Genomic DNA, 57,671 nt, shown 5'->3' with positions numbered 1-57,671 from the left:
ATGGCCGTCAATGGATAGTTTAAGGCCCTTATTATTAAGATTATAAAGAGATGTACTTTTTAGGAACGTTATTATTCCAAAGTTGTTTTGACACTCCATTTTCAATATCTGACAGATCATCATACATTATATCATGAATCAGTCCTAATTTACCATAATGTTCATCACTATATACGCTCATGAATTCAACAAAGCTTCCGTTTATTGCTGAATTGAACCCTAAAGCCTGCAAAACACTTCTATATTCTTCCTGATATTTAGACAAAACTTCATCTACCTTATCTTGCAAATATGTTTTTAACTTCTCTGTCAACTTCATATCTTTTTTACTATATAGACAAATATAATAACATATACCAGGCAATCCAGTTTCGAAAATTCTGGAACTTTAACTGGCTTACAATACTATTTACAGGGCCCCTTATGAATAAGTTAACTTCAATTTTTCCGTAGTTCAGTGAGGTGTGTCCCTTAAAATAAGTGTGGCAACAATAAATTGTATTCAGGTTTTGCTTCGGCTAAACACTAATTAAATGTGTGACGAAATTCTAAAGGGGACATCGCTGTTTTCTTTTTAAATAGCTTATTGAATGATTGCGGGTATTCAAAACCTAACTGAAAAGCAATCTCAGAGACAGATAAGTTACTTGAAATCAAATATTGCTTTGCTTTTTCAATCAACTTTTCGTGAATATGATGTTGTGCATTTTGTCCTGTAAGTGAGCGAAGCATATCACTCAAATAATGAGGTGAAAGATTGAGTTTGCTGGCAACCGAATCTACTGTTAAAAGTCCGTTCCGCAAACCTTCCTGACTGTCAAAGTAATCATTTAATATCTGTTCCATTTGCGATAACAAATCGTTGTTCACAGCCTTTCTTGTAATGAATTGTCTGTCGTAAAACCGCTTACAATAATTCAGAAGCAAATCAATTTGTGAAAGAATAATATCCTGTGTATGCTGGTCGATATGTTGGTATTCTGTGGCAATCTTTTGAAAAATCTCAATGATATTCTTTTCTTCCCGCTCAGAAAGATGGAGAGCCTCATTTACTGCATAAGAGAAGAAATCATAGTTTTTTATGATATTAGCCAATGGATGTTTTTGCAAAAAATCAGAGTAGAACAGCAGAGAATATCCTGTACCACAATTTTCATTGATCATTTTAACCTCATCAAATTCAAGCGACTGGACCTGGTTCGGTGCGAGAAAGGTCATCGTACCTTTGTTAAAATCATAATATCGCTGTCCGTATTTCAGCTTTGTAGCGATATCTTTTTTTAACGAAATACAGTAAAAGTTTAAGGAAAATTTTTTCCATACATCACTTTCAACAAGTCTTGTTTTGGAGACATCAGCGACGCTTACAAGTGGATGCAATGGTTCTGGCAAAGACAATAGCTTGAGATATTCTGATATAGAATTGATATGATACATAACAAAAAATATAACACTAATATACAAAAATAGATTATCCCAAAATCTGTTTGCTAAGCTCTTTTCTGAATTCTTCTGAACCAATTTCATCACGTCTTGCAACTGTTGCAGTTACATCTGCACCTGCCACATAATGTACCTTATCCTTGCCATCAGTAGCTGCCTGATAAACTACTGCAGCAATCTGTTCGGCAGTTGAAGCAGCACTTGCCATTCCGCTAAATACATCAGTTATCTTTTTCTCCAAGTTCTGATATGCCGGGTGGATGACATTGTCTATATTATCGTTGAATTTTGTGGCAATTGCACCTGGAGCTACTGTTTTTACACCAATATTGAACATAGACAATTCATAAGACAGTCCTTCACTCCAACCTTCCAAGGCAAATTTAGTCCCATTATAGACAGACACCAGAGGAAAACCGAGCACTCCGGCTAGAGATGTGGTGGTAATAAACAAGCCACTTCTCTTTTCTCTGAAATGGGGAATGAACGCTTTCGTAACACGTACTGTCCCCAAGACGTTAGTATCAAAGATCTTTACGATCTGCTCATCTGAAACGCCTTCCAATGCAGCACTTTGTCCATATCCTGCATTGTTGAACACCACGTCGATATTGTACAGTTCGATAGCTTTAGCTACAGTTTCGTTGATTTGATCAGGATTAGTAACATCAAGCGGTAAAATAGTTACGTTTTCTAATTGACTAAGTTCTGTTTCCTTTTCAGGGGTCCGCATTGTTGCTATTACGTTCCACCCTTTGCCTTGAAATAATTTGGCAGTAGCTTTCCCTAAACCTGTTGAAGCTCCCGTAATAAAAATTGTTTTTGACATTGTTTCCTTGTTGATAATTTAATAGTACAAATGTCGTTGGAAATAAAAACTTCAACGTGTCCAAATTGGGGACAGTTGTATCCAAAATGGAAAATATGATACCTATAAGTAGTTTGCTGACACTTTAATTTTCATGTTTACAGTAATCAAGCTTGGTTTTGATTTACCGACCATTGGAATAACTCTTAAAAAATCTTATCCCAAATAAATCAAAACAACCAACCAAATAATCCTATCAAGGCACTATATTTTAGCCCTTAATCTAACCGGAACCTCTACTTTTAGAAAAAAAGAGCCCAACAGAACACGTTTGTTCATGTCGGGCTAAACCAAATATACTATCCTGAACTACGCAAATGTTCGGCGGATAATCAAAAAAAGAATTAGTCATGGACCACCTCAAAATTTAAAAACCCAATCGGTAAGCTTTTGCATTGGACCCACATCATGCAGAATGTGCAACTCTAAATGTAACTAGGTTACCTATGGCATCAAATTTATCAGTTCGTGTAGCCTCCGCTGGAAAAAATGGTCTGATCGGTACTTACCACTCCTTAGCAACTAGGAACTTGATTTAAGCGGACAATATTCATAATACAGTAGGCACGAATCAAATTAAGCACTGTTTATCCATAAATAACAACATAGAGATACTTATGTGATATATTTGAGATATATGCGTATCGACGGTATATTTCTGTGCCTCTTTATTTCTTATATCTTTAGATATATTTCAGTGGATGAGTGATGTTATGCATTGTCTGGATTTAGCCCTTTGTTTTGTTAACGATCAATACTATCGCTGCGATCAGTACAATAATAGCATACCAATGATGTTTTGCATTGATTTTTGGTATTTGTTGGTTGTTCAAACTCAATATCAAGATACAAATAAGAAGTGTCGTTACAGGAGCATGCGAAATCTATTGAAAAGCAGTCGCCTTCACGGGCATAAATAGTTAAATATTCACTTGCCCAATAAATTAAAACATTTTTTTATTACTATGCAAAACAGTACAGATTTTAAACTAATCAATCAGATCCTGCTCTTTCAGTTTATCCAATATCAAGTTTACTACGGCAGAAGCTTTATGCTTTTCAGTATAATTTATCCATTCAAATGAGTGGATTTCGTTTGCAGCTTCCGGCACACCTGAGTAATCAGCAAAATAACATTTCATCCTAACCATGATCCCAGCATCCTTTCCGTCGGCAGGAGCTTCAAATGTACCAAAATAACGGACCGAGTCTTCTTTAATCTCTACATTCAATTCTTCCTTTATTTCTCTCTTCAAACATTCAATATCGGATTCATCGGACTCTCTTTTACCACCTGGCAAATAAAGTTTTAATTTAAATTTGGAAAGTGCCAGCAATACTTTTTTATCTAAAATATTGATTAAAGCAACTTTATCTATTATCTTATTATCCATTCTTATTTTTTTGTAAAATTACCCTTTACGTAACGTTTTAAGTCAATTTCAGAATTAGAGATTATGCACTCCTAAACTTCCTAATAGTTTGCTAAGTTATTAACCATGGATATCATTCTTCTATTCTATCCAAATGTGTCCCATTGAATAAGTTCTGGCTTTGCCAGCCACAATTACTCTTTCGTTTTTGTCCTCACAGTAGAGCTGGCCTCCTCTTTCTGAAAGCTGGCGGGAGAAAAGCTTATTTTTTCCTAATCTTGATGACCAAAGCGGAATAAGTGAGCAATATGCTGATCCTGTTACCGGATCTTCAAGAATTGTTGATTGTGGAGTAAAATATCTTGAAACAAAATCACTATCGGTACCTATTGCTGTGACAACCACTCCTCCCGGATCCAGGTTGATAAGGTCAAAAACGGATCTTTCAATTTTTATATTTTTTATATCTTCCTCAGATTTATATAATAGAACATAATCTCTTGACTTAAAGATTTCCATAGGCTGTATATTAAGCGACTTGGTTATAATATCCGGAAGAGTTGAGGGGTCCGGCATTCTTGATGGGAAATCCATATAATAAATGCCATCTTTTATATCAACGGTTAATTCTCCGACTTGCGTTTCAAATATAATTCGGCTTTTATTATAATTTAAATGTGAAATTAGGCAGTGTGCTGCGGCGAGGGTAGCATGTCCACATAGATCCATTTCAATCTCAGGTGTAAACCATCTCAAATGGATGGTACTAACGTTGTCAATAAAGAATGCAGTTTCAGCCACAGCATTTTCTTTGGCTATTTTTAAAAGTAACTCATCAGGCAACCACCTTTTTAATGGAACAACACAGGCTGGGTTTCCGTGGAAAATTTCTTCTGTAAAAGAATCTATCTGAAATAATTCTAATTTCATTGATTATCTATCTATTTAGTTTTTTAATATATAATGTAAGCTTAAGCCTGCTCAGAAGTAGGAATTTCATTAATATGATAGTAGATTTTAAGCCCCCTTTCCTTCGCCAGCCTAACATCTTGGTCTGCACCTTTTGATTCACCTTCGATCCGCAAAACGGCATCACATTTTTCTAGGATCCGATGGGCAACAGGATACTGAATTCTATCCCATTGTTCATCTCCAATCTTTTGCGATCCTGCTAACTTAATTAACGGAAGTGCAAGCCATTCGCCGACTATAGGAACATGTCCTTTATTAAAAATGTCCAAAGCGAACTCCTCCAATTTATCTAGATTATTCTTTATTAATGTTGGGTCATCATTGGTCCCACCTCGATATGGACCTGAAATCATTATAAGCATCGTTTTATTTATTAGTCTACAGACACAAATTAACGACCATTTCGTTGAAAAAAAATAAACTACTTTAAGCCTTTTCCCTTTTTATGCTTAATCATACTCAAAAATTCGGGGGTAATTCCCAAATAGGAAGCTATTTGCTTTTGCTTTACGTTTTTTGCGACCTCCGGATATTTGCCAACAAATATTTCATAGCGCGCCTCCGCTGATAACGAAAGGTTTTGAATTACACGCAGCTGTTCTCTTATGTATGCGTTTTGCATCAGAATCCTAAAAAATTTCTCAAATTGCGGTATGGCTATATACAAATAATCTAAATCACTCTTTTTTAATTGGTAAATTACACTATCTTCTATAGCCTCAATAGTTAACATGGCCAATTTTTGATTAATAAAACAGTACATGTCAGTTACCCACCAGTCATTAATAGCAAACATAATAGTGGCTTCTTTACCGGATTCATCCAGAAAGAAAGCACGTAATGCTCCTGACTCAACAAAATAGATATTTTCACACAATTGTCCTTGACTCAATATTATACTTTTTCGGGGTATTTGTATTTTTTTTAACCGAGATAAAAACACCAAGAATTCCGCCTCATTTAAAGTTATATGTTTACTGATGTTTTCTTGGATTATTTGATGATTCATACTCTTTTATCTGATTGTTTTACGATTTCGTATTTAAAATTACTGTAATAAACTTTAAAATAGGAAATAGAAAACTATTTTAGCCTAAACTATTCTATAGAAAAAACAATACCGAAAAAAGACAGTAGATTTCGTAATCTATTAAACAACAACGCCAAAGCGACTATAAAATGGAAGCTAATTTTGAAACTTTTGTAGCAGATTTCTTATCAAATTTTTCTAATTGCCATTATGAATGTCACATTAATTTGGATGCCTATCCATTCGGAGTAAACCGCTCCTATCTAAGCTATTCTATTTTCAGTCTCATTGATAAACGCTAGGACTCAAATTCCTCCTACTGGAACGATTGCTACACATCTCGATTCGACGCTTCGTTACTTTAACGCCATCGGTCGAAGAGATAAAGATCACTGAGTTTGCACAGCCAGTGATCGCATCTGCACGGATGGTCAGACCAACGCTCCATATCGTAGGGCGATAATATCGCTGGATCCGAAATACTGCATATTTTGTTATTGCTGAATGGTCGGTGGTGTCTGTCTGTCTTTTGCGACAAAATGGCCTCCTTCCTCGAGCTCATGAAATCAATCTCCAGACTCTTGTATATTATTTGCTATGACTTTCTTATACTCGTTCGGCGTCATTCCAAATTCTTCCTTGAAATATTTTCTAAAATATTTGGTTTCATTAAATCCGACTAGAAATGCAACTTCATTCACGTACATCTGACTTTTTTCGAGCAATTCCGCCGCTCTTTTTAGCCTAATAAAACGAATAAATTCCGACGGTGTTTTATCCGTCAAAGCGAGGATCTTTTTATAGAAATTCACTCTGGCTGGTATAAACCATGGCCCGAAACAGATAAAGAAGTCGAATGGATATCCAAATTCAATAAACCGCTAATCTTTTCGGAATTTGGTGGTGAAGCAGTTTTCGGAAACAATATCGACCCAAATCGGGCAAGCAGCTGGAGCGAAGATTACCTGGCGGATATTTATATGCGCCAATTTAAAATGTTCAAGAACATACCGTTCCTACGTGGAGCAACACCATGGCTCCTAGTAGATTTTCGTTCTCCGGGGAGAGCCCATCCCATTTATCAAAAGGGATGGAACAGAAAAGGATTATTATCTGATCGGGGAGAAAAAAAGAAGGCTTGGCACATTGTAGCAGATCAATTCATCAACAATTTCAATTAGTTAAAGCGGAGCATAAACAACAGATCTTCCCGATGAATCGGGAAGATCTGTTGTTACTTCCGCCGACGTTCAATACAGTGGCATTTATTCCTATGGATACAATTTTGCTCATAGCGGGGAGAAAGCTGTTTCGACTGTTTTCCCTAGTTCCACAGCGAATAACCGGCATAACCACGTTCTATGGTACCGTCAAGATTATTTAGGAAGATAAACCATGTATAGGTTTGATATGTCCATCTTCATCATATTCAATTTCAACAACTTTCATACTTCTTAGCCAAGTTTTTCCGCCCGACGGAACGGAATCATGATAAAAAAGGTACCATTTGCCCTTGAACTCCAAAATACTGTGGTGCGTCGTCCAGCCTACAACTGGTGATAGAATAACACCCTGATAGGTGAATGGTCCATAAGGATTATCTCCTATTGCATAACAAATTAAATGGCTATCACCCGTGGAATAAGAAAAATAATACTTGTCCTTATATTTATGCATCCAGGACGCCTCAAAAAATCGTTTTTCGGTATCCCCTTGTCTTAAGGCCATACCATTTTTATCCAAGATGACAAGATCTCGCGGTTGCTCGGAAAATTCAAGCATATCTGTAGATATCTTAACGACCTTTGGCGTTAATGCCGGTTCATCTGCCTTAGGCAATTCATTTGGTACAACAATTTTATTATTTCGATAAAATTGAAGCTGCCCACCCCAGATGCCACCGAAATAGAGATAATAGGATCCATCCTCATCTTTAAACGCACAGGGATCGATGCTGTAACTTCCCTTGATCGGATCGTCCTGCGGTATAAATGGACCGTAGGGTTTGTCCGCTAATGCGACACCAAGTCTAAAAATATCGTTTTTGTCTTTCATGGAAAAATACATATAATACTTGCCATCTTTCTCAGTAACATCCGAATCCCAAAGTTGCCGGCCGGACCAAGGAATATCTTTTACATCCAATACTTTCCCGTGGTCAAAGACTTCGTCCTGCACATCTTCCAGTGAAAACACATGGTAATCTTGCATGTCGAAATGATCGCCATTGTCATTTTCAGGAATGCCACTCTCCCGGTCATGAGATGGATAAATATAGATTTTATTTTCAAAAACATGGGCCGATGGATCAGCCATGTAGTCCCTTGGATATAAATATTTACTTTTGTTCATTTTCTTTATTACTTTTTTTTTTGAGTCAATGCTATAATATCTTTTACAAATGGTTTGGGCTGATAATGACGATCAAACAAAAGCGGGTAATCTGTACGTCCCGGAATAGGCCAGCCGTTCTTCCACGAATCGCCATCACCAACGCCCCACAACGTCACACGGGATATTTTATCTTGATGCTTGAGATATAGGTTAAAAAAGGCAACATATCTTTTGCCAAGTTCCGCCATCTTGCCCGGAGGCAAACCTTTTTCATAGGGGTTCGTTTCTTTACTGTAGGCATAGCGTTCTCCAATTTCCGCTCCCATGTTGGGTCGAACATGTGGAAGCACCGAAATATCCATCTCGGTTACCATAACTTTCACACCAAGGTCTGCAAACCCCAAAATGGTCTTTTCAACTTCTTCCAGCGACGGATTGTCCAACGCATTATGCTCCTGCATACCAACCCCACTTATATGTCCGCCGGCTGCCTTCACCTGTTGTACCATAGCCATAATTCCTTTTCGCTTTTCGGGAATGGCCGTTGAATAGTCATTATAATACAATTCAGCGTTGGGGTCCGCCTCATGGGCAAATTGAAAAGCCAATTGTATAAATTCTGGCCCAATAATCTGATAAAATTTGCTTTTACGCCATTCGCCATTATCCAATATAGCTTCATTCACAACATCCCAGCCAAAAACGCGACCTTTATAGCGAGAAACGACAGTTTGGATATGCTTACGCATGCGTTCAATCAATACCTCCCGAGGTACATCTTTTCCTTTTTTATCAACAAAAAACCAAGCTGGTGTCTGCGAATGCCAGATTAATGTATGACCAATAACCTGCATTTTGTTCTGTTCTCCAAATGCGACAAAACGATCCGCGTCTTTAAAGTAAAACTGCCCTTCCTGAGGCTGCAAAAACATACTTTTCATGCAGTTCTCGGCAACAATGGAATTGAATTGTTTTTTGACGACAGCTACAGCTTTAATGTCTCGCTCCCATATCTGATCAAGGTAGAGGGCTGTGCCTATAAAAAATTTATCTTTAAAAGCCTCTTTCAACGTCAGTGAATCAGTCTCTCGATTCATCCCTCGCATAGCTGCCGAGACAGGGTTAAAGCCCAATAGGACTACTACGGCCAAAACGATAGTTTTTAGCAAATTCATGATTTATTTTTGATTAGTAATTAACTCTGGATTCTATTTCCCGGTTGATCTTATCTATAGCGGCATCATCCAACTCATACTTGGAAATCACATACATCGCCAACAATAAAAGTATTGCAGGAATAACAGCTACGAGCCATAGAATTCCCTTTTCCGCCATGTCCGATTGTGTCGCTACATTATCTTTATCAAATGCCACATAAGCTAGTACCAATCCCGGAACGATCCCACCCAGTGCCATACCGGCTTTGTAAAAAATCCCTGTCAATGCATTGACAATCCCGGATATGCGTTTGCCGGTTTTATATTCACCATAGGATATTACCTCAGGAACAAGCGCCCACATGTATCCCGTCGCAACAATAACACCCGTAGACTTGATAAATTGCGCACTCAACACCAGCCAGGTATTTCCTTTAAGAGCTTCGTTCGTTGAAATAACGTATAACATGATCATGCCCAGGATAGCAATTCCCAAAAAAACATAAAACATTTGCTTCTTTCCGATCGCACGTTTAATAGCTGGTATAAGCGGCATAAAAATAAATGCCGGTATTGATCCCAAAGCCATGAAATAAGGAAGCATATCAGGTGCATTTACGTTATAGATCATATAGTAGGACCCTGCCGAGTTTCCGATCGCCATCATCGAAAAAGCAGTAATGAAGAAAAATGCCAGTATCCGCAATGGTCGGTTATGCTTAAATTCCTGCCAAAGATCAGACACCTTGACATTTTCGGTATCTTTTTCATCCATAATAACGCGTTCTTTTGTTTGCGAAAAACAAAAGAATAAAAGCACTAAGCCGACCAAAGCATAGATCAGCATTGTCACAAACCATGCCTCAGCCGAATCCTTCGAATTGATCTTTCCATCGGGTGAGAAATATTTCACCACCAGCGGTACACCATATCCCACAGCCAGCCCACCTATATTGGCCATAAACATACGGGTAGATGTCAACTTTGTTACCTCATCCGTATCTCGGGTTAAGGAAGCATTCAAAGCTCCATAAGGAACATTAACCAATGTATATAACATGGATAATCCTATATAGGTGATATAGGCATATGTCAGTGATCCCGAAAACCCATTCCAAAAACAAAGGATTGCAAAACCTGTAAGCGGAATTCCGCCCAAAAGCAAGTATGACCGATACTTTCCCATACGAGGGCTGTTCTTATCGACAAATGCACCGACAACGGGATCCCATATGACGTCGACTATACGAACGATGAGAAACATAATTCCCGCCGAAGCGGCTGAAATTCCATACACATTGGTATAGAAAATCAATAGATACATGGAAACAGTCTGATAGATAAGGTTCTGAGCAAGGTCACCAGCACCAAATCCCATCCTTTGTTTCATTGAAAGCTTGTAAAAGCCTTTTATGGGCTTTACCTCTGTGATGCATTGATCCATATAATTGGTTATTCGATTAGTTTAATTGTCAGGGTAAAACTACAAGTACTATACTGTCAGCACCCGATACAAATGTTTTATATACCAATAAAAATGTTTAAAAAACATATTATACAAGAAATTACCAAAGACAAGAGTTACCCAAGCGTTTTATGGGCACAAAAAAAGAGGGAATCTAGATCCCCTCTCCTTACACTGAACTTCAAGTTCGGCAAATTACCATTGATCTATTTATTCTGTAACATATTTTATCAGATAGCTTTTCATCTGTCCTTTGTAAACACAGTCAACTTGGGCGTGATCTGCCAATGAATTCGCCTGTCTGACCGTAATTTTCACTTCAGGATTAACTGATGATGCTTTTACAATAGGGATATTTTTACCTTTAACTTCAATAGGAGAAGCGATCTCGTAAGTATTGTAACCAATGATGCCATTCTCATCCGTAGACCGAATTGGTATAGAAGGCAATTCAAGTTTTTTGCCATTTACAATAATATCGACCGTTGGCGATATTGGACGTACAATTTTCTTATCTTTCGAACTAAACCCCAGTCCGATAAAATCAAAGAGTGGTTTGCCTTCCTCTCCTTCGGCCACCAGATATAGCGCATGCTTGCCCTCCAAGTGATCAACGTATTTCGAAACATCAACTGTTACTTGTGTTACCTCAGGTTTGGAATTAGCCGAAATTGCTATTTGGGCAATCTTTTTCCCCTTCCAGACATCATTCTCCCAAGGACCATCCAACCACACATTGACTTTAAACGCACTTCGTGTTTTTGGAGCGATAAACAGATCGAAAGCGGTGCGATTTCCTACTTTCGCACCACTAAAAGCTTTCAATCCAAACTTATCCTGATCAAGACCACCGAAGCCAAAATATTTAAAACCGACAATATTTCCATTTTTCATATTAGTCACCGGCATATGATTGTCCCAGACATCCCATGAATCCTGCTGTAGGCTGATATCTGAAAGATAACACGCATATCCGGCAGAATAGTACCTGTAAGGATCTAACCCATAAAAATGGAACCCTTCGGATGTAACCTCCGCGCCTTTATATTCCTTTCCCTGCTTATCCTTAATGGTCAGGTTTGCATGGTAAGGGTCAAAGGCACGAATGGAAACCATTCCACCTTCTTTTACAGACTTTTCATCCCATTGCACTTTAATAGGCTCTACCACAGCCTGTCTGGCAAAACCAAATCCCCGCGGCGGTCTATGATAAAAGACATACCATTGTCCATTGATTAATTCAATACTGCCATGCGTATTGTGACCTGCATTACTGGTTTCAATCCCCGAGCCATCTCGATTCAATACTGGAGCTCGGGAGTCGACCAATACGCCACCGCTCTTCCATGGCCCTAGTGGTGAATCCGCGACGGCATAGCGTAAAGTCGAGTTGGAACTACCGACACCATATTCTGGCCCAGAATAGCCACTGTATACTGTGACAAATTTATTTCCGACCTTACGAATCGATGAGGCTTCAAAGAAATTAAAAGTACCCAAATCTTCTCCGGAAAAAATATTGGGATAAGATGTTCCTTTGGGATCACGTAACTCACCATATCGCGCACTTGCCGGCAATAGATAATTAATAATCTCAGTTCCCGGTCGCAGCGAATACATTGTTTTCTGATCCAGCTGCGCTGCCATGGATCGTTGAAATCCCCAAAAACCATAAGCTCGGAAGCCAATTTCGAAATCGGGATCGTTCGGATCGGTAACATACTCAATGTATACTGCGGGATCAAATCCCAAGATACTTCCCGGCAAAGTACGCCTACCGTCCGCAGTCAGATTCACCGGTTTAAATGGACCATTGGGTCTTTCTCCTTTAACGACCATGGCTTCACGATGTTCGCCCCGACTATGTGGAAACAAATAATATTCTTTCTTTCCATCTTTTCGTTTGACCTCAACAAGATCCGGCGCATACATGACGTCCCATTTGCCATCCATCGGATAGGTAAAAATCGCCCCCTCATCACGCCAGCTCGTTAGATCCTCAATAGGTGCCGACCACATCCGAATGTCGGGTCCGCAATAACTTGTAAAACGCAGATCGTGTGAACCAATGATATAAGCACGATATTTTCCGGGCCGATCCGGATCTTCAAAAACTCGGGGTTCGCCATCAGGAAGATGCTCCCAAAGTGGCAAGTAGGGATTACCGATAGATTGATGTACAAAACCTTTACTTAAATCCTTCACGACATTTTGTTGTTGCCCTACCACCATTGTCGTCGACAAAATTCCTGCGATGGATAATACAAATACCATTGCCCTTTTTTTTAAGACAATATTTAGTCCCTTCATAAAATTGAATAAATTAGTTATTTAAATTACTGAATTATAAATTGTTCGTTACTCTTTCGAATTGACTTATCTGATTAAATTAGATTTATCCTACCAATTATCGGTACGGAAAGGTGTTGCCAATAGTCCCTCTTTATTGATCAGATTTGCGTCTACAGGATAATTGCCCTAAGCATAACGCACTGCTTGGGGATGTTTAATATTTGGATACAACTTGGCATGCCGTCTGTCCTTGACAACTGGTAGCATAATATCCCTTATGACCAGTTCGTTGATCTCCATATCGTAGGGGCCACGTATTTTACCAAAACTTGGCAGCAATAACAGTAACAAAACAATGAACAGCGCCACACTATACTTTTTCCTTTATTTTCCAAACTTCCAACAATCGAAAAAAAGAATATTGGATGGAGCCTTACCTTTAAAGACAAAGTACAAGTCATGGACACCTGAAACCTTGTCGGAAAGCGAAGTGTCTATCGTAGTCCATCTGTCGTCTCCACCCGTCATTGGAACTTGTATCGTCGTTAGGATAGGACCATCCACCGCGTTTGACCTCACCTCCATACTGACACCGCCATTGTGTGTTGTGCCTACCCGTGCGAAGAAAGTCGTTGCCCCCTTGTCGCCAAAATCAACGTTTTTTATACAAGTATAAGCACCGTTTTTAAGCGCTTTAATAAAAACGCCCACTTTATTATTTTGGAACGATTTAACATGTTCAGACCAGGAAATTGTTTCGGCCTGTATTAGGCTATAAGGGTCCACATGGGTAAGAGCTTTGGCAATCCCCGCAGTCATTTTCATGGGCAGGATGCTACCATCAGGATTAAACTTCAATTCCTGAACAGCGACTGAGCGCGTGAAACCTCCCCCTCCCGGTAAGGCGCCATTGTGATAGAAGAAGTAACTCTTTCCTTTAAAATCGATCACACCTGGGTGATTGGTAAAAGCCCTCCCTTCCGCAGGCATCACCACTCCACCATATTTCCATGGACCCTCCGCTTTTTTACTGGTCGAATAGCCAATAAATTCAGGTAAAGGTCCTCCCGGCCAAAAAAGGTAATATAGACTATTTCTTTTGTACAACCAGGGTCCTTCCTCGTAATTGGAGGGGCGTTTGGGATCCCCCTCTCTTCTGCCGAATGATGCTGCCGTCATGGGAACTTCCACAATATCACCCTGATAGGAGATCATATCTGCATTGAGTTTTACATATTTCAATTGTGGATTACCCCAATACATATGTACCTGTCCGTCGTCATCAACAAATACAGTCGGATCAATATCCCCCCATTCACTTTGCACAAGCGGTTTTCCCAAAGGATCATGAAATGGTCCCAATGGACTGTCCGCAACTGCCACCCCAATTGCTCCTCGATTATTCAATTTGGAGATCACGGGAACATATAAATAAAACTTACCATTTTTCTCTACACATTGCGCTGCCCAAGCGTCACCTTTGGCCCACTCAAAATCGGTATAGGACAAGATCGCACCATGATCGGTCCAGTTGACCATATCATTGGTAGAATATACACGCCAATTGTTCATATTAAACCAGGTGGATTCATCTTCATCATGTGTTGTATAGAGATATAGACGATTATTATACACCATAGGTGCTGGATCTGCCGTATATGCGGTTTGTACAATCGGATTCTGAGCCATTAATACATTAATTGTTACGAAAAGCATGATCGAAAACCCGAAAATTACCCGCATAAAAAAAAGTCTTTTCATATCGTTTTAATTTGGCGTAATTTGAAAATAATCAATATCAACATAGCCACCAGCTGCCTTACTGGCATAGTTAAAAATTCCAAACCTATACCCCATAAAATGAGGTATCGTATAGTTCATTTTCAATGGACTGCCTATGGCCGTCCAATGCTGTCCATCCGTACTGTAAAAGAACTCGGCAATGTCTCTTTTATTGGTAAAATCACAGCTCGCTTTCAGAAATATACGTTGCTCCTGCAAGCTAATCTTGGCTACTTCTTCCGGAATTCCTGTCGTAGCATTGACCATTATCAGTGATTTGTTGTTTCCTTCCATAAGGACCCCCAGAAGACCATAGTTCTTCTGCAACAGGGACAAGCCAGCGAAATCACCATCTTTCATCTGTGATATATCCATAGCAATGGAACCACTGCATAAAGGTCCAATAGTTCGTTGCGTCAACGTGTTTTTGGCTCGTAAAAAATCATCAGTAAGTTCCCCGGTCTTCAATCGCAAGAAGCCCTTGCGCTCAATTACCGACCATAGTTTAGGATCCGGATTATGATTCCATTGCCATACCAAAGGCAAGTCTGACTGGCCTTTTTTTCTGTTAAAATCATCTGAATTGACAATACCCGGTATAAGAGACTGATTAGCTGAAAGGTTTAATTCAACTGGTACTTTCCCCTGAACACCTAGTACAGGCCATCCGTTTTCCCAGTCGACAGGCACTAAAAATGGAATTCGACCAACTGCGCCATGATCTTGGAAAAGATAAGCATACCACTGCCCGTTCGGCATATCAATCAAGCCACCTTGTGCTACCCCCTGATCCTGTAGGACTACCCTGCCTTCGTAAGGTCCTTCAAGTCGGGCAGCACGATGCACGATAACCGTACGCATTCCCCCTGCTGGCCAAGAAATATTAAAAAGATAATACATACCATTTATCTTGAACATTTGTGAACCTTCGGCAGGCAAGCCCATTTTTCCGTTTTTCGGCAAGCTTGGCAAAGAAGCATCTTGGATAAGTATCCGCTCCGTCCCGGGTTTTATACCTGAAAAATCTGGTGCCAATTCGGCCATATGCAAACGCCCCCCGCCCCACAATATATAGGTCTTTCCATGCTCAAAGAATAAGCTGTGATCGTGCAGCATTGGCATAAATTCTTTTGCTTCCCATGGACCATTTTCTATATCTCTTGTTGTGTAGATATGCGTTTTTCCCGTATTTGCGGAAAATGTACTGACATAGTATTTACCATCATGGAAACGCAAGCTGCTTGCCCACGAGCCATGTCCATATGCATTTTTATGCTGCGACAGATTTAGTTCCTCGGTATCTCCCAAAATGTTATACGCATAATTTACCAATGTCCAATTAACTAGATCTTTGGATTTCATAATCGGAAGTCCGGGATTCATATGCATGGTTGTACTACTCATGTAATAGGTATCGCCAACACGTATCATCGACATATCAGGTACATCGGCAAAAATGATCGGGTTTTTCGCCTGTTGCGCTGAAGCGATTGTAAACAGGGCAAAAAAAGATAGAGCAAGCAAGATAATTTTCATTGTTAAGTTGTTGATCAGGTTAAATAATAGGGTTAATTCCATAGACCAATAAAAGTATACTTTCCTCCAGGCGCAGTGGGCACGTCATATTCATAATAGCTCTGCAACTTGTTTCCTTTCAAATTTGCGTCCGGCGAAATCATGGCTGCGGGCGTTGTTGCTGGAACTAACAAAGGGTTAGGCTGTACTTTATTAACCTTTTGCAAACCCTTTCCTCGCAGTGCTGATGCTGTTCTTAATCGCAAGTTTCCACCAAGTGATGAAGACACAATTACCTTTTTTATATGTCCATTTTCCCAATAGAGTTCAATTTCAAAACCACCTCGTGCCTTAATCCCCTTTACCGTGCCTTGTTTCCAGCGATCTGGAATAGCCGGTAACAGATGTATAGCACCGTCATGACTTTGAACCAACATTTCCGCTACACCTGCTGTCAATCCAAAATTGCCGTCGATCTGGAAGGGAGGATGAGCAGTAAACATATTCGGATAGGTTCTTCCATCAGGATGATTTTGATCAGATATTGTCAACATCTTTTTTATGATTTCGTAGGCGTGATTTCCATCCAATAGCCGTGCCCATAAATTGATTTTCCAACCAATAGACCACCCCGTTGCAAAATCACCGCGGTACATTAATGAGTTGCGCGCTGCTTCAAACAATTCGGGGGTACGAACAGGCGAAATCTGATTACTGGGAAATAAGCCATATAAATGCGACACGTGCCTATGCTGATTCTGGGGATCATCCAGGTCCTCTAGCCACTCCTGCAATTGGCTATATTTGCCGATTTGCATGGGTGGAATACGTTTTAACGTTACCAACAGACTATCTCTGAAATGGCTGTCTACACCCAGGATTTCTGCCGCCTTAGCCGTACGGGTCAACATGTCAAAACAGAGCTGATTGTCCATTGTCACACCTGCAGACAAAGGCCCCTGTTCCGGAGATATAGAAGGGCAAAGTACCCACCAGTCTTTGTCGGGATACCCCGGATGTCGTATAAGTGCCGAAAGTAGAAACTCACTGGCCCCTTTCATAATGGGATAAACTTGCTTTAAAAATACTTTGTCTCCGCTAAACAGGTAATGTTCCCAAAGATGCTGAGATAGCCATAATCCACCACTGGGCCACATTCCAGCCGCTGCGAAATCAATTGGGCTCGTTACGCGCCATATATCCGTATTGTGATGAGCAACCCAACCTCGGGCATTGTACATCGTTTGAGCAGTCTCTTTTCCGCTTTCACTAAGCTCCTTGATCATCTCAAATAGAGGTTGCAGCGTATGCGAGAGGTTGGTCACATCCGCAGGCCAATAGTTCATCTCGGTATTTATATTGATGGTATATTTACTGTCCCACGCCGGTGATCTAGACCTATTCCATATTCCTTGTAGGTTGGCGGGCTGTCCCCCGGGTTGTGACGAACAAATCAGCAAATAACGTCCGGATTGAACCAGCAGAGCCACAAGTTTAGGGTCTTGTGTTTGTGTAAAGTTAGCTATACGGGTCGGTACCGGCTGGCTCTCTGCATACCTCTCTTCACCCAGTTGTAGCTTGAAGCGCTGAAACTGCCTTGCATAGATCTCTTTATGATGTTTCAATGCAAGTTCATAACTATGGGACATTGCACTTTGCAACCGATCAGCAGCTCTGGCAAAAGGATCAGCCCCCAAAAGATTATAATGTTTAAAATTGGTCGCAATTGATACATATATCCGAATTCTACTAGCTCCCTTCACCTCAATTTTAGTATCTGAAATATCGACTACCCCATCTGTATTTTGAACGGCTGTGTGCGTTTGATAGACAATTTGTCCCGAGATCCCCTCATGGTCACTTCCCTTTCCCTCCAGGGCTAATGAGCGTGCACTTTTGAAAACGCGATGTCGCGACTCATTTTCATAGCTCAATTCACAGTTTATCCCCCCTTTTTTACTCGATGTGATTTGCATTACAATCACATCATCGGCAAAGGAGGCAAAAATTTCGCGCGTGAAAGTAATTCCATTTACGGTATATTGCGTTAAGGAGATAGCACGCTCAAGATCAAGAGCACGATAATAGTCCTGATATTGTTCATGGCCCGGAAATCTCAGTAAGATGTTTCCCGCAGTTTGATAAGGCATGCCATGTGTTTTTGTGAAAAAAGTTTCGTTTGCAAGTTCATCAGCCGCAGCTAATCTACCAGCGAAAATATCGTTCTGAATTGTTTTTAAAGCAGCTCCACTCTTCTTATTATCATTGCGATAAGGCCCTCCAGCCCATATCGTCTCTTCGTTGAGCTGTATTTTCTCGTGGGCTGGAATTCCATAAATCATGGCTCCCATTCTTCCATTTCCGAGTGGCAAAGCCTGTTCCCAGATCATGGAATCTGCAGGCTGGTCATACCACATGATCAGCTCGGATCTCTTTTGAGCAAACAATACTGTCGTATTCATCAATAAAATGGTCAACAATACACTTACACACTTCACAATGGCATTTTCCATTATCTATTTTGATATTGTTTAAAGATTATTTACTTCCCTACTTCTTCTCCTTAAATAGCAATTGGGAAATATTATAAAGATCATTTCTCCACACATTGAAATCATGCCATCCTGGTTCCAAATAGTAGATATGGGGCACTTCGTGATCTAAAAGATATTCATGTGTTCTTTTGCTAATATTGAGCAGGCCGTCTTGATCACCACAGGAAATCCACAACAATTTTAGCTTGTTTTTAGCTTCCTTTGGAAAGGGTAATAATTCCTGCGGCATCTTGGTATTGGGGGCAGAAGAAAATCCACCCACCCAAGCAAATGTATCCATATGCCCAAGTCCAAAATTCAATGCTTGACCGCCACCCATGGATAGTCCAAAAATTGCGCGATGCTCGCGGTCTCCGACAACTGGAAATTGTTTTTCAATAAAGGGAATCAGGTCGTCCAGCAGATCTTTTTCGAAAGTCGAGAAAGCAGCTACCCGATCCGGCGCCATAACATCCCCTCCGGCGCGGTCATCTTTCATGGCACGACCATTGGGCATAACCACCAGCATGGGTTTCATTTTTCCTTCGGCATATAGGTTGTCAAAAATATTCTGTGGATTTCCATGCCTCACCCATTCGCGTTCATCACCTCCGATTCCATGTAATAGGTACAGAACAGGATATTTCTTGTTAGGATTATACCCTGGCGGTGTATATATCAGCGCTTTTCTGGATACCCCTACCGTTTTTGACGGATAAATAATAGAATCTATCTTTCCAGTCGATACCAGTTTCCTTTCAACGTCAAATCCCTTTGGTGCAGCCTCTTGTGCGCGCAACAAGAGGTTGAACGACATAACACATAATGCTGTGCAAATAATCTTTCTCATTTTACAATTGGTTGATTAGTAGTCAAAATATGGATCGCCCCCTTTGTTTTACAATTTGATTTGTTTTCTTTTTAGTACTCGAAGTACAGCGGCCACAATAGCATCGGCATTTAACCCATATTTGTGCATGAGTTCACTCGGTGTTCCCGATTCACCAAAACTATCGTTCACGGCAACGTATTCTTGAGGTACAGGCATTTGTTTGGTCAATAGCTGCGCGACACTGTCGCCAAGCCCACCAATACGGTTATGTTCTTCGGCTGTCACTACGCAACCCGTTTTTGCGATCGATCCCAGTATAGCTTCCTCATCAAGAGGCTTGATGGTATGTATATTGATGATTTCAGCATCAACTCCCAGCCCCTCCAATTCCTCACCTGCTTGGATTGCCTCCCAAACTAAATGTCCTGTCGCAAGGATGGTAACCGCAGTCCCAGGATTGAGCATAACTGCCTTTCCAATAACAAAATCTTGATCAACAGGTGTAAAAACAGGAACAACGGGACGTCCAAAACGCAGATAAACAGGCCCTTTATGTCTGGCTACCGCAATTGTTGCCGCTTTGGTCTGATTATAGTCACAGGGGTTGATAACTGTCATCCCCGGAAGCATTTTCATCAAGCCGATATCTTCTAAGATCTGATGAGTCGCACCATCTTCACCCAAAGTAAGGCCAGCGTGGGAAGCCGCGATCTTTACATTTTTATCCGAATAAGCGATAGATTGGCGAATCTGATCGTAGACCCTTCCCGTCGAAAAATTAGCAAATGTTCCTGTAAAAGGTATCTTACCGCCAATGGTCAGCCCAGCGGCAATCCCCATCATATTTGCTTCGGCAATACCAATCTGAAAAAAACGATCCGGAAAAGCTTTGATAAATTCATTCATCTTGAGTGAACCGATCAGATCTGCACAGAGAGCAACCACATTTTCATCTTGTTTTGCCGCTTCTACTAACCCAGCACCAAAACCAGAACGTGTATCTTTCGATTCTGTATATGTATATTTTTTCATGTTAATCAATTTGGAAATTTTATGATTTCTTAGGCAATATAGTCTCCCAAAGTTTCTGCATTCTGATTTAACGCGGATGTCAATTGCTCGTCATTTGGGGCTACACCATGCCATTTGTGCGACCCCATCATAAAGTCGACACCATTCCCCATTTCGGTGTGCAACAATACCATCACGGGAACTCGTTTTGCGGTAGAATCCTGAGCCTTTCTCAGACCAGCGATAACGGAACCGATATCGTTTCCGCGTCTAACCTCTATGACCTTCCAACCAAATGCCATCCATTTCCCCGGTAAATCGCCTAATGAAAGTACATCGTTGGTGGCGCCATCGATCTGAGCTCCATTATAATCCACAATAGCAATCAGATTGTCCATTTTATTATGAGCCGCGTACATGGCCGCTTCCCAGATTTGCCCCTCTTGCAGCTCGCCATCTCCCATAAGCACATATACCAACCGATTGTCTTTATTTAACTTTTTTGCTTGAGCAGCACCGATCGCTACCGAAAGACCTTGCCCTAGTGAGCCCGATGCAACACGTATGCCCGGCAATCCTTCATGGGTTGTTGGATGCCCCTGCAAGCGTGAATTGAGCTTTCTAAATGTTGCGAGCTCACCTATGGGAAAATACCCAGCGCGCGCCAGCACACTGTAAAACACGGGCGATATATGTCCGTTGGAAAGAAAAAATAGATCCTCTCCAACGCCATTGGGGTCAAATTGTTCCTTTCGCTGCATCAATTCGAAATATAAGCAGACCAGCAATTCTGTACAGCCCAATGACCCACCGGGATGTCCAGATTGACATGCATGAACCATACGGACGATATCTCTTCGAACCTGTTGAACAATAGCCTCTAAATTGTGTATACTTTTTTTAATCATTACCATCTCAATTATTACTTTGTGCAGCAACGCGTTTATGATCAGCTAAAAATTGAGCAAGCCCACTTTCGGTCAGCGGATGTTTCAATAAAGAAAATATGGACTGTAGTGGCGCAGTTATTACATCTGCTCCGATTTTGGCACAACCTAAGATGTGGGCACTATGACGTACTGAAGCGGCCAAAATCTGCGTTGGAAAAGCATAATTATCATAGATCGTGCGTATTTCACGAATCAGCGCCAATCCATCAACAGATATGTCATCAAGCCTTCCGACAAAAGGCGATACATAAGTCGCGCCAGCCTTCGCGGCCAAAAGTGCCTGTCCAGCAGAAAAGACCAAGGTACAATTCGTTTTAATCTGATGTGTACTAAAATATTTGATTGCTTTAATACCATCCTCAGTCATCGGTACCTTAACAACAATTTTGCTATCTAAGCCCGTCAATAGTAAACCCTCCTCAATCATGGAGCTATAATCGGTTGAAATTACTTCCGCACTCACATCTCCATCGACAATCGCACAGATTGCTTTGTAATGCGCATTAATATTTTCCGTTCCTGTGACTCCCTCTTTGGCCATCAATGAAGGATTGGTGGTTACACCATCCAATACGCCTAAATTTTGAGCCAAACGAATCTCACTGAGATTTGCTGTATCGATAAAAAACTTCATATTTTTTTTTGATTAGTTTAGTACTCGCCGGATCCCCAGCGATTGGTTATAAGGCAAAACTATAATTTTCAATAGGACAGCATTGCAACAAATAAAAAAAAGAAGGGTAAAAATGTATAAAACAGATCACCCTTCCGAAAAATAGTAGCTAAAACTACCTTTTTAAACAACACTTATTATAGCCCGCACTACACTGAAATACTTTTTTGGGCCTGAATATATTCACTAGGTGTCATCTGATATTTTGCTTTGAATACCTTTGTAAAATAATTTGGATTTGCGAACCCCGTTTCGTAGGCTATCTCAGAGATAGACTTATCACTTTTTTCCAATAAGCTAGCAGCCTTTTCCAATTTGACAGACCGGATGAAATCTACAGGTGACATTCCTGTAAGTTCCAGCAATTTATTGTACAAAGAAGCTCTACTCATCGAGGTATGCGCACTTAATGCTTCGACCGATAATTGTGGGTTATCAATATTATCGTGCACATAGTTCAACACTTTCTGTAAAAATTTGTCCTTTTCGGATACAACGGTCAATTCAGGAGCTACGATAGATACCTGCTTGCTATAAACTTCCTTAAACGCCTGATTCAAATGAAGTAAACTATTGATTTTTGCTACCAATACATGCATATCAAAAGGTTTGGTCAGGTAGCCCACAGCACCAGATTCCAATCCGCAAACAAGTCCATTATCCACTTGGGAAGCGGTCAGTAATACGACGGGGATGTGCTTGGTCCGTTTATCCTGCGCAAGCTTCTGTGAAAATTCCATACCATTGAGGTATGGCATCTGTACATCGCTCACGACAAGATCGGGATGATGAAAAAGTGCCTTTTGCCAACCATCTTTTCCATTAGTTGCCTCGATGGTCTGATAGTATTCTTTTAAGGATTCCTTAAGATAATACCTAAAATCTTCGTCGTCTTCTATAATAAGGACAAGTGGGGTCTGCCTAGGCTCCAACGATTGATCGGAAGTTATTATTTCCTGTTCAGGCAACATATCATGATCTGATTCCGCCGGATCCAACCACAGATCAAATTTAAAAACACTGCCCCTTTCCGGTTGGCTAGCGACTGAAATCTCGCCATTATACATCTCAACAAATGACTGTGCAATCGACAATCCGATGCCAGAACCTTGGCTAGCAACCTTACCATCGTTGTCGTATTGGAAAAAGCTTTCGAATATGGATTTTTGCAATTGTTCGGGAATTCCAACTCCCGTATCCCTTACTTCAAAGCGCACATGTAGCTTCTTGTCCATCATGCTGACGGATGTTATACTCACCGCTATATCCCCATCTTTTTTTGTGAATTTAAAGGCATTATAGATTAGATTAAATAGAATACGCTCGATTTTATTACGGTCGAAACGGCAATATAATTTTTCCTGGCAAGGTAAAAAAGAATAGTCGATCCCCTTTTGCAAGGCCATATCCTGAAATGACCGATAGACTTCCTTCACAAATGAAACCAATTCGCCATCTTCATCCTGCAACTTCAATTCATGGTATTCCATCTTCCTAAAGTCAAGCAATTGGTTGACCAAATTTAACAGCCTTCGTGCGTTGCGCCTGATTAAATTCAACTGATCTCCCAATTTACTATCTTTATTTTTTGCTACTAAGGTATCAATAGGTCCCATAATCAATGAAATTGGCGTACGGAATTCATGGCTTAAATTTGTTAAGAACCGGATTTTCATCGCATCCAATTGATGCTTCGTTTCCGCATCCCTTTTTTGTTGCTCGATAAACTGCTTAGCTTGGATACGTTCCTGCTCCAGTGCAAATTTTTGTTTTAACTTTTGGATCCCGCGATGTCTGATCCAGAACAATCCTCCAGCAACTGCAATGACGTAAAATATATAAGCATAGATCGTTCGCCAAAATGGAGGAGCAACACGTATGATAATAGATTTGATTTCCTTGTCCCAAATTCCATCATTATTACTCGCACGTACCTGAAAGGTGTAATCTCCGGGATCTAAATTTGTATAATAAGCACTATTCTCTTTTCCGTTCCTAATCCAGTCTTTATCAAAACCGACAAGCCGATACTCATATTGGTTATCTTCTGGCACCGTAAGATTTAATGCTGCAAAAGAAATTGAGAAATTTTGTTTATACTTTAAATGAATACGATCCGCTGTCAACAAGGACTGCTGTATCGGTCCTTTCTCTGCCGGTTGAATGATAACATTGTCAATTTTTAGGTCGGTCAGAACTACTTTAGCAGGATTACCATTTGTTTTTAGGTGTGCCGGATTAAAATGATTGAAACCTTTCTGTCCTCCAAAATATATTTCCCCATCGCCAGTTTTTAGAGATGCGCCTAGCATAAAAGCCCCCTCCTGTAATCCTACCGCTGTCGAATAGTTCTTAAATTTGTCTTCCGATGGAGAATAGCAGCTCAACCCCTTATTGGTTGAAAACCAGATCCGTCCTTTATCGTCCTCCACAATACTTTGTATGGCACCATTAGCCAGACCATCTTTCTCAGAAAGGGTCTCAAATTGTTTTGTTCCTTTTCGAAGAATTCCTACTCCATTGCCATTGGTTCCAACCCATAAATTTCCATTTTTATCACTATGAATGGCCAGTATATAATTGCTAGGTAGTTTATTGTTTGCTTTATCAAAAACCATAGTACCTTTCGTCCGGGGATTATACCTGACGAGCCCCGAACCATAAGTACCTATCCACATCGTCTTTGTGTGATCCTCTTCTAGAGCCCGTATAAAATTTCCTGGCAGCTGGATCCCATCTACTCCCGCCTCATTCCGTCTATATTTCTTTACAATACCAGTCCCTTTTTGGATAATATTAATACCACCACCATTGGTTCCTACCCAAATATTTCCTTGAAAATCAGTTTTTAAACAAAATATATCGTTGTTATTTAAATTGTCCTCCTTATTTCCCGCAACATATCTTTTTAAATTTCCCGTAAGGAGATCATAACAAAGTAACCCTTGCTGATAAGTGCCAATCCAAAGTTGCTCAGCCTTTCTCTCCAAGGCCAAAACGGTTAGATCCGAAGGCAGGTTGGTAGATAAGTTAACCGAAGACAATTTATCTGCCTCCTTATCGTATTGCCAGACACCACCACCATCAACGCCCAGAAAAATCTTATTTTGATAAGCAGCAAAAGAAGTTACTATGGCAGGATCACCTGTCATTCCTTCTAAGAAGTCCAAACTTTTTAACCTAAATTGACTTAAATTCGTGTCGTACTTATTCAGCCCACCTTGAAAAGTACCGATCCAGTAAATACCACTGTTATCTGCAAAAATAGATCGTATAGACTTATGTGACAAGCTATGTACATTACTTGGATCGGGTTTAAAAGTCCGAATGGTTAAATCCCCGGTGTTGAGCACATCGAGTCCATTATCGGTTCCAACCCATAGACATTGCTGATGGTTAAAGCATAAAGAATAAATTCGCGGACTACTCAGGTTTCCTTTACCCTGCCTTGCTATAAACTTATTGAAATATGCCTCACCGCTATTGAGGTATTTAAGTCCAAGCATTGAACCTATCCAGATCCGGCCTTTATCATCCTCTACGATAGAAGTCACTTCTATTCCATTTCCATAGCCCTCCTGTTCGGACAGCACTTCAAAACGTTTTATTGTCTTTAAGTCATTTGAAATTCGAAAAACGTTCTTCTCCGAAGAAACCCACATGTTGTTTTGCCTGTCGCGAAATACGCAACTCGTCACTTTACCGGCAAAAGTCTCAATGATATGTCTATATTTGGGGTCTGTTTTTTTGTGCAGATCGTTGACATCGAGAATATCTAGCGCGCCATAGGAAGCGATCCAAATATTTCCATCAGCATCTTTATCAATTGCATTAATTGCTGTACTGAGCCATTTGCCATCCGGAGTAAGATTATATGAACGAATACGGTCAGTTTCCCGGTCGTAGTAGCTTAGTCCTCCCCCATTTGTGCCAATCCATATCCGCCCCTTTTTATCTTCGCAAAGTGCCGAAATATGATTTGCCATCAAACTATTCTCTTGGTTGGCATCATAACGATAGACATTGTAATGGCGGCCATCAAATCGATTAAGTCCATCTTCCGTTCCCAGCCAAAGAAAGCCGTAGCTATCTCGATAAATGCTATAAATCGTATTGGAGGAAAGCCCATCTTTCGAGGAGTAACGTTGGAACGTGACAGGCTCATTTTGCCCGTAAGAAAAAAACGTCAACATCGTCCAGGTTAATATCAGTGAAATCCGTATCATATATTCAGGTGTAATCTTCGCTATTTAAAACAGCACTGTGAACAGCCAACTAATTTATTAAATTAATCCTGACCAAACCAATATCGACATAATTTATACCCTATATTCGGCGGTATTTGACATTCTTATCCTTCATTTAAACATTCTTGCTATCATTACAGCCACGCATTGGCTAGTTTTGGTTTACAATTATAAACTGCTTTGAAAGGCATCTCCATTCGTGGAGGAACTACATCTTAATCGTGCAACCGGTTGCGATGTTTTTACGATCAAAAATTTAACCAATTATTATTGCAAAACATGACAACACTAGATGATCCATGACTGGCGATTCATTTAACCAAAATGAACAAAGGGAATACAGGTACAATCGTATCTAGCCAATTAAAGAAAATTTAACCAAGAATTCTTAAACCTATTTATTAATCCACAAATGCTATGATGATTACATTTCCAATCACATTAGTAAGGCATTGGAAAAAGCTATGGGGTATAGCTAGGCCATTCACCTTACTGCTGTTCCTAATCTGTTTTGGACAGTCAACGCTACATGCTCAGGCCAAAAGGCAAATAAAAGGCAGCGTCGTTGATAGCAACCACAAGCGAATAAGCGGTGCTTCGATCAAAATAAAGGGTACATCTTTGGCTACGGCCAGTGATGAAAACGGAAGTTTCACCCTTCAAGTACCTGAAGATAAAAGTTTACTGACCATTTCCAAACTAGGCTATAATCAGGTCGAGGTTGATGTTGCTCAGAAAATTACGATAGAAGTCCAATTAACCGACAAATCTATTGAAATAGAAGAAACCATCGTTGTAGGGTACGGCCGTCAGAAAAAAGAGACTGTCGTAGGTGCGATTGCCCAGACTTCAGGAAAAATTCTGGAGCGTGCAGGTGGCGTCTCCAGTGTGGGCGCAGCCTTAACAGGCAATGTTCCTGGGGTAATCACGACAGCCAGTACGGGCATGCCCGGAGAAGAAGACCCTCGTATTGTCATCCGGGGTCGTAGTACATGGAATAATACGGATCCATTAGTCATGGTCGATGGGGTCGAGAGACCACTATCGGCGGTCGATATCAGTTCCATTGAAACCATATCGGTGCTCAAAGATGCATCAGCAACAGCTGTATATGGTGTGAGAGGAGCCAATGGTGTTATTCTCATCACCACCAAACGTGGTAAAGAAGGCCACATGTTGATACGTGGTACTGTTAATAATGTCGTTAAGACCGTTTCACAGCTCCCAGGTAAAATGGATTCCTACGACGCTCTCATGCTTCGCAATAGAGTGATTGAGTATGAGTTGGGTATAAACCCCGCAAGTTGGGCTGATTATTCGCCACAAGATATTATCAATAAATACCGTTTCCCGGCCGACCAAACCGAACGTGAGCGTTATGTTAATACCGACTGGGCAAAAGAACTCTTTAGAAGCCAAGCATTTTCACAAAACAGCAGTATCAATATTGCCGGCGGAACACCATTTGTCAAATACTTTGCCAATGCAGATTATCTGTATGAAGGAGATCTATTTCGTCAGTTTGAAAACGCCAGAGGCTATAAAGCCGGTTACGGGTTTAATCGTCTCAATGTGCGTTCGAATTTGGATTTCCAACTTACGCCAACAACCAAATTCTCAACAAATCTCGCGGGTTCACGTGGTGTCCGAAAAAGCCCATTTGGTGGTGGCAACGATTATTCCTATTGGATTGCAGCCTACACCGTAGCACCGGATGTTATCTATCCACGTTATTCAGATGGCACCTGGGGGTTCAATGCACCAAACCCAAATGCTGGAATAAACTCGGCCCGTGTACTGGCCATCAGTGGAACCGAGTACATTACCACGAGCCGCATTACAACAGATTTTACACTCGAGCAAGACCTCAAATTTTTGACAAAAGGTCTTAATCTGCGCGGGACAATCTCGCTGGATAATACATTTGTTGAAGGCAGACGTGGTATCAATGACGCCAACAATAACACCCAAAGCAAGTGGATAGACCCCAAAACAGGACTTCCAACCTACCAAATTCCTTTCGATGGAACCAATAGATTCGATTTTGCCGAAGGCATTGATTGGACGACAGAAGCTGGAACAGTAAACAACGCACTCACGTACAGGAGATTATTTTATCAATTGCAATTAAATTATGCAACTACTATTGCCAAAGACCATAATATTTCGGCGATGGGATTGGTCAACCGCAATCAATATGGAAGAGGTAGCACAATCCCCTCCTATCGGGAAGACTGGGTATTCCGTACAACGTATAATTACAAGAATAAGTATATGCTCGAATATAACGGTGCCTATACGGGGTCAGAGAAATTCGCACCCGAAAACAGATTTGCCTTTTTTAATTCAGGAGGTATTGGCTGGTTAGTTTCGGAAGAAAGTTTTATGAAACCTCTTTCACTTGTCAATATGTTAAAACTACGTGCTTCCTACGGTGATATTGGCGACGATAGCGGTGGCGGGCAATTTCTTTATTTAACACAATGGGCCTACGGAGGTACTTCAGGGATGGGTGTTGATGGGCGGTTTTCCTACTCCGATGGAAATACCAGCCCATACGTCTGGTATAAAGAAAATGTGCTTGGAAACCCAAATATCCGCTGGGAAAAAGTTAAAAAGTTAAATTTCGGTGTGGATTTTGGCCTATTCAACGGACAGATTTCTGGAAAGGTAGACTTCTTTAAGGATCATAGGACGAATGTGCTTATTACCGGCGGTGGAAGATCTATTCCATCATATTTTGGCGTAGAGGCCCCAACGGCCAACCTCGGAGAGGTAGAAAATAAAGGTTATGAGGTCGAACTGAAGTTCAATAAGCAACTCAATACCAATTGGAGAATATGGGCAGATATCAATTTTACCCATGCCAAAGATAAAGTCATCAATGCCGATGCTCCTGAATTGTTGCCCGAATATCAGAAACCAGACAAAAAACAGGTGAATCAGACCTATTCATATGTTAGCTCCGGATATTACAATACTTGGGATGAACTTTATGGCAGCACCATGCATGAAAGCAATGACCTTGCTAAGCTGCCCGGCAATTATCATATACTGGATTATAACGGTGATGGTATTATCGATACCAAGGACAATATTCCTTATGCCTTTCCCTCTGTTCCACAAAACACATACAATTGTACGATTGGATTCGACTGGAAAAATTTCAGTGTCATGACCCAGTGGTATGCGGTCAATAATGTCACCCGCCAAGTTGTGTTTAATAGCTTTTCAGGTCAGCTTAACTTGGCCTATGAAGAAGGTTCGTATTGGTCAAAAGACAACAGCAATGCCGATGTACCACTACCACGTTGGCTATCTCAATCAAGTAGTTATGCCTCTGGTAACAGATATATGTTTGATGGTTCATACATCCGATTGAAAACCGCTGAAATTGCCTACAATTTTAATCGCGAATCCAGCATGATCAAACGCCTGGGTCTTCAAAATCTTCGCCTTTTCTTAAATGGCAACAACTTGGTTTTCTGGTCCAAAATGCCCGATGACCGAGAATCCAATTATGCGGGCACAGGTTGGGCTTCCCAAGGAGCTTATCCTACGGTAAAGCGATTTAATCTAGGTGCAAACATTACATTTTAAAGCAATTTAGACAGATGAAAAAGTATTTCAAGGTAATCTTAATAACTAGCATGGTCTGGTCGTCTACATCCCTACTGTCATGCAATAAATATCTCGACAAAGAGGAGCAATCCAATATATCACCCAAAGAAGCATTTAAAAACTTTGTTAATTTCCAAGGGTATACCGAAGAGCTGTACAACTGCGTGGTCAATTTCAGCAACAACTACTGGACTAATTCCTGGAACTGGGGTGAGGATGAAATAACCTCCACAGCGAACAATTTTCATTTCGTAAACAAAATAGACCAAGGTAATTTCTGGGGTTGGCAACGAGAATCGGACGGCTGGGGTGCGGGCTGGATGGATCAAGGAGATTTCACCACCAACAACAATGACGTATTTGCCAACCGTGCCTTTCGTGATCTTTGGAGCGCCTCCTGGTTTGGTCTGCGGAAAATAAGCCTTGGCTTAGAGAATATCGACAAACTGACCGAAGCAACACAGGAAGAAAAGGACCTGATAAAGGGCCAATTATTATTTTTCCGGGGTTGGTTTCACCACCGACTGATGGAATATTTTGGTGGTATGCCTTATATTAATTATGTACTGCCTAGCGACGAAAAGCTTCGGTTACCAAGACTGAGCTATCAGGCTTGCGCTGATTTAGCGGCCGCTGATTTTAGGGAAGCAGCCAACTTGCTACCAATCGACTGGGACAATACGACCGCTGGGAAGCGTACACTGGGGAAAAACCAGTTGCGCATCAATAAAATCATGGCGCTAGCCTATCTTGGCAAAAACTACCTTTGGGCTGGAAGTCCGTTGATGAATTTACAATCCACGGGGAGTAAAACCTATCATGCTGATTATTGCAAAAAAGCGGCTCAAGCTTTTGGCGAATTGCTATCCCTTGTCGAGAGTGGACAGACGAACTATGCCCTTGTTCCCATGGCCAATATCCATTTAAATTTTTACACAACGGGACAAAACTGGGCCATGCCTGGTAGCACAGAAGCTATTTTTAGAGGGCCTTATATTGATGCATGGGTATCTAACTGGGGAACAAGCAAGCAATATATTCCCCTGGAAGTTGGTGATGGCGACCTCAAGTTTAACCCAACAGCGAATTATGTAGATTACTATGGCATGAAAAACGGCCTGCCGATCAAGGACATTACCCAGTCCGATGCGGAGTCGGGATACAATGCCGAATATCCCTGGAAAGATCGTGATCCACGTTTTTACAAGGATATTATTTTTGATGGCACAAAAGTGATTCAGGGAAATATGTCGGCATCAGAAGAAAAAAACCGCTACGCTAATCTATTCACAGGCGGAAGCTATCGGGATATTCGTACAGGAAGTCAGACGGGCTACGTCTTACGCAAATTTATCCCTTTAACATCCAATAAATATGATCAAGCCTATAGTTACGGAACCAATCTTCATATTTACGTCCCTTACATGCGCCTTGCTGATGTCTATCTGATGTATGCCGAGTCCGCCATGATGGCTTCCAATTCGGCCACGGGCAAAGCCGACAATTACGGTAAAACAGCTGTCGATGCCATCAATATCGTACGCGACCGCGCCGGTGTGGGCCATGTAGACAGCAAATTTCTCAGCTCCGCAGCATCCCTGCTCCCCGAGCTACGTCGCGAACGTGCTGTGGAACTTGCCTTCGAAGGGCACCGTTTTAACGATTTACGGCGTTGGCTTTTATTAACTGAGGCTCCATATACGCAAAAAAAATCAGTTTCATTTGACCGGAGCGGAACATTTAACACGATAGATCCTTCCAAAAACCGTGTTGTCAATCTCAAAGAAAATATGCTCTTGGAACGCAAATTTACAAGCAAGCACTATTGGTTGCCCCTAAAAGTCAGAGATGTCAACATGTATCACGAGTTCTATCAGAACCCAGGTTGGTAACAAGTTTTTCATTTAATCATTCAAAAAAATGAAGTACAAAAAATTAAGAATAGCACTATGTCTTGGATTGAGCTGGATGGCTATTGCTGAAAGTATAGCCAAAGAATCCTTTCATCCAACCATTGGACAATATAAAAATATAACCCCAATATTATCGGTTGGCAGTCTTCAGGACAGTATCGGCACAGATAGTGCCACACTTGTACAAGTTGCTTTCCAGAAAGTTCAGAAAAAAGATCTCATGGGCAATGTCCAATCCATCAACATCCCGCAATTGCTCGACAAGAGCTACAACACCTTCAGTTTGGAAAATCTCGATGCCTTTATTCCCGGTTATAACGGTAATATCTGGGGGATGAGTGGCTACCTGGTCTTAGTGGATGGTTTTCCGCGCGACGCCAATAACGTTATGCCGACCGAGATCGATCAAATCAGTGTACTGAAAGGAGTCAATGCCATCGCACTCTATGGGAGTCGGGCGGCAAAAGGTGTCATCAGTATTAACACCAAACGCGGAGAGGCTGGCGGTCAGCAGATAAAAATCAGGGCCAATAGCGGTATCAATACGGCAATCAGTTATCCAGAATACCTAGGCTCTGCCGAATATATGACGCTATACAACGAGGCCCGGCAAAATGACGGTCTCTCGGCACTCTACAGCGCCGAAACCATCTACCAGCATGCAGCCGGAACAAATCCTTTCCGATACCCAAATGTCGATTACTATTCTTCGGACTATATCAAAGACCATTATAATCGCTACGATGCCACGGCCGAAATCTCAGGAGGAAATCAGCGGGCACAATATTATACCAACTTTGGTTTTTGGTCCGAAGGATCTATGCTCAACTTTGGACAGGCGAAGAAAAATGGTGGTGCCAATAGATTTAATATGCGTGGCAACATCGACGTCAAAGTCAGCGACCTCATCTCATTAAATGTAGATGCAGCAGCCAGTTTTTATATTTCCAAGGGCGTTAACGCTGATTATTGGGGGGCTGCCGCTACGATGCGTCCCCATCGCTTCTCTCCGCTTATTCCGATTGACATGATTGAAGACGGTGATACCAACTCGATGATCTATGTCAATAACAGTAGTTTTCTCATTGATGGCAAATACCTGCTGGGGGGAAGTCAGCTGGACCAGACCAATGCCTTTGCGAATGTTTACGTCGGTGGTACCACGCGTCTTCTCAACCGGCAGTTTCAATTTAATACAGGTTTAAATTTTGATTTGAAAAATATCCTTGAAGGCCTGGTTTTCAAGACCAACCTCGCAGTAGATTACCTTTCCAATTACAGTCAATCCTATAACAACAATTATGCGGTCTATCAGGCTTCTTGGAACAACTATAACGGCAATGATCTAATTAGCAACTTAACAAAATATGGCGATGACCGTATATCTGGTGTACAAAATATTAGCGGTAGTAACTATCGACAAACCATTGGTTTTAATGGATCCTTAAACTTTAACCGCATATATGATAATAAGCATCACCTGTCAGCAATTCTCTTGGCCAATGCTTACCAAATTGGAGCATCTGGCAGCTATCACAAAACCAGTAATGCCAATTTGGGGCTTCAGTTAGGCTATAATTATTTGGGTAAATATTATGTTGACTTTAGCAGCGCTTATAGCCATTCTGCGAAATTACCGAAAGGAAACAGACAGGCCCTCTCCCCTACATTGGCTGTTGCCTGGCGTCTTTCAAAAGAAAATTTTATGGCAAACAGCAAAGTTGTCAACGACCTCAGATTATCTGCTTCAGCAGGTATCTTGAATACCGACTTGGACATTAGCGATTATTTCCTGTATCAAGGCTATTATACCTACAACAATGGGGCCTGGTATAGTTGGGCGGATGGCGCATTAGTACACTCTTTTGATCGGCGCAGGGGCGACAATCCAAATATGAAATTCCCAAAACGCAAGGAATTCAACATCAACCTTGAAGGCGGGTTATACAACAACCTGATCACCTTCAATACCTCCTACTTTTTCAATCGTATGACTGGCGGTTTGGTACAAGCGACAACACAATATCCGATGTACTTTATGACAGGCTGGCCTGTTTACTCGGATCTTCCCTATATCAATTATAGCAGTGACGAGCGAAAAGGTGTTGATTTTGGCATTAACTTGAACAAACAGATCGACAAAACTTTTGTATCGCTAGGCTTCAATGGGATGTATTATTCAACCAAGGCAGTACAACGGGACGAACTCTATCAGTTTGCCTATCAAAATAGGGCAGGAAAACCGCTGGATGCGATATGGGGTTTACAGCATGATGGTTTTTATAGGAGCCAATCCGATATTGACAATTCAGCCTTGTCTTCATTTGGTGAAGTAAAACCCGGTGATATCAAGTATAAAGACCAAAATGGGGACGGCACCATTGATACGCGCGACGAAGTCTATTTGGGCAAAGGCGGATGGGCCGGTGCGCCACTTACACTGGGCCTCAATCTAACGGTAAAATGGAACAATTTCACACTATTTGCTGCTGCAACTGGACAGTTCGGTGCCCAAGCCATGAAAAACAGCTCGTACTTTTGGGTAGATGCGGAGGACAAATATTCAGTGGTAGTACGTGACCGCTGGACAGAATCGACCAAGGAAACTGCGACCTATCCTCGCCTCACGACTTTCAATAGTGATAACAACTTTCGAAGTTCAGACTTTTGGCTTTATAAGACCGATCGAATCAACCTGTCTAAAGTGCAGCTATCCTACGATTTCCCCAAACGCATGCTCAATTCGAAATTTATTCATGAACTGGGGATTTATGCCAATGGAGCTAACTTATTGACCATCGCAAAGGAAAAAGAAATAATGCTGCTAAATATTGGGCAAGCACCACAGACACGATTTTTCAACGTCGGTCTCAAGGCCCTATTTTAATCATGAATATTTAAGGAGACAATTATGAAAAGAATATTAACCATAGCTATCCTAGCCAGCCTACTGTTTTCTTCCTGTGAAGATATGTTTGAGCCAGCGATAGAGAATAATCTCGAACTCGAGACAGCGAATAGCCGTCCTTTATATGCACAGGGACTGCTTCTGAACGGTTACAACCGGATTCCCAGCAATAGCTACAGCTTTGATGACGTCGCGACCGACAATGCGGTGAGCAACGATAAGAACAATAGTTATCTAAAATCGGCAACTGGACAGTGGACAAGCATAAACAACCCCTTCGATCAATGGCGCAACAGTTATGCAGCCATACAGTATCTAAACAACTTTCTGTCCTTAACGGATCAGGTCGAATGGGCCATGGAACCAAAAGTCAGCATCCTGTTCAACGACCGGATGAAGGGTGAAGCCTATGGCCTTCGTGCGCTGTTTATGTTCCATCTCCTACAGGCGCATGCCGGTAAGTCAAGCACAGGAGAAATACTGGGTGTACCAATTCATTTGACTCCCGAGACCGTCAATTCAGATTTCAATCAACCTCGGGCTTCATTTGAAGCCTGTATGCAACAGTTGTACGATGATATTAAAAAAGCGGAGGATTTATTGCCGATGGATTATGAAAATATCAGTAACGATAGCCAAGTTCCAGCTAAATATGCAGGTTCAATCAATTTCAATGACTATAATCGTGTATTTGGCTCCACTTTCAAGTTACGGATGACCAAACGTATCGCGCAGGCTATTCGTGCAAGAGCAGCGCTATTAGCAGCAAGTCCGGCCTATAGTGAGGGCAGTAAAACGACCTGGGAGCAAGCCGCTACCTATGCCGGTCAGGTCATCCAGGCAAAAGGTGGCCCAACTGGAATCGATCCTAAAGGGTTTACTTGGTACATCAAGGATGTAGTCGATGGCTTAACCTCCGGATCTAATCCTGCGGAGATTCTATGGCGTACCGATAAGGGAAATAGCAACAGCATGGAACAGGATCACTTTCCCCCTACGTTGTTTGGCAGAGGCCGGCTCAACCCAACGCAAAACCTGGTGGATGCCTTCCCCATGGAAAATGGTTATCCCATTGCAGATGCCAATTCGACCTACAATAAAGCCAACCCCTACGATAAACGGGATCCCCGGTTGAAGGCCTATATCATTGTCAATGGTGCGACGGCGGGTGTCAGCACTACAGCAATCAATACAACAGCCAATAGTCCGACAAATGACGGCTTGAACAAAGTCGAAACATCTACACGAACAGGCTATTATTTAAAAAAGCTCTTACGCCAGGATGTGAATTTAAATCCATCATCTTCTACCCAACAGATGCATTTCAATGCTCGTATACGGATGACCGAAATGTATCTGGCTTATGCCGAAGCGGCTAATGAAGCCTGGGGACCTACGGGTATGGGGACCTTTACGTTCTCGGCCTATGATATCATCAAAGCTATTCGCAGACGTGCAGGTGTAGGCACTAACAATGGAGATCCTTACCTGGAGCAGGTAAAAAATAATAAAGATGAAATGCGGCAGCTGATCCGAAACGAACGCCGACTTGAGCTTTGCTTCGAAGGATTTCGGTTTTGGGATCTGCGCCGCTGGAAAATGGATATTAATGTTGCCGCCACAGGAATAAGTATCACCAATAACAATTATACAGAAATTCCTGTAGAAAATAGGCTTTATGAAACTTATATGAATTACGGTCCAATCCCCTACAGTGAGGTACTCAAATACAGCAATCTTGCACAAAATATAGGCTGGAATTAAATTTAAAATACACACGATGAAAAAGATCAATTTCCTGTACGCGATGGCTTTAGTAAGCCTGGCGTCCTGCAAAAATAACGACTGGGAGTTCCCGGACTTCGAATTTCAATCAGTATACTTCGCCTATCAGACACCCGTCAGAACAGTGACTCTGGGCGAAGATATCTTTGACAACAGTCTCGACAACCAACATAAGGTAAAAGTCATGGCAACCACTGGCGGTGTGTACAACAACGGAAAAGACATCCGTATCGATTTTGTTGTTGACAATAGCCTTACAAATGGACTCAGCTACCCTAATGGGCAGCCGATCACGCCATTGCCGACCGATTACTATCAGCTCGCAGGCAACCAGATCAACATTCCGAGTGGTAGTCTTACGGGCGGCGTGGAGGTGCAGCTGACCGATGCTTTTTTTGCCGATCCCAAGTCGCTGGAAACATATTACGTCTTACCATTAAGGATGACAAAGATTGTCAATGCCGATTCCATACTATCCGGTAAAACTTCCTTACAGACCGCCAATAGGGCAATTGCATCCGACTGGGATGCCGTGCCAAAAGATTTTACCTTCTATGCCCTCAAATATATCAATCCTTGGCATGGCAATTACCTTCGTCGCGGCACCGATCAGATCGTTGGCAAAGGTGCTAACAGCAACTTGACTAAAAATGTAGTCAGGCACCAGGCTTATGTCGAAAAGGATGAAGTCAAAAACCTCACGACAGCGGCACTTAAGAGGTCGATCTTGCCCCTCGCTTTTAAGGGAGCAGATGATGTAGACATCAATGTCAATCTAAACTTAACCTTTGATGACGAAAACAATTGCAGCATTAGCTCCGCCAGTTCCGGGATTTCAGTTACGGGAACAGGAAAGTTTGTCAAACGGGGCGAAAAAAATAGCTGGGGAAATGCGGACAGAGATGCGCTTTATCTATCCTATGCTATTGAAATGAAAGAAATGAGTGTTACAAGCAAGGATACGCTGGTGATGCGGGACAGATCCGTCAAAATGGAAACTTTTACGCCAATCAAAAAGTAGTATCAAATCAATCATGAAAAACCATGAAAAAAATCAATAAAACTATCGTCATCCTACTTTCGCTCGGCACCGTCTGGAGTTCCTGTTCCAAATATCACGCTCCGGAATATACAGTCGATAAACCGGAAAAAATACTCGCACAAGAAGATATAAACGCCTACAATCCCCTAAAAAGTTATTTAGACAAACAGGCAAATCCAGGGTTTAAATTTGGCGTTGCACTCAACATGAATGACTATTTCAACAAAGGGGTACTGTACCGACTTGCAAACCGCAATTTTGAAGAAATGGTCATGGGCTATGAAATGAAGCATGGCTCCATTGTGCAAGCCGACGGAAGCCTGAATCTATCAGGTGTAGAACAGCTGATCACAGCCGCACAGGAAAACAACATGGCGTTATATGGGCATACGTTGTGCTGGCACTCGGGACAGAATGCCGCCTATCTGAATAAGTTAATCGCTCCTGTTGTTATACCAGGTTCGGGTGGCCCGGCACTAGCTGGTCATGCTTTAAAAATGAGCAACCCTTCTGTTGTCAATCCCTGGGAAGCACAGACAGCTTATGGCATTAATCCCACCGAGGAGGGTAAAGAGTATGTCTTGAAGATTGTTGCCCGGGGCACTAAAGCGGGCAACATAGGCATCGATTTGCAGACTAGCTCCAATTTTACCGGGGACAATATGGGTACCTTAGCATTAACGACAAGTTACAAAGAGTACGAACTCAAAGTTACTGCAACTGCTGACCGCGATCGTCTTATCATCAACTTCGGCCAATACGACGGCACTATTTTTATCGACAAGGTCGTGCTCACAAAAACAGGTAGTTCAGCCAATCTGATTGCTAACGGGGACTTTGAAAGCAATATTGATGGCTGGGGCGGCTGGGGAAATAACTCTACTAGAGCACAGTCTGCAGATGGTGAGGGTTATGGCAGTCCTGGAGGCTACATTATTGAAAAAACACCGGCAGAGAAAGAAACCATACTCACCAAAGCGCTGGAGACATTTATTGCTGGTATGCTGGAAAAAACCAAAGGTTATATCAAAGCCTGGGATGTCGTTAACGAACCGATGTCCGACTGGCCAGACCAATATGCCTTAAAGACCGGAATCGGAAAAACCGATCTGGCTGATGACGAATTCTACTGGCAGGATTACTTAGGGAAAGATTATGCCGTAAAAGCCTTCCAGCTTGCCCGCAAATATGGCAATGCCAACGATCTCCTATTCATCAATGATTATGGCTTAGAAGGCAGTGGCGACAAATGTAAGGGGCTAATCGCGTATGTCAGCTACATTGAAAGCAAAGGTGTTAAAGTAGATGGGATCGGCACCCAGATGCACATCGATATCCATACCAGCAAAGACAATATTGTCAGTATGTTCAATCTATTGGCCGCCACAGGTAAGATGATCAAAGTATCGGAGCTGGACATTGGCTTAGGAAATGGCATCAAGACTAGCAATGCCACGGCTGAAATGTATCAGAAACAAGCTGACATGTACAGATATGTCGTTGAGAAATATCTCGAAATCATTCCAAAGGATAAACAGTACGGTATTACTATATGGAGCCCATTGGATAGCCCCGATCAGGAGAGTTCATTCTGGCGTCGCGGAGAGCCGATTGGTTTATGGACCGAAGGATTTGTCCGAAAGCCCGCTTACCAGGCTGTTATTGAAGCTTTGATGCAAAAGAGATAGATCATAAACTACTAAAACGAAACACTTATTTTTTCCAAATCCCTTACATACATCCTTTTTCGCGGTAGGTAATACTTACCGCGAATACTTTTTTTAACAAAAACATTCAAAATTCACCATGCAACAAAAATTTTCTAACATTTTGCAGCTTCTTATTCTATATTACAGTTTAACTGCAACAGCAGCTTTCGCCCAAGACAAAAACTTTCATATATACCTTTGTTTTGGACAATCCAATATGGAGGGCCATGGCCAATTCGAACCACAGGATACCATCACCAATAGTCGGTTCCACGTACTTGCGGCAGTAGACTGCCCCGAATTGGGAAGGCAGTACGACAAGTGGTCTCCCGCCCGTGCACCGCTCACGCGTTGTCATACGGGACTTACACCTGCAGATTATTTTGGCAGAATGCTTGCAGAAAATCTTCCCCAAAATATCGAGGTCGGTGTCATCAACGTTTCGGTAGGTGGTTGCCATATTCAGTTATTTGATCAAGACAGCACGGCCAGCTATGTGGCAAAGGCACCGGAATGGATGAAATCCATGCTTGCAGCTTATGACAATAACCCGTATCAAAGACTTGTAGCATTAGCCAAAATAGCACAACAGAAAGGTGTAATCAAAGGCATCTTACTTCATCAGGGCGAATCCAACACTGGCGATCGCGAATGGCCTAATAAAGTAAAAAAAGTATATGGAAATCTATTGCGCGATTTGCACTTGAAAGCAGACGAAGTGCCCCTACTTGCAGGCGAACTCCTATCGGCCGAAGCCGGAGGCAAGTGCGCAAGCATGAACAGCATCATCCAGACATTGCCTGCCACTGTACCGACAGCACATATCGTCTCCTCAGCAGACTGTGCCGGCATTGGCGATGGACTGCACTTTAGTCCGGCAGGATATCGGCAACTGGGCAAAAATTATGCGACCAGCATGCTTAAGATTCTGAAGAAAACACAGCAATAAAAAAGCTAGGGATTCAATCCCTAGCTATAATATATTCCCGTCGTATTGAAGATCATCAATGTATGTATCTTTCATATACGGCATCATTCCGTTCACGGGTCAATGAACATGCACTAGCTCCTTAGTTTCCAAAAATTTTGGCCAATTCCTGATGCAGCAGTTCTCCTTTGATATTGATCGCAACAATGTTTCCTTTCGGATCCACCAGATAATTCTGTGGCACAGCACGTACGCCATATAATACTGCAGCCTCATTGCTCCAGCCCTTTAGATCTGCAACATGTACCCAAGGCAATCCATCATCCTTAATCGCTTTTATCCAGGCATTTTTCCCTTTTGTATCATCCAGGGATACAGCGAGCACTTCCAATCCCTTACTTTTATATTTGTTGTATGCCTTCAATAAGTTGGGGTTTTCAGCACGACAAGGACTACACCAGCTTGCCCAAAAGTCGATCAGCACATACTGGCCTTTAAAATCGGATACTTTGACCATTTTCCCATTTGTGTCCGGTTGGGAAAAATCAGGAGCCTTATTGCCAATTTTCACACTCCTTTCAGCTAGAAAGCGTGCTTCCAGCTGCCGTGCATTCGTCATTTGGCGTACCTCCTTGGACAATTTTAAAAATAAAGGTTCAATCTCACTGAGCTTACGTTTATTGGCCGCATCTATAAGAGCGTCCACCGCAAAGATTGAACTCGGATTTTTTGCTGCAAATGCCAGTTCCTTTACCCGACGTGCTTCAAACCGAGCTTCAAACTTTTCGTGAATCGCTTTGTACTGTTCATTGGCGTCAGCTGCATTTTTATCTACAGTGGCAAAAGCTTTATTTCCGGCATCAATAATATCCATGAAACCACCGCCAATTTCATTTAAATAAGCGACATACGCATTATGCAACGGCGACCCTTTTATGGCAGCGGTACGCAACGAATCTTTGATAGTCATGTTGTAAGTCTCATTGGCCAAATAAAAGTATAAACGGTCACCAATATTCTGTGCGATCAATTTTCCTTTGCCCTCTTGATCAAAAACCATTCTTGAATAAGCAGGCTCCTCTACTGTCCCTTTAAAACTAAACTTACCATTCACAATAGCAGACGAATCCGATGCCGGAAATCCATCTTTTGTATAATCCAGATACACTTTTTTACCATTGAAAGCTTTTGGTACACTTCCATTGATCTGGAAATTTGCTTGCTGCGCAAATGATGCCACGGGTAAAAATGCCAGTGCCAAAGCTGCTATTTTTAAATTTTTCATGTTTATATGATTAGATTTTATTTTTATTCTTTTTACTTACGCCAGGTCATGTCAACAGGATTTCCCGGAATACCCTCGATTTTTTTGACAAGCTCGCCATTTTTACCGACTTGAATATCGAGATAATAGAGTGTTCCTACTGATCCAACAATAAGAGTATTCTCATCATCCTCCAATTTGAGCATAGTGACCTCGCTCTTAATAGCTGTCTTTAATAGCTGCACTTGTTCACTCAAAGGGTTGTAGCGAAAAACTTGATTTTGTACTGCAACGTAAATATAACCACTACGACTTGCCAACATTTTTGTATCAGCGGTGATCCATTCTGGCCGTATAAAAAGTCGTTTATGACCCGAAGTGAAGTTAAATGGCCCCGAAAAGTTCACATTAAACATCAACTCATAGATTTGACCAGTTGCATTTTTCACATAAGCGTAGGTGTCCGCATTATTGATCTGCACCAACTGCAACAAGTCCATACCTACATTAGTAGGATTAAAAATAGCTGAATTAATCGCACTATACTGCGTTCCAAAATACATCGGTGACCCATAGAGATTAATGCGGACAAATTGTTTCTTATTTTTTTCAAAAGCAATGACCGTATAATTGTTGTTAGCTGTCGAAAGCACAAATTTCGAAGCCAAGTCATACTCCCCATCCGCATACGTACCAAACATCCCATAAGTTGCCGACTGATCCCATGTTGTTGTTGCTCCACCATAGAATTTATCATTGATTACACCCAATAGAACCCCTTGTGGATGCGCCTGAAGATTCCCAACCTTAATGGTCGAAGGAGCTAAAAAGAAATTATCGAATAAAGTCCCAGGCTTTAAACTCTCCTTTTTTAGGGTATTAACATTCAAGCGAACTCCGGCTTGCTTCGAAATAATCCAATACCCTAACGGCGTATTGCCTGTAAATTGGTTCCTTACATAGTGCAACTGCAAAGGGTCTACCGGTAGAGGTTGCCCATTAATAACTTCATAGATATTAGGCTGAACACTGTTGTCAGGTTTAATAAAAGAGAGTTTACCAGTACCCTGATCCTGAGATAAGACCAAAGTACCCCTAGAAAACTCTGTCACCCCCTGGATTTTAAAAGGGTAAAAATATTTCATCCCATTAGCTTTGTTTGTTACAGTAAGCCGAGCGGTATAACGTTTTGCTTCTAGACCAAAAACTATCCTTAGCGCATTCCCTTTATAATGGTTGGCTTCTGGCACAAGGGCCTCCGGAACATCAATACGCCAGTCACATTCCAGATCTTCGGTAGCTATACCTGTAATTTTAGGCTGTACAATAAGACTATCGCCTGTCATTGCTTCATAGAGCGTATCCAAATTTTGTAACACCGGTGACTCAGGCATATCGATAACATAATTTCCTTTGTCCTTATAGCAGGCCGCTAACAAACTCAATACGACAATGCTTATTATCAACTTTTTCATTTTATCTAAGCTCCTTTCCTGATTCATCAATAAAGAAAAATTTACCCACGCCAGTATTTTTTTTCAACTGAATTGGTCGATTGGGATTGTCCTTATGGTAGAAGATATAGCTTTGACCATTATCCCTGCTTTCCAACACATAGCCTTTTTCAGGATGGTCCGCTACCCATTTAAAAGGATCATTAAGCATAATGGTCAACAAATTGGCAAAGTAGAGGTTCTTTGGAGCATCCAATCCCTCGGTGGACAGCTGCCGCTGTTCTGTTGCTATAAAAAACAATTGATGCCTTACCCTTGAATATTCACCCAATGGCGACCAATTATCCCACCAATTTGGTTTTTCCAGTTGTGCCGAAAGAACGATATATGTTCGTATCAGCCGCGGATCATCAATACCGAAATCTGGGCTTGCTTTCAATTTTAAGATAAGCGATACTGATTTTTCTTCTAAATCCCTGGTATTATGGATAATTAATGGGACATAGCCAATTCCGCGATCTGCTTCCAAGGGATATTCTGCGAACAATGCTTCATAATGTTCACTACTCCGTGCAGTGGAGGAATCCTTCTCCACGTAAACCTGAAAATGGCGCTGATCTCCCATCCGATTGCCCATTAACCGAACAGGGATATAAAGTGTATCCGATGCTCTGGTCATTTCATAGGCAAAAGTATATACGATACTATCGCGTGCTTGTGAACTCAGATCGAAATAAACATTAGCAGCTGCGTCGTATGTTTTTAGTTCTGTTTTCTGACAAGAAAAGAACAGGAATAAAACAAATGGCAGCAGTATATAACTATTTTTTTTCATTCTATTTTATATTAGCGTTGTCCATAAGTTATTTCATCACTCGGCAATGGCCATACAAAGATTTTTTGGTTTGCTGGAATGACGGTGCCTTTTTCTCCAATAATAGGAGCGTTTAAACGCTTATAAGCATAAAAAAGCTGGCCTTCGGCATACATCTCCTTACGGTATTCCTTGAGTAATTCTGTGCGGAATTTTGTCACCGTCGATACGTCAGCAGGTTCTCCTATACCGCGCTGTATGCGCACCTGATTCAGATATTGTGCCGCTACAGTAGGGTTGCTTTCATAGTTACATTCCGCAGCAATATAGTAGAGCTCGCTTAAGCGTATCGCTGGCGCCATTAGATAGTGCAGATTAGCCTCAAAATCATCGCTGAATGTGTTTCTATTGTATTTTACCAGCGAACTTAAAGCCGTAGTGCCCACACTCACCGAACCGAACCATTGGGTATAACGCAGATCACCGCCGCCGTTTCCACCGACTTCATATATTGTCCGTCCCTCTTCTTTATCCAGATTCATCCGCCCCGTACTAAACCATTCTTGATTATACTCCAGGTTCATTCCGGGAATATACCAGGCAAATAAAAGCTCTTTATAAAGAATCCTGTCCTTCTTATCCTCCTTGACGGATTGAAAATCAGTGTTATTTGTCCAAGGAAATTTCTTGGACGCAATGACTTCCAGCGCATTTGCTAAAGCGTTGGATTTATCTCCTTTATAGAGATACACCCGGGCTAGCGCACCACATACGGCATAATAATTCAGCCGATGTCTCCTATTTTGCAAAAAGAGACTGCTACTGCTCAATTCCGAGTTCGCCAATGTGTCCCTTTCTGTTGGATAACCTACCACATAAGAAGCCGCGCGTATTGGATCTACCTTTAATAAATCTTTCGCGATCGTCAGATCTGCAATGACAGAATCCAGCACTGCGGACACTTTGCTCAAGGGCGTCGTTTTATTTGAATATTTTGTAACATAGGGGATTGCATCTGCCTGCGCATTCACGATAGGTGCTGGAGCAAACAAACGTAAGGCGTCGAAATGAAGGAACGCACGCAAAGCCAGCGCCTCACCCTTGATCAAAGCATAGTTGTCTCCAACAAACAGATTTCTTTTTCCATCGATTTCGGCTAATAAAAGATTAGCATTCACTATCCCATGATATAAACCTTTCCAAATATTGTCTTTGCGATCTTTAAAGTCACCGTCATCGTATAAAAATCGTGCGGTCTTTTGATAACGAAGAGGATCATTGTTTGGAATGGTATAATTCTGCACAAGGACTTCAGGTGTGCCAATTGTCAATTCTTTACCGTAGAGATCGCCGTTAGCACAGCGGGTATAGATTCCCAATAGTGCTTCCTTAAAACCATCCTCCGTAGTAAAGAGCCGATCTTTTTCGACCTCACTCTGTGGCTGTATATCCAGCCACTTCTGACAGGAAAACAGGCAGATACTGCAAAGTAAGAGGATAAATATATTTTTCTTTTTCATATGTTAGTTCGTTTGTATCAAGCAATTTTCAAGAATAAGATTGTTATCAATCTACATCTTGGTCTTAGCAAACCTTATTTAAATCTAGCCTGTAATGTTAAGGTCACTGATCGTGCAAAAGGATAGTTAATGCCCCGCTCCTCCTTCACATTAGACCAGCGAAAAATATCATTGCCAATCAGGCCTACGCGCAAACTCGCCAGCGCCAAGCGATTGGCAAAAGCTTGATTCGCATCATAAGAGATATTCAGGGATTGCAGTGTTAATAGATTGTCTGGCATCACAAAACGAGAAGATAACTCGCTTCGTCCCAAATCCTCAATACTCTTAAAAAACGTGTGATCTCCTGGATTTTTCCATCGTTCCTCAAGCACTCTGGCATCCACATTGTAACGTGGGTCTGCATTTTCCACGCGATCTACGAGGGTCTGATTATAGGTTTTGCCCCCCATACGCGTTTGGAAATAGGCGACCAACATCCACTGCTGGTAACGTAAGGTGCCCCCGAAAGACCCCTCCATTTTTGGCGTAGCTACACCAACTACCGCGATATCCCGTGGATCCCAGGTATAGGTCAGGCTACCATCTCGTTTCACAAAGACTTCCCGTCCGCTTTCAGGATCTATACCCAACGATGGAACTGCGTAAATGGCATCCATTGACTGTCCTTCCTCATAACGCAATAAGGGCACAGCTTTAAATTCATCTTTCTGCTGCTCCTCATCTGCACGTTCATTGTAACTTTTCAATGCATTGGAAATACGCACAATCTTATTACGATTTTGTACCAGATTAGCCAGCAAGCTCAATGTCCATTTCTCACTTTTGATCGCCTGCCAATTAACCCCGAGCTCGATTCCCTTATTCTCCATATCGCCCAGATTTTCCTTATAGGAACCAAATCCTGTTGAAGGAGCAATATTGATGTCCGCCAAAATATCCTTCGTAATTTTACTATAGTTACGCAGTGAAAACGTTAATTTGTTATTCCAAAAGCCGATATCTACACCCAAGTCCACCGATTGCGTCCTCTGCCAAGCAAGGTTCTCATTGCCATAATTACGCACTGTACTTCCCAATCCCGACGAGTACCAATTGTTTTTATCATAAGAATAAGTAACGCGCGACATATAAGGGTCAAATTGAACCGAACCCGTCAAACCAACAGTTGCTCGAAGGCGTAGCTGACTAATTATCTTGGTGGCAAACCATTTTTCATTGTGCATATTCCAGCCGATTCCCGTTGACCAAAAAGGTGCAGTCCGCTTATTCGCACCAAACTTTGACGAACCGTCGATGCGTAAGGTCGCATCAAACAGATAGCGGTTGTCATAACTATAATTACCACTTAAGAAAGAACCAAATAGACGAGAAGCGCCTACTTTTGTTTCGGGGCTTTTTCCCTCTTCATAACCTTTCGCAAAACCAATGTCAGTAAAACGGTCATTCGGAAAACCAATTGCTTTGAAATAGCGTTCATCATAACTTTCCGTTCTTATATTGGCACCAGCAATCATATTGAAATAATGCTTTCCTATATTTCGGTCCCAATTCAAACGTACATTCCCATCCCAATACAACTCGTCGTTGCTATAACTTCCATAGCTTCCTCTTTCATCTGCCCTAGAAGTTTCGTAGGAATAAAATTCGTTAGACAAAGGCGAACGAAAATCGTCACCCGTATTCATCCGTTTCAACAAAGAAAGCAATCCCCGAAGGCGCAGCCCCTTACCGAGATCAACGTCAGCCGAAAGGTTATTCAATAATTCGGTATAGCCCGATTTGTTATAACTGCTCAATGTTGCATCATATGCAGGATTAAGCACATACTCCTCATTTCTATTTCCTGAAGGATCTACCCTGATCCAACGATCCGACAATTGTGTGATGTTACCTTGATCATCTTTCAGTCTATAATAAGGATTCATTTTAACAAAATTTTCAAAACTACCATAAGGAGATTCACGGCCATCGACAACAGTAATGGAGAGCTCATTCTGAAAACGAATTTTATTTTTTGGATTGTAACTAAAATTTAATCCTCCGGAATACTGGTTTCTGCCGGAACCTTTCATCACCCCCGGTCGCGTTTGGTAACGCATATCCACACCATAGCGAAAAGTTTGTGCCCCACCTTCTAAGAAAACGCCATGTTTTTGCCCAACTGCTGTACGTACCGGTTGCGATAGCCAATAGGTATCTATTCCCCCAAGTACATTTGCCAGTTTATGATAGTATAATTCGTCCAATATGTCCTGCGATTGACGTTGTTTCTCACCATCATAGAGCCCTGCAAGCTTCTCATAAGCAAGCTTATCCGTTGCATTTAATAGATTATAACCTGACAAATCTGGCATATTGACATTAGTTTCATGCGTATAGGTTACCTGCAATTTACCTTCTTTGGGAGCCTTGGTGACGATTACCATTACGCCATTAGCTGCACGTGAACCGTAGATAGCACTCGCCGCCGCATCTTTCAACGTGGTGACACTCTCAATGCGCGTCATATCCAAATCCATTACTTTTTCCAGGCTAACTTCAAAGCCATCCAAGATAAAAGCTGGTAAATTCATCGTTGTCGTGACATTATCACGACGCAGCACATCTGTACTTCCACTCGGTAACGCTGAGGAACCACGCACATTAATATTAGGAAGCGCATTGGGGTTAGACCCAGCTAAATTGTTGGGCAAAATTTTAAAAGAAGGATCAAATACCTGCATGGCCTGTAGGACGTTTTGCGGATTTACCTGCCGCAGCTCCTCCCCGCTTTTGGTAATTGCTGTTCCCGTGTAGGAATCTTTTTTTAGCACCTGATAACCGGTAACAACAACCTGCTCTAGTGCATTCGCCTCTTCTTCCATCTGTACGTTGTACTCCTCTTTATTTTCGACCAAAGTAAGGCTGAAGTTTTTATAACCAACCCGACTTAATGTAAGCGGTTGCATTGTACCAACAAAGGAAAAATGTCCCTCTTGATCGGCTACTGCGATGGTATTGCCTAGCTGTGAAATATTCACTCCGGAAAGAGGCATCCGGTCTTTTCCCAGGACTTTTCCCCGGATCTGTTTTTGGATTGATTTTTCCCCTTGCGGAAGGTTTTTGGCTTCAGCTTTCCGTCGACTTGCTTTCCTTTCCAGGAAAATTGTCTTCGATTCAATTGTATAGCCGATTTCCTGCGGACTTAAAATTTTATCAAGAAATAATCTAAGGGGCATTTTGTCCGCTTTGATGGAAATTGGCTTTGCCGATTCCAACATCTTTTTGGCTCCAAGCACCTCGTAGTTCGTCTGAAGTTTGACAACCTGCAGCACATCCATCAGTGGAATATTGCGCCCGGCATAGGTTACGGTCTGCGCATTTACCTTATGGCCCAGCTGGACTAAGACAGCAAAAACTAGCCATAAAAGGGGTCTGGTCGCTTGTGAAAAACAACTTAATTTCATTAATTCTAGTTAGTTTAGTTAGGTTAGATTGCAGGATCCATTTGCTTAGATGATAGGATCCACTGCCCAATTTGTTAATTCATATTGTATGGTAATGTATAATTTTCGTTCTTTATTGCCCTCCTTTCTGTGCTTTAGGATTATTATTTTCAATGATGAGTTTCCCATCGTCCGTCAAATGATACGACAGATCCTGATCTTTTAATATTTTGAGGATGGTTGATAATTTGCTCGTTCTGAATGTTCCTCCGAAGAAGGAAGCATCAGGTACATCGCCCTTATAAACCACATCAATCGCATACCATTGGGACAGTTCATCCATGACCTGCCGAAGTGATTTTCCGTCAAAGTTAAATTTTCCGTATACCCAGGCGATTTCCTGCTGTACGTTGACCGGATGCTTGGTCAGCTCCGTTCCGGTGTTGACCGACTGATCGCCTGGCAGCAAGGTTACTTTTTGGTCTTTGATCAGTTCTTTTACCTGCACTTTACCCTCCAGCAAAGTTGTTTTTGTTTCTGTTGCTGTCTGATAGGCATTGATATTAAAGTGTGTTCCAAGTACCTGTACCTGCTGATTTTGGGTGTGGACTATAAAAGGTTGATCTTTCCGTTTTTTAACTTCAAAATAGGCCTCGCCTCGGAGACTGACCTCGCGTCTGTCTTTCGCGAATACTGTCGGGTAAGATAGTATCGTCCCTGCATTTAGTTTGACCAGAGTACCATCGGGCAAAGTGACTTCGTAAGTACCACCACGCGGAGTTTCTATCCGGGCAGATACTGCGGCGTTGATCGACGCAACCTCATGACCGTCATCATAACGTATGCCATTGCCATCGATCACGACTTGTTTTTCGCCCCCATTCAAGGCATACTGTCTGCCGTCCGAGAGCGTTATAATCGCCTGATGCGAAGCCGGAAGGCGGTCATTTACAGCCACCCGCTGCGTTTGAACCAGTCGACTGTTATCCTGATTCCAGTACCAAACGACAGAAAGGGCCAACACCACACTGGCGGCGGCAACATAAGGCCATAAACGCTTCAGTAGTCCAGACCTTTTCTTTGAAGAATGGAAGGAAAGCTTAGCTTTTATCGACTCAAAATTACGTTGCTTTTCAAAATGCTGCAAACTAGCATACCCATCACGCTGCTGCGCCTCATCCAGACAACGTTGATAGATCTGTTTGTTCATTGCGGATTCTTGTAGCCAGTTCTCCAGAAAAAAGCGGTCTCCGTCGCTAAGCGTTCCCCGCATTTCGTGGAGGACAAGCGAACTGATACGAATAAGTTTTTCTACTTCTTTAGAATCCATTTTGAACTATTTCATCTATAGATACCACACCAATTTAAAAAAGTACCAAAGGCAATAAAAAAAAAATTAAATTTTTCCAAAAAGAACGATCAACGAGAGCAGATAATTAAAGGAATCGCGTTTCAAATGTTGGCGCAGCAGGCCTAGGGCACGTAATTTTTGATTTTTTACCGTTTGAATATTTAGCTGCAATAGATCCGCAATTTCCTGATTGCTGTTGCCTTCGAGGTAGCTTAGCTGAATAATTTCACGTGCTTTTGGAGGTAGCTTCTGAATGGCATCGTATAGTTCGGCCATTGTTTCGGCATAGACAACCTCATGTAAATGGGATTTTTGATCCGGCTCCTGTTTCGCCACGTAACTATCGACCCTATTTAATCTTCGCTTCCGGGCGGTCTGGTGATTGATTCCTACATGACGCGTAGCCTGATAAAGGGCTGCCTTCAGATGTGATAAACTTTCAAAGCGCCGTCTGCTCTGCCACAAGCGGATAAATCCCTCCTCGGCAATATCTTCAGCTTCTTTACTTTCATCCACAAAACTCGATGCATATAAACAAATGCGACTAAAATAACGGTTGTATACATGCGCGCAAGCCTGCTCCTCCCCGTTTAGGAAGTCTTCAAGCAGCTCTTTTTCGCTCGTATAGTTCATCGGTAGATCGGTTTAGCAAGCAGTTAATCTTTTCGTGGATAAAGATAACTAAAAAGAATGGATACTTCCTATGGCCGACCTATTTCTAGATTTTTCCTATTATTTTTTCTTAATTTTTCTGTATTAAGCCATAAATTTTTCAGCAAACCGCATTAAAAACAAGCTAAGGTCAATAATTTATTCAGAACTGTTTCTTTACCCTTGTTTTTCTGTTAACAAATCCGCTACCTTTGAGCTGTGGCTTTGTAAAGCAAAACCTAATCCAATAAATCAACCTATTTACAGTATGATACCTTGTTCCAAAAAATTTTCTGAAAGCACTCTCCTCCAATACCTCATTATTTGGACAATTTTGTGCTTGATCACGTGTTACAATTGCTGCTTAGCACAGAGCAAGCAGACCGCTGACCGCGAGATACCGAGATCTATTATTGACCGGGCGCTAGCGGCTTCCATAAAAATGTTCGGTATAGACAGTGTGAGCGGTCAACAAAACAGTGCGCCTTTCAGTGGAGTCATCGTGTGCGCGGATGGATCTATCCTCACTGTGGCGCATTCCACGAAGCCGGGCAATTTCTATCGTGTGATTTTTCCTAATGGCAAGCAGGGTCTTGCCAAAGCGCTCGGACGACTGGTCGTCGACCAACAGAGCAACTTGCCCGATATTGCCATGATGAAGATGCAGGGCGAAGGCCCCTGGCCTTTTGCCGAGATGGGCTGGTCCTCATCCATCTCTGAAAACCAACGCTGCTTTGGGCTATCCTATCCCGAAACCCTGCCCTTCAACTTTCCCTTTCTTCGCGCTGGACGCATTCTAAAAAAAATGGATGACTATGGTTTCATTCAAAGCAGCAGTATCATGGAGCCCGGTGATTCCGGAGGCCCCTTGTTTGATGCCCTAGGCCGCGTAATTGGTCTACATAGCCGTATTGACGCTGCGGAGGGTAGCAATTTTGAGGTTCCTGTAAACAGCTATCGCATCTATTGGCGGTCGCTGACTCATCCAGCTGCGATCAGCAGTTACCCCACTGCTCCCGATTCAATCGGTAGTGATCCCTTAGCAAAAAAGCTCGCGGAATTGGGGCTCAAAAAACCAGCTCAAGATCCGAAAACAAACGTTCAGCCCATCCCCATCGGTAGTACATTAAACGGAGATCGAACGCATATATTAGGTACTGCATTTAACCTGGCAAACAATAAGCAGGTAATTTTATCCAAAAGCAGCCAGGTTGGTGCGGCGCCAATCGCCACAATTCACAACAGAAACTATGCCTTGAAGATCTTGTTCAGAGATGAAAAAAACGACCTGATAGCACTCGTGAGTGACCATAAATTTCCGGCAGTCACTGCATCGAAGATAGCCGGGCAAGGCCTTCCTGATTCCTTACTCGGAATAAAGTTGTGGTCGCTGCTTGCGGCCAATCAGCGTAAAACCGGTGTCCTCGGCATGTCGCCCCAAACATTCCCACGAATTCCCATCCCGGGAACGTTCGATGCACAGATGCAGGAAATCCAAGGCTTTCCAACATTAACAAAAGTGGACAGCATGGGTGCTGCAGACCGAGCCGGACTTCTTGCTGGCGACAGAATGATTGCATTAAACGGTCATGATGTGGCAAGCGCCGCCAAAATCAATGCCGCGATGCAACAATTTTATGCAGGTGATACACTCCAGGTTCACTTCCGACGCGGGGTGACCGAGCTACATACGAAGATCATTCTTTCCAGATGGAACCTTCGGGAAAACCCACATCCGGCCAACAACATTCCTCAAGGAAAGTCATTGCGAAGGGATAATTTTCCGCGAGTATTTATCCACGATTCACGCATTCATGCTGACGAATGTGGAAGTCCGATCGTCGATAGCAAAGGCAATTTTATAGGACTCAATATCGCACGCTTTAGTCATACAGCCTGCCTTGCTATCCCTCGAGATACAATTCTGGACGTTTTATCCAAAGCGCAACATCTAATTAGTAGCTCAAAAAGTGAAAATTATTAGGTAATTTTTAATACCGTAGAGACATTGTTTTGAACGAAGCCGTCTGGTAGGGATACTTGCAGGGCATTGTCCAGTTGCCGAAAGGAAATCCGATCATCAGTCCCGAGTAACTGTATCTGACTGACCTTTCTCGTATGGGCGGCAATGCGTCCCAATGACTTAATTGTAATTTGCTTTTCGGTCGTTGTTCCCATGATAAAGGCATACAATGTATTTCCTCTTGTCGTAAAACGGATATCATCGCCGGTAAAAGCTTTTCCCTTTCCTTCATTGAAGCCCTGTACACTCAGTGAAGGCGCTTCCTCCTGTGCCGGCCCTTCGCCAAAAATATGCCATGGACGTGTTCCAATAATGGCTTCTTTATGCACCACCATCCAACTTCCTATTCCCTCAACGACCTCCTTTGCCCGGTCGTCGATAGAACCATCACCGCGCAAGGGTACACTTAACAATAAGTTACCGTTTTTACTGACCACATCAATCAACATATGAATAACGGTTTTGGCCGATTTATAATGATTATTATCGTAAATCCGTCGATCATAATGCCACGAACCGATACAGGTACAGGTCTGCCAGGGTTGCGGTTCAATGGTATTGCTCTGTCCACGTTCAATATCCCATACCAGGCATTTCCGTTGCTGTTCATTCAGGATTTTACCGTTAATCACTACATTAACCTTACCCTTATTCGCCTGCATGCTCTTATTATAAAAGTCGGCTGCTATTTCCAGTCCAACATTGCTTATTGGATAAAGTGGCAGCACAGTATCGTCAAAGTAAACCATGTCGGGTTTGTAGTTGTCCATCAGTTCAAGGGTACGTGCTTTAAAATTTTCACAGTACATTTTGTTAGGTACGCTCACGCCGGAGGCGACATCCCAATGCCACTGCCGATGAACCATATTGTCGTCATTGCTATCCAAACTAAGTTCATGATCCTGAGCGTAGAGTTCCTGCGGATCGTAACCCGCCCACCATTTTCCTGCACCGTCTTTCTTTGTCAGCTTCCCATCATAAGGCACTCCGGCAAACTTTCCGGCTTTATCACTTCGTTGCGCCGGTTCATACCAGGTCCAGGCATGGGCCGCATGTACGCTCACGCCAAATTTGAGCCCTCGCTTTTTAGCAGCACGCTCCCAGCCGCCAACAATATCTTTTTTGGGACCAACATTGACACTATTCCATTTATGGTAGCTGCTGTGATAAAGATCCAGATTATCATGATGATTGGCCAAAGCCATAAAATATTGTGCGCCCGCATTTTTATAGAGCTCCATCAGCTCCTCTGGATCCCAATTTTCAGCTTTCCATTGATGGATCACATCCTTGAATCCAAAAACGGAAGGATGTCCATATTTTTCGACATGATACTGATATTGATCCGATCCCTCCTGATACATGCCACGTGCGTACCAGTCACCCCTTTCAGGTTGACACTGTGGTCCCCAATGGGCCCAGATACCAAATTTGGCATCCCTGAACCACTCAGGTACCTGATAGTTTTCTAGTGAACGCCAGTCGGGATGAAAAGGAGCTTTTCCCAGATAAGCTTGGGCAAGGCTAAATTTACTCAGGAAAAGGCTCGGAATAGTCGCACCGAGACATTTAATTGCTGTTCTTCTATCCATTGTAATCTGAACTTCGATTGGAATGCTTTGAGCCCAAAGTGCCGGACAAAATCATTCGGTTTATAATTTGTTATTTTCTCTAAAATCAAAAATAACTGTATTGTCCTAGGAAAGAAACTACATAATCGATCAATACTAGTACAATATCGACACCAGATTCTTTTTGTTCAGTTGATTCCCAAAAAAGGTGCCCTGAAAAGGGCACCTCCACCTAACACTAACTATGAATAAATAACCAATAACTTTCTCAGATCAATTGTTCATCTCATTACCTTTTAAATTTTTATTATTATCCAGTTCAGCTTGAGGGAAAGGATAATACATAGCTTTTGGCGACCAGCCACCTTTCTTTAAAGGTTCCAGCCAGGCGGGATCGGCCATACCCCACCGCAAAAGGTCAAAATATCGTTGATATTCGCCCAAAAATTCAACAAATCGCTCATGCACGATAATATTTTTAACGGTAGTCAACGAAATACCGTTTTTCACTAAACCCTGCGCAATCAATCCGTCTACCTCGGGAATTGTTCCATTGGATTTTTGATACCACATGTGAGGCTGCTCATCAGGAACGATATTATTGGCACGCTTACGCACAAGGTTGATATATAGCTTGGCACCGGCTATATCACCTCGTTCGTTAAGACACTCCGCATAAAGAAGAAGGACGTCACTATACCGAAAAATGCGGTCGTTATTGCCGTTGTCAAAATCCGCTATCTGCACATCTGGGCAATATTTTCTTGTACCATAGAGATCCTTATTGGTCGCCAGATTTTTCATCCAGTCCGTATAAGTGGTGACCTTACCATCCAATTGCGTAAACTTTGCGCCATTCTCGCACCATAAGGTCATAAACCTTCTAGGATCTCCATCTTCAAATTCATCATGTGCCATTTTATTGGGAGCGAGATTCCACCAAGCGCCACCGGTGCCGTCAAACATGCCGATTTCCTGCCATCGCCACGAGCTCGATATATCGTCCCCGAGCCAACCTGGCCCATTATAGAGTTGTACCTCGAAAACAGACTCCTGATTATTCTCTTTCGTTTCCAAAAAGTTATCTCTATAGGAGGACATCAATTGGTACTCCTTACTATCAATAACACTTTTTAATTGAATCTCAGCATTTGCAAAATCCGCCGTCTGTCCTTTTGCTAGAATGGGTTTATAAAGGTAAGTTTTGGCGAGATAAGCTTGTGCTGCACCTTTTGTTGCCCGACCAATCATTTTACTATCGGCATAGAGTGCGGCCCGCGTTGGCAACAATTCCGAAGCTTTTTTAAAATCATCTACGATCAGTGCGTACACAGCACCTGCCTGTGAATTGCCCGGATAGTAATCTTCGTTTGTTTCCACCGGTTTGTTAATCAGCGGAATGGTTTCTCCAAAAAGTATTCCGAGATGCAAATAATGCAACGCTCTCAGGAAATAAGCTTCGCCCAAAAGTCTATTTTTTCTATTCTGCTCTATTTCACCTGCAAAATTTGTTATACGGTCGATGGCCAAATTCGCCGCAAAAACCCCGTTCCAAAAATCTTTCCAGGTAAGGGCTGCCATCCCATCACTAGCAGGAGTATTGTACGTATCCTGATACATGGGCTCCCATTTAAAGGTATGGTTATAATCGTCCCCGGGAGCCAAAAGTTCGTAATACAAACTACGTGCATATCCCCCCTGCGTACGCCCGATCAGTGCCTGGTATGCGGGTATAACCGAATTTTCCAATTGATCTGCTGTTTTATAATAAGTATCTGTCGACAATTCCTGCGGGTTGGAGAGATCCAAATTTGGTTTACAGCTCGAAAACTGTAATAACAGAGCAGCAGCAGCAAGTTTAATATAGTGTCTGTTCATGATTTCTATTTAGTAATTAGAATAAAATTTGAATACCAAAAAAATACTCCTTAGAATTAGGGAAACTCAGTCCCCATGGGGTTTGTCCATCTATTCCACGGCTTAAGTTAGAACGTGTATCACCCGAGCCAACTTCTGGGTCGTAACCCGAATATTTGGTAAAGGTCAGCAGGTTCTTTGCGCCTACATAAAACCGTAAACGATCGATCTTCCAGCGATCAAGCGTCGGGCTAGAAAAACTGTAACCAATATTGACGACTTTGAGCCGCAGATAAGAACCTTCCTCAACAAACCTGTTCGAAGCCCTTAAATTCTGATTAGGATCACCAAGTACAGCACGTGGAATATCGGTATCTGTATTTTTGGGATACACTGTCGTTTCACCGGATACTGGATTTTTGAAGATAAGTTCTTCTGCACGGTAGCGATCCAGCGTTGAAGCAAAATTATTATAGTAATGGTACATCCCCTCGCCCCAATAGCGGCTATTGTTGTAGATGTCGTTTCCTTGACTTCCCTGCCACATCATCGACAGATCAAACATCCCTATAGCACTGTTATAGCTAACATCAGCATTGAAACCATAGCTAAAATCGGGTATTGGGCTTCCCAAAAAGTCCTTATCCTGATCATTTAAGACCTTGTCGCCATTTCGGTCGTTGAACCGTACATCCCCAAGTGCTGCATTGGGCGCAAAAGCTTTATCTTCATCCAATTGCGTTTGGTTAGTATATAAACCGTTGGTTGTGTAGCCCCAAAATTCCCCCACTGAACGGCCAACGGCCGTCCTTGTGACATTTTCTCCCCCAGGCGAGATACTTCCCCATAAAATTTCATTATTGTTGCCCAGGCTCAGCACACGGTTTTTCACAAAAGAAATATTGGCGCCGATACGATAGCCAAAATTACCTACCTGATCTTTGTACGATGCCAAGATATCCCAGCCCCGGTTCCGTATGCTGCCGGCATTCAGCACGGGAAAGTTGTTGACATAGCCGGCGGTAAACGAAATGGGTACATTGATCAGCATGTCCTCCGTCTTTTTATTATAGTAATCGACAGTCAGTGCCAACTTATGATCAAAGAGTTCCAGATCGAGACCAAGGTCAGTTGAATACTGACTTTCCCATTTTACATTCGGATTGGAGGGTGTCTGTGGCAGGGCACCCGTGACCATCACATTGTTCAGGTAATACCAGACATGATCGAAACTAACCGTCCGTTGATATTGATATTGTGCAATATCCGAATTCCCCAAAAGCCCATAACTACCGCGTAGTTTCAATTCGCTGATCGCAGGAAAGGCCTTCATAAATGATTCCTGGCTGATCCG

General features: G+C 42.1%; 39 protein-coding genes (2 of these 39 running past the window's edge). 8 read left to right on the top strand and 31 right to left on the bottom strand.

The window, feature by feature from the left end:
* The 21 genes from B4G94_RS09025 to B4G94_RS08925 form a co-directional block, all read right to left on the bottom strand.
* Nucleotides 1-99, bottom strand: the 5' portion of a protein-coding gene (locus B4G94_RS09025) for an OmpA family protein (RefSeq protein WP_286858407.1). It extends 201 nt beyond the left edge of the window; only the first 99 of its 300 coding nucleotides appear in the window; its start codon is at nucleotides 97-99; its stop codon lies off the left edge, out of view.
* Nucleotides 41-319, bottom strand: a complete 279-nt coding sequence (locus B4G94_RS09020) for a hypothetical protein (RefSeq protein WP_286858405.1) — start codon at nucleotides 317-319, stop codon at nucleotides 41-43. The genes B4G94_RS09025 and B4G94_RS09020 overlap by 59 nt, the downstream gene beginning before the upstream one ends.
* 206 nt (nucleotides 320-525) lie before the next feature.
* Entirely contained in the window at nucleotides 526-1,437 is a 912-nt protein-coding gene (locus B4G94_RS09015; RefSeq protein WP_165307090.1) for a helix-turn-helix domain-containing protein, read from the bottom strand.
* Between the two features lie 34 nt (nucleotides 1,438-1,471).
* The gene (locus B4G94_RS09010; RefSeq protein WP_286858403.1) at nucleotides 1,472-2,272 is read right to left on the bottom strand and encodes an SDR family oxidoreductase; all 801 of its coding nucleotides are present in this window, start codon (nucleotides 2,270-2,272) and stop codon (nucleotides 1,472-1,474) included.
* Between the two features lie 1,028 nt (nucleotides 2,273-3,300).
* Complete coding sequence (locus B4G94_RS09005) at nucleotides 3,301-3,705, bottom strand: NUDIX hydrolase (RefSeq protein WP_286858402.1); 405 nt, start codon at nucleotides 3,703-3,705, stop codon at nucleotides 3,301-3,303.
* A gap of 120 nt (nucleotides 3,706-3,825) precedes the next feature.
* Entirely contained in the window at nucleotides 3,826-4,614 is a 789-nt protein-coding gene (locus B4G94_RS09000) for a PhzF family phenazine biosynthesis protein (RefSeq protein ID WP_286858400.1), read from the bottom strand.
* 41 nt (nucleotides 4,615-4,655) lie between these two features.
* The gene (locus tag B4G94_RS08995) at nucleotides 4,656-5,009 is read right to left on the bottom strand and encodes a DUF4406 domain-containing protein (protein WP_241254744.1); all 354 of its coding nucleotides are present in this window, start codon (nucleotides 5,007-5,009) and stop codon (nucleotides 4,656-4,658) included.
* Between the two features lie 68 nt (nucleotides 5,010-5,077).
* Nucleotides 5,078-5,665 (bottom strand): Crp/Fnr family transcriptional regulator, encoded by a 588-nt coding sequence (locus B4G94_RS08990; protein WP_108633898.1) that lies wholly within the window; start codon nucleotides 5,663-5,665, stop codon nucleotides 5,078-5,080.
* Nucleotides 5,666-6,252: 587 nt separating this feature from the next.
* The gene (locus B4G94_RS08985; RefSeq protein WP_286858397.1) at nucleotides 6,253-6,498 is read right to left on the bottom strand and encodes a helix-turn-helix domain-containing protein; all 246 of its coding nucleotides are present in this window, start codon (nucleotides 6,496-6,498) and stop codon (nucleotides 6,253-6,255) included.
* Between the two features lie 568 nt (nucleotides 6,499-7,066).
* The gene (locus B4G94_RS08980) at nucleotides 7,067-8,038 is read right to left on the bottom strand and encodes a glycoside hydrolase family 43 protein (protein WP_206531989.1); all 972 of its coding nucleotides are present in this window, start codon (nucleotides 8,036-8,038) and stop codon (nucleotides 7,067-7,069) included.
* 8 nt (nucleotides 8,039-8,046) lie between these two features.
* Entirely contained in the window at nucleotides 8,047-9,195 is a 1,149-nt protein-coding gene (locus B4G94_RS08975) for an endo-1,4-beta-xylanase (protein ID WP_286858395.1), read from the bottom strand.
* A gap of 13 nt (nucleotides 9,196-9,208) precedes the next feature.
* On the bottom strand, nucleotides 9,209-10,567 hold the full coding sequence (locus B4G94_RS08970; protein ID WP_286858393.1) for an MFS transporter: 1,359 nt from the start codon (nucleotides 10,565-10,567) through the stop codon (nucleotides 9,209-9,211).
* Nucleotides 10,568-10,852: 285 nt separating this feature from the next.
* Nucleotides 10,853-12,916, bottom strand: a complete 2,064-nt coding sequence (locus tag B4G94_RS08965; protein WP_286858374.1) for a hypothetical protein — start codon at nucleotides 12,914-12,916, stop codon at nucleotides 10,853-10,855.
* Between the two features lie 402 nt (nucleotides 12,917-13,318).
* A complete protein-coding gene (locus B4G94_RS08960) occupies nucleotides 13,319-14,695 on the bottom strand; it encodes a glycoside hydrolase family 43 protein (RefSeq protein WP_286858373.1) in 1,377 nt (458 codons plus the stop codon).
* Nucleotides 14,696-14,701: 6 nt separating this feature from the next.
* Entirely contained in the window at nucleotides 14,702-16,294 is a 1,593-nt protein-coding gene (locus tag B4G94_RS08955) for a glycoside hydrolase 43 family protein (protein WP_286858371.1), read from the bottom strand.
* Nucleotides 16,285-18,693: a glycoside hydrolase family 95 protein gene (locus tag B4G94_RS08950; protein ID WP_286858369.1), complete on the bottom strand. Its 2,409-nt coding sequence runs from the start codon at nucleotides 18,691-18,693 to the stop codon at nucleotides 16,285-16,287. The genes B4G94_RS08955 and B4G94_RS08950 overlap by 10 nt, the downstream gene beginning before the upstream one ends.
* An 88-nt stretch (nucleotides 18,694-18,781) precedes the next feature.
* A complete protein-coding gene (locus tag B4G94_RS08945) occupies nucleotides 18,782-19,615 on the bottom strand; it encodes an alpha/beta hydrolase (RefSeq protein ID WP_286858368.1) in 834 nt (277 codons plus the stop codon).
* Between the two features lie 48 nt (nucleotides 19,616-19,663).
* Nucleotides 19,664-20,629: a transketolase family protein gene (locus tag B4G94_RS08940; protein WP_286858366.1), complete on the bottom strand. Its 966-nt coding sequence runs from the start codon at nucleotides 20,627-20,629 to the stop codon at nucleotides 19,664-19,666.
* A 29-nt stretch (nucleotides 20,630-20,658) separates the two neighbouring features.
* Entirely contained in the window at nucleotides 20,659-21,516 is an 858-nt protein-coding gene (locus tag B4G94_RS08935) for a transketolase (RefSeq protein WP_349681861.1), read from the bottom strand.
* A gap of 7 nt (nucleotides 21,517-21,523) precedes the next feature.
* Nucleotides 21,524-22,192 carry a fructose-6-phosphate aldolase gene (fsa, locus tag B4G94_RS08930; RefSeq protein ID WP_108633883.1) on the bottom strand — a complete coding sequence of 223 codons (669 nt, stop codon included), beginning with the start codon at nucleotides 22,190-22,192 and terminating at the stop codon, nucleotides 21,524-21,526.
* Between the two features lie 188 nt (nucleotides 22,193-22,380).
* Nucleotides 22,381-26,457, bottom strand: a complete 4,077-nt coding sequence (locus B4G94_RS08925; RefSeq protein ID WP_286858365.1) for a hybrid sensor histidine kinase/response regulator transcription factor — start codon at nucleotides 26,455-26,457, stop codon at nucleotides 22,381-22,383.
* 438 nt (nucleotides 26,458-26,895) lie between these two features.
* Here B4G94_RS08925 and B4G94_RS08920 point away from each other — a divergent pair, with 438 nt between their 5' ends.
* The 7 genes from B4G94_RS08920 to B4G94_RS08890 all read left to right on the top strand — a co-directional run bounded on the left by B4G94_RS08920 (nucleotide 26,896) and on the right by B4G94_RS08890 (nucleotide 40,405).
* The gene (locus tag B4G94_RS08920; protein WP_286858364.1) at nucleotides 26,896-30,078 is read left to right on the top strand and encodes a SusC/RagA family TonB-linked outer membrane protein; all 3,183 of its coding nucleotides are present in this window, start codon (nucleotides 26,896-26,898) and stop codon (nucleotides 30,076-30,078) included.
* Nucleotides 30,079-30,092: 14 nt separating this feature from the next.
* Nucleotides 30,093-31,991, top strand: coding sequence for a RagB/SusD family nutrient uptake outer membrane protein (locus B4G94_RS08915; protein ID WP_286858363.1), 1,899 nt, complete (start codon nucleotides 30,093-30,095; stop codon nucleotides 31,989-31,991).
* 28 nt (nucleotides 31,992-32,019) lie between these two features.
* The gene (locus B4G94_RS08910; protein WP_286858361.1) at nucleotides 32,020-34,899 is read left to right on the top strand and encodes a SusC/RagA family TonB-linked outer membrane protein; all 2,880 of its coding nucleotides are present in this window, start codon (nucleotides 32,020-32,022) and stop codon (nucleotides 34,897-34,899) included.
* A 24-nt stretch (nucleotides 34,900-34,923) separates the two neighbouring features.
* Nucleotides 34,924-36,684, top strand: a complete 1,761-nt coding sequence (locus B4G94_RS08905; RefSeq protein ID WP_286858359.1) for a RagB/SusD family nutrient uptake outer membrane protein — start codon at nucleotides 34,924-34,926, stop codon at nucleotides 36,682-36,684.
* Nucleotides 36,685-36,700: 16 nt separating this feature from the next.
* Nucleotides 36,701-37,726, top strand: coding sequence for a DUF5627 domain-containing protein (locus B4G94_RS08900; protein ID WP_286858357.1), 1,026 nt, complete (start codon nucleotides 36,701-36,703; stop codon nucleotides 37,724-37,726).
* A gap of 23 nt (nucleotides 37,727-37,749) precedes the next feature.
* Nucleotides 37,750-39,435 carry an endo-1,4-beta-xylanase gene (locus B4G94_RS08895; protein WP_286858355.1) on the top strand — a complete coding sequence of 562 codons (1,686 nt, stop codon included), beginning with the start codon at nucleotides 37,750-37,752 and terminating at the stop codon, nucleotides 39,433-39,435.
* A 118-nt stretch (nucleotides 39,436-39,553) separates the two neighbouring features.
* Complete coding sequence (locus B4G94_RS08890) at nucleotides 39,554-40,405, top strand: sialate O-acetylesterase (protein WP_286858354.1); 852 nt, start codon at nucleotides 39,554-39,556, stop codon at nucleotides 40,403-40,405.
* A gap of 121 nt (nucleotides 40,406-40,526) precedes the next feature.
* Here the strand turns inward: B4G94_RS08890 and B4G94_RS08885 are convergent, their stop codons facing one another.
* The 7 genes from B4G94_RS08885 to B4G94_RS08855 form a co-directional block, all read right to left on the bottom strand.
* Nucleotides 40,527-41,669 (bottom strand): AhpC/TSA family protein, encoded by a 1,143-nt coding sequence (locus B4G94_RS08885; RefSeq protein ID WP_286858353.1) that lies wholly within the window; start codon nucleotides 41,667-41,669, stop codon nucleotides 40,527-40,529.
* Between the two features lie 32 nt (nucleotides 41,670-41,701).
* Nucleotides 41,702-43,123, bottom strand: a complete 1,422-nt coding sequence (locus tag B4G94_RS08880) for a PKD-like family lipoprotein (protein ID WP_286858351.1) — start codon at nucleotides 43,121-43,123, stop codon at nucleotides 41,702-41,704.
* Nucleotide 43,124: 1 nt separating this feature from the next.
* The gene (locus B4G94_RS08875) at nucleotides 43,125-43,937 is read right to left on the bottom strand and encodes a DUF4843 domain-containing protein (RefSeq protein ID WP_286858350.1); all 813 of its coding nucleotides are present in this window, start codon (nucleotides 43,935-43,937) and stop codon (nucleotides 43,125-43,127) included.
* 11 nt (nucleotides 43,938-43,948) lie between these two features.
* Nucleotides 43,949-45,436 (bottom strand): RagB/SusD family nutrient uptake outer membrane protein, encoded by a 1,488-nt coding sequence (locus B4G94_RS08870; RefSeq protein WP_286858348.1) that lies wholly within the window; start codon nucleotides 45,434-45,436, stop codon nucleotides 43,949-43,951.
* Nucleotides 45,437-45,510: 74 nt separating this feature from the next.
* A complete protein-coding gene (locus B4G94_RS08865) occupies nucleotides 45,511-48,885 on the bottom strand; it encodes a SusC/RagA family TonB-linked outer membrane protein (RefSeq protein WP_286858347.1) in 3,375 nt (1,124 codons plus the stop codon).
* A 112-nt stretch (nucleotides 48,886-48,997) separates the two neighbouring features.
* On the bottom strand, nucleotides 48,998-50,194 hold the full coding sequence (locus B4G94_RS08860) for a FecR family protein (protein WP_286858346.1): 1,197 nt from the start codon (nucleotides 50,192-50,194) through the stop codon (nucleotides 48,998-49,000).
* 66 nt (nucleotides 50,195-50,260) lie between these two features.
* Nucleotides 50,261-50,848, bottom strand: a complete 588-nt coding sequence (locus tag B4G94_RS08855) for an RNA polymerase sigma factor (protein WP_286858344.1) — start codon at nucleotides 50,846-50,848, stop codon at nucleotides 50,261-50,263.
* Between the two features lie 358 nt (nucleotides 50,849-51,206).
* Here B4G94_RS08855 and B4G94_RS08850 point away from each other — a divergent pair, with 358 nt between their 5' ends.
* Nucleotides 51,207-52,850 (top strand): trypsin-like peptidase domain-containing protein, encoded by a 1,644-nt coding sequence (locus B4G94_RS08850; RefSeq protein WP_286858342.1) that lies wholly within the window; start codon nucleotides 51,207-51,209, stop codon nucleotides 52,848-52,850.
* Here the strand turns inward: B4G94_RS08850 and B4G94_RS08845 are convergent.
* The 3 genes from B4G94_RS08845 to B4G94_RS08835 form a co-directional block, all read right to left on the bottom strand.
* Nucleotides 52,847-54,481: an alpha-L-fucosidase gene (locus tag B4G94_RS08845; protein WP_286858341.1), complete on the bottom strand. Its 1,635-nt coding sequence runs from the start codon at nucleotides 54,479-54,481 to the stop codon at nucleotides 52,847-52,849. The two genes, B4G94_RS08850 and B4G94_RS08845, sit on opposite strands and share 4 nt — an antisense overlap.
* A 252-nt stretch (nucleotides 54,482-54,733) precedes the next feature.
* Nucleotides 54,734-56,338, bottom strand: coding sequence for a RagB/SusD family nutrient uptake outer membrane protein (locus tag B4G94_RS08840; RefSeq protein ID WP_286858339.1), 1,605 nt, complete (start codon nucleotides 56,336-56,338; stop codon nucleotides 54,734-54,736).
* Between the two features lie 16 nt (nucleotides 56,339-56,354).
* A protein-coding gene (locus B4G94_RS08835) for a SusC/RagA family TonB-linked outer membrane protein (RefSeq protein ID WP_286858338.1) crosses the window boundary here: on the bottom strand, nucleotides 56,355-57,671 show its end. It continues 1,791 nt past the right edge of the window; 1,317 of the gene's 3,108 nt are visible here — the last part of the coding sequence; its start codon lies off the right edge, out of view; it ends in the stop codon at nucleotides 56,355-56,357.

Origin of the sequence: Sphingobacterium sp. UBA7625 (assembly GCF_002484085.1) — a bacterium.
In the GTDB taxonomy this organism is placed as follows: Bacteria; Bacteroidota; Bacteroidia; order Sphingobacteriales; family Sphingobacteriaceae; genus Sphingobacterium; species Sphingobacterium athyrii.
The sequence above is the reverse complement of the archived record's forward strand: the minus strand, read 5'-3'. Positions and strand labels throughout refer to the sequence as shown.

Excerpts from the sequence above, each read along its gene's own strand:
- B4G94_RS08880 (WP_286858351.1), bottom strand. The coding sequence starts at position 43,123 with ATGAAAAAGTTGATAATAAGCATTGTCGTATTGAGTTTGTTAGCGGCC.
- B4G94_RS08885 (WP_286858353.1), bottom strand. The coding sequence starts at position 41,669 with ATGAAAAATTTAAAAATAGCAGCTTTGGCACTGGCATTTTTACCCGTG.
- B4G94_RS08950 (WP_286858369.1), bottom strand. The coding sequence starts at position 18,693 with ATGAATACGACAGTATTGTTTGCTCAAAAGAGATCCGAGCTGATCATG.
- B4G94_RS08975 (WP_286858395.1), bottom strand. The coding sequence starts at position 9,195 with ATGAATTTGCTAAAAACTATCGTTTTGGCCGTAGTAGTCCTATTGGGC.
- B4G94_RS08860 (WP_286858346.1), bottom strand. The coding sequence starts at position 50,194 with ATGGATTCTAAAGAAGTAGAAAAACTTATTCGTATCAGTTCGCTTGTC.
- B4G94_RS08900 (WP_286858357.1), top strand. The coding sequence starts at position 36,701 with ATGAAAAAGATCAATTTCCTGTACGCGATGGCTTTAGTAAGCCTGGCG.
- B4G94_RS08945 (WP_286858368.1), bottom strand. The coding sequence starts at position 19,615 with ATGAGAAAGATTATTTGCACAGCATTATGTGTTATGTCGTTCAACCTC.
- B4G94_RS08845 (WP_286858341.1), bottom strand. The coding sequence starts at position 54,481 with ATGGATAGAAGAACAGCAATTAAATGTCTCGGTGCGACTATTCCGAGC.
- B4G94_RS09020 (WP_286858405.1), bottom strand. The coding sequence starts at position 319 with ATGAAGTTGACAGAGAAGTTAAAAACATATTTGCAAGATAAGGTAGAT.
- B4G94_RS08940 (WP_286858366.1), bottom strand. The coding sequence starts at position 20,629 with ATGAAAAAATATACATATACAGAATCGAAAGATACACGTTCTGGTTTT.
- B4G94_RS08910 (WP_286858361.1), top strand. The coding sequence starts at position 32,020 with ATGAAGTACAAAAAATTAAGAATAGCACTATGTCTTGGATTGAGCTGG.
- B4G94_RS08935 (WP_349681861.1), bottom strand. The coding sequence starts at position 21,516 with ATGATTAAAAAAAGTATACACAATTTAGAGGCTATTGTTCAACAGGTT.
- B4G94_RS08905 (WP_286858359.1), top strand. The coding sequence starts at position 34,924 with ATGAAAAGAATATTAACCATAGCTATCCTAGCCAGCCTACTGTTTTCT.
- B4G94_RS08915 (WP_286858363.1), top strand. The coding sequence starts at position 30,093 with ATGAAAAAGTATTTCAAGGTAATCTTAATAACTAGCATGGTCTGGTCG.
- B4G94_RS08925 (WP_286858365.1), bottom strand. The coding sequence starts at position 26,457 with ATGATACGGATTTCACTGATATTAACCTGGACGATGTTGACGTTTTTT.
- B4G94_RS08865 (WP_286858347.1), bottom strand. The coding sequence starts at position 48,885 with ATGAAATTAAGTTGTTTTTCACAAGCGACCAGACCCCTTTTATGGCTA.
- B4G94_RS08895 (WP_286858355.1), top strand. The coding sequence starts at position 37,750 with ATGAAAAAAATCAATAAAACTATCGTCATCCTACTTTCGCTCGGCACC.
- B4G94_RS08890 (WP_286858354.1), top strand. The coding sequence starts at position 39,554 with ATGCAACAAAAATTTTCTAACATTTTGCAGCTTCTTATTCTATATTAC.
- B4G94_RS08870 (WP_286858348.1), bottom strand. The coding sequence starts at position 45,436 with ATGAAAAAGAAAAATATATTTATCCTCTTACTTTGCAGTATCTGCCTG.
- B4G94_RS09010 (WP_286858403.1), bottom strand. The coding sequence starts at position 2,272 with ATGTCAAAAACAATTTTTATTACGGGAGCTTCAACAGGTTTAGGGAAA.
- B4G94_RS08980 (WP_206531989.1), bottom strand. The coding sequence starts at position 8,038 with ATGAACAAAAGTAAATATTTATATCCAAGGGACTACATGGCTGATCCA.
- B4G94_RS09005 (WP_286858402.1), bottom strand. The coding sequence starts at position 3,705 with ATGGATAATAAGATAATAGATAAAGTTGCTTTAATCAATATTTTAGAT.
- B4G94_RS08995 (WP_241254744.1), bottom strand. The coding sequence starts at position 5,009 with ATGATTTCAGGTCCATATCGAGGTGGGACCAATGATGACCCAACATTA.
- fsa (WP_108633883.1), bottom strand. The coding sequence starts at position 22,192 with ATGAAGTTTTTTATCGATACAGCAAATCTCAGTGAGATTCGTTTGGCT.
- B4G94_RS08920 (WP_286858364.1), top strand. The coding sequence starts at position 26,896 with ATGATGATTACATTTCCAATCACATTAGTAAGGCATTGGAAAAAGCTA.
- B4G94_RS08960 (WP_286858373.1), bottom strand. The coding sequence starts at position 14,695 with ATGAAAAGACTTTTTTTTATGCGGGTAATTTTCGGGTTTTCGATCATG.
- B4G94_RS08840 (WP_286858339.1), bottom strand. The coding sequence starts at position 56,338 with ATGAACAGACACTATATTAAACTTGCTGCTGCTGCTCTGTTATTACAG.
- B4G94_RS08990 (WP_108633898.1), bottom strand. The coding sequence starts at position 5,665 with ATGAATCATCAAATAATCCAAGAAAACATCAGTAAACATATAACTTTA.
- B4G94_RS08965 (WP_286858374.1), bottom strand. The coding sequence starts at position 12,916 with ATGGTATTTGTATTATCCATCGCAGGAATTTTGTCGACGACAATGGTG.
- B4G94_RS08970 (WP_286858393.1), bottom strand. The coding sequence starts at position 10,567 with ATGAAACAAAGGATGGGATTTGGTGCTGGTGACCTTGCTCAGAACCTT.
- B4G94_RS08855 (WP_286858344.1), bottom strand. The coding sequence starts at position 50,848 with ATGAACTATACGAGCGAAAAAGAGCTGCTTGAAGACTTCCTAAACGGG.
- B4G94_RS09015 (WP_165307090.1), bottom strand. The coding sequence starts at position 1,437 with ATGTATCATATCAATTCTATATCAGAATATCTCAAGCTATTGTCTTTG.
- B4G94_RS09000 (WP_286858400.1), bottom strand. The coding sequence starts at position 4,614 with ATGAAATTAGAATTATTTCAGATAGATTCTTTTACAGAAGAAATTTTC.
- B4G94_RS08875 (WP_286858350.1), bottom strand. The coding sequence starts at position 43,937 with ATGAAAAAAAATAGTTATATACTGCTGCCATTTGTTTTATTCCTGTTC.
- B4G94_RS08955 (WP_286858371.1), bottom strand. The coding sequence starts at position 16,294 with ATGGAATTAACCCTATTATTTAACCTGATCAACAACTTAACAATGAAA.